Genomic DNA, 57,671 nt, shown 5'->3' on the forward strand with positions numbered 1-57,671 from the left:
ATTCTTAGAAAGCCAAGATCGCCTTTCTTTTCCAACGACTGAATTCGAGACAATGACCCATCGTTAAAATACAACATCACATGACGATCGGGTTCTGGACCGTCGGCAAATTCGAAGGGACGACGAATCAGTTCTATCTTGGTGGAAGACGAGGAGTACTCTCCTGGATGGCGCGGTTGAGATACCTTACGATAGTTTAATACGTCCAGTTCATTACGTAACTGAGCTATCGTAATATTGTCGCCGACAGACAGATTGAGCACACGAGCATAAACCACTGTTGGCAACTCGAATAAATTACCTTCAAAGCGCTCTTTAACCACTTGATCGAGATAGTAAAACACCGCGCCAAGGGCGACCACGCCAACCAGAGCTAGTTTCCAACCGATTGAGAGCAGACGTTTCCCCCACCCTTGTTTCGCTTTTTTCCGGCTCGGTTTACGCTTAGGTTTGCTGCTTTTGGCTTTCGATTTAGGAGCCGATTTTGTGGTGGTCTTTCTTGGTGCTGGCTTTTTACCACTAGGTGCCAACTTTTTCGTTACTGTCATGAATTCAATTGTCTTTTAGTTTTACTCGTTGCCTGATGATTCATTGGGTCATCAGGCCAAGGATGTTTCGGGTAACGCCCCTTCATCTCTTTCTGTACTTCTTTGTAGGCACCTTGCCAAAATGCCGCCAAGTCTCTGGTTATCTGCAACGGACGTTGAGCTGGAGATAACAGTTCTAACACAATCGCTTGTTTCCCTAGCGCAATAGTAGGTGACGACTTTTCGCCAAACATTTCTTGCAGCTTCACAGACAACGTCGGAGCTTCACCAACTTGGTAATGTATTTTCTTTCTTCCGCCAGAGGCAACTACCAAATGCGTCGGAAGCCACTCATTGAGTCGTTGTTGTTTATCCCAACCTAAGCGGGCTTGTAATGCGGCCATTACATCCAACTTCTTAAGTTGTTTAGCATTCTTGATGCCAGTCATGAAGGGTAATAACCACGTCTCAAGCTCGTCGAACAATGCTTGCTCAGACATATCCGGCCAACCTTCATCAGGGAGCCAATCCGAAGCACATATGACGCGCGTACAAAGCGCTTGCGCGTCAGAGTTCCAGTCTAACGCAGCTAAACCTTTACGCTTAACATAGCCAAGCAGCGCAGCTTCAACATCCGCTTTTTCTGGAACGGGAATCTCTTTGTGATGCAAAACAATCGCGCCAATTTTTCGTTGTTCACTGGCAACTAAGCGACCTTTCTGATCATCCCAATCCACTACAGAGAGTTCATCAATTAATTGCGGTGCTGTTGTCGAAAGCAGCTCAATATCCAGCGGCAACGCCTTAAAAATCTGACTACTTCCCTGACCGGTTTTCATTAAATCAACAACGGCCAAGTAAGGTGACTTAGCTAATGGTTGCTGATTATCGACACTTGCTCCATGCCCATTTGCTAACAAATAGTGTCCCGATGCAGCACTGCGACTTGCCGCTATTCTATCTGGGAATGCGAGCACTGCGACAAATCCGAGTAAAGATTCATTCATCGCCTCTAATACAAAACGATGCGATAAACGTTGCGCCAAGACAGAAGCTCTTTGGGAAAGAGAGCCACGGCGAGAGTGAGTGCCTTGCTGCCAGCGCGTTAATGAACGGGTAAGATCCAGCTCATTGCGTTCGGGCTCTTCAATTAGGCAGCATACGGCTATTGCCACATTAAGCGTCTCAGACCCTAACTGCTTAGCCTGTAGCAACATGCTAGCAAGGCGAGGCTCGACACCCAACTCATGAGCTTGATGTCCAAGTGCGGTTTGTTTGCCCTTCTCATCGATAAGTTGCAGCTTGATAAGAAGCGACTGGGCTTGCTGTAGATGCGTGGACTTTGGAGGGTCTATCCAAGCTAAATCTATTGCATCAGAGCAGCCCCATTTGGTCAGTTCTAATTGCAATGCGGACAAGTCACTACGTAAAATTTCTGGCGTACTTTGCTCAGGTTGTGAGTTGAACTGAGTTTCACTATATAAACGTACACAAAGCCCTGGCTCAATTCGACCTGCACGTCCTGCCCTTTGAATCGCGGAGGACTGTGCAATGCGGGTTTGCTCAAGTCTCGAAACACCCGTTTTTAAATCAAACCAAGATTGGTTTTCTAATCCAGAGTCCACGACGAGGCGAATACCTTCAATGGTCAGGGAAGTTTCAGCGATATTGGTTGCAAGAACGACTTTTCGTGTTCCGGATTTAGCTTGCTGGATAGCCTTTTGCTGCGCTTTAAAATCCAACTGCCCATATAAAGGACAGATATCTGCTTCGATACCAGATTGGCTCAAAAGCTCTTCTACTCTTTTGATGGCGCCAACGCCCGGTAAAAAAGCCAGCAAAGAACCTGACTCACGTAGCATCAGGTTCTCTATTTGTTTTGCCATAAACATTGGCAGATTATCATTACGGCTCATTGGCACATAATGGGTTTCCACTGGGAAAGAGCGTCCACTGGATTCTATAAAGGTCGCTGTTGGTAATACACGTTGAAGGTCATTGGCTTCCAACGTTGCAGACATCACAATCAGCTTTAAGTCATCTCGCAGCGCCTCTTGGCTTTCAAGGGAAAAAGCGAGTGCGGTATCGGCATGCAGGCTACGCTCATGAAACTCATCAAAAATAATCGCTCCAATGCCCGTCAACTCAGGGTCGTCTTGCAGCATACGAGTTAAGATGCCCTCTGTCACAACTTCTAACTTTGTATCCTTGCTTACCTTACTCTCACCACGTACTCGGTATCCTACAGTTTGACCAACCGTTTCATTACGCTGCGATGCTACGTACATGGCAATATTTCTCGCCGCAATACGTCGCGGTTCGAGCATAATAATTTTGCCATCTATCAGTCCACTTTCAACAAGCTTTTCAGGAAAGTACGTTGACTTACCGGCACCAGTCGCCGCCTTAAGTATGATCTGATTCGATGAGGAAATCGCTTCAAATATTGAAGGCAACACTTGTTCTATAGGGAGCTGTGACAACGCTTTGACCTTATGTTGTAATGTGGCCACTCATTCTAATAAAAAATGGCCTCGAAATGCACTTTGATCCTCCTTTAAAGCAAGGAAAGCTAATAAAACGATACAAACGCTTTCTTGCTGATATCCATTTAAGCAACAAAGAACAGCTCACTATCCACTGCGCAAACACCGGGGCAATGACTGGTTGCGCCGACCCAGACTCTACCGTTTGGTACTCCACCTCTGACAATGCAAAGCGAAAATACCCTAATAGTTGGGAGCTAACGGAAACCGTCTCAGGTCATAAAATTTGCGTTAATACAGTTAGGGCTAATACTTTAGTTGTTGAAGCAATAGAAAATGGCATTGTTGAGGAGCTTAATGGTTATCAATCGTTGAGAACCGAGGTGAAGTATGGTCAAGAAAACAGCAGAATCGACATTTTATTACAAGATAGTGATCGCGCAGATTGCTACATTGAAGTAAAAAGTGTCACACTGCTTGATGATGCAAGCACCACCGGTCAGGGCTACTTTCCAGATGCACAAACCACAAGAGGACAAAAGCATTTGCGAGAGCTCACAGAAATGGTTCAAACCGGACATCGAGCTGTATTATTTTTCGCTGTTTTGCATTCAGGGATTGAAAAAGTGTCAGTGGCACACCATATAGATGCGAAATATTCACAATTACTCAAGCAAACAGAGGAAGCAGGGGTAGAGGTAATTTGTTACAAGGCAGCGTTTTTTGATAATGAAATTACGCTCTTATCGAAGGTCGATTTCAGCTAAAAGTGATTTCACTTCACATTGATAAGAACTTTAACAAACTTCATTTGCCACCAGCATTTCTTTTTGCTATAGATACCCGCCTTAAAATTAACTGTACGCACAGTTGACTAGGTGTAAGTAGGAGATGCTGCATGCCAGAAACTAAGAAAAAAGCGCTAGGCATCCTAGCCATTGCAGGTGTTGAACCATATCAAGAGAAAGCTGGTGAAGAATACATGTCACAAGCTCAAATGGATCACTTTACAAAAATTTTGAGCGCTTGGCGCAACCAACTTAGGGAAGAAGTTGATCGAACTGTGCACCACATGCAAGACGAAGCAGCTAACTTTCCTGATCCCGTTGACCGCGCTTCACAAGAAGAAGAGTTCAGTCTTGAACTTCGCAATCGTGACCGCGAACGTCGCTTAATCAAAAAGATTGAGAAGACACTAAACAAGATTGAAGAAGATGAGTTTGGCTTCTGTGAATCTTGTGGTATCGAAATCGGTATCCGTCGTTTAGAAGCTCGTCCTACTGCCGATTTATGTATCGACTGTAAGACTCTTGCAGAAATCAAAGAAAGACAAATGCAAGGCTAATAAGCGATAAGAAAAGGGAGCAAGCGCTCCCTTTTTTGATCCACTACTTCATACGAAACAAATACTATGTACATAGGTCGATTTGCCCCCTCTCCTTCAGGTCCACTCCATTTTGGTTCCTTAATTGCCGCTTTGGGAAGTTATTTCCAAGCCAAAAGCCATTCAGGCCAGTGGTTAGTTCGAATAGAAGACATTGATCCTCCTCGTGAAGTGGCTGGAGCAGCCTCGCTTATCTTAAAAACACTGGAAGCCTATCAATTGCACTGGGATGGTGATGTTCTTTATCAAAGTTCTCGGTTGGACGCTTATCAGGCTCAAATTGACCATTGGCTTCATCAAGGGCAAGCTTATTTATGTGAGTGCACCAGAAAGCAAATAAAAGCACTGGGTGGCTACTATCAAGGTACGTGTCGAGATAAAGCACTGAGTTCAAGCAATCAGTGCGCGGTCCGCCTCAAAATGCACCATCCGGTTGAATCCTTTATCGACCAACGATATGGCCAACTGGATATCCCTAAAGCGCTAGCTGAAGAAGACTTCATTATTAAGCGTCGTGACGGGTTGTTTGCCTACAACCTTGCGGTGGTGCTCGATGATATTTATCAGAACATCACCGAAGTCGTTCGCGGTGCTGATCTAATTGAACCGACAGGTCGTCAAATCAGCTTATATAAGACATTAGACGTGGAACCAGTGAGCTACCTGCATCTTCCGCTGGCAATTGATGATAATGGCAACAAGTTATCCAAACAAAATCATGCCACAGCTATTGATTTAGGCAATCCAAGACCCACATTACTCAATGCAATGCGTTTTCTTGGTTTCAACATTGATAGCCATATTGAAACAGAAAACATAGAGACTATCATCCAGTGGGGCGTGGAAAACTGGCAGCTTTTACAACTTCCAAATGAGCTCAAAATCAAACCACCATTCTCAAATGAGGCTCTCTAAGCTATCATAAGCGGCAAATTTCATGCGTCAGGCACGAAATGTACGCCAAAACCGCGTCATTTCGCGAACCTAAATTGCGTTAATATTATGAATAAAAAAGAAAATTCCCAAAAAGTTCAACCGGTCTATCACGAGTTTTCATTGCAGACTTATAGCCGAGACGAACACAACATCTCGCGCAAGCAGATCAGCGAAAATGCGTTAAAAGTCTTATATCGCCTTAATGGTGCAGGATATGACGCGTATCTCGTTGGCGGCGGCGTGCGCGATCTGCTGCTTGGAGAACAACCTAAAGATTTTGATATAGCCACTAACGCAACGCCAGAGCAGATCAAAAAACTATTTAGGAATTGTCGTCTCATTGGTCGACGTTTTCGTCTTGCACACATTATGTTCGGTCGCGATATTATTGAAGTCGCTACCTTCCGTGGACACCATCAAGAACAAGAGAAAAACGTTTCTCAACAGAGCAAAGAAGGCATGCTACTGCGCGACAATGTCTATGGTTCTATTGATGAAGATGCAGAACGTCGTGATTTCTCAATCAATGCGATGTATTACAACATCGGCGACTACTCCATTCACGACTATGCAGGTGGAATGGAAGATCTAGAAGATCGTTTAATTCGTCTTATCGGTGAGCCTGAAGTTCGCTACCGCGAAGATCCTGTTCGTATGCTGCGCGCTATACGCTTTGCTGCCAAATTAGATTTTGACATTGAAGAAGACACAGCAGCGCCGATTGAAGAACTTGCACCATTATTGCGTGATATCCCGTCTGCTCGCTTATATGAAGAGTCATTAAAGCTATTACAGTCTGGGTATGGGCTAGAAACCTATCACCTATTAAGGGAATACAATTTATTCCAACAATTGTTCCCAATCATAGCGCCGCACTTTACAGAAGAGTATTCTTCTCGCACTGAACAAGTCTTAGACTTGGTGTTGGACGCTACCGACGAGCGCATCGAAGAAGGTAAACGCGTAAACCCAGCGTTTATGTTTGCCGCCATGCTTTGGTACCCAATGATGGAATACGCCACTCGATTAATGTCAAAAGGCATGTCTGAGTACGACGCCATCATGGAAGCTAGCAATAGCATTCTCGATGAGCAAGTCAAATCGACAGCGATCCCGCGCCGTCATACCGCAACGATTCGCGAGATATGGCAACTGCAATTGCGACTGCCTCGTCGTTCAGGCAAGCGAGCTTACCGACTGATGGAGCTTAACAAGTTCCGAGCGGGCTTTGATTTCCTCGAAATGCGTGGCGAAATTGAAGGCGGTGAAGTGTCTGCTTTGGCAAAATGGTGGGCAACGTTCCAATCAGCGGGGCGTAATATGCGTCAAGCCATGGTCAATGACCTTGGTGGTTCAAGCTCTCGTTCTGGTTCTCGTCGCAGAAGAACACCGAAGAAATCTAAGAGCGCTGAGTAATGATTACTTGTTTTATAGCGATTGGCAGCAATCTGTCAGATCCCGTAGCTCAAGCTAACGAAGCGATTGAAGCACTTAAGCACTTACCAAAGAGTAAGCTCACGATTTGCTCCTCGCTTTATAGCAGTACACCAATGGGACCACAAAATCAGCCTGATTACATTAATGCTGTCGCGCAAATTTCTACCGAATTAACGCCACTTGAGCTCCTCGATTGCACGCAAGCGATCGAACTGGAACAAGGGCGTGTCCGTAAAGATGAGAGATGGGGCCCAAGAACTCTTGATCTCGATATTATTCTTTATGGCAATGAGGTGATCGATTCCGAGCGCCTAACCGTTCCTCATTATGGGATGAAAGAGAGAGAGTTTGTTCTCTATCCGCTTCTGGAAATCGCACCAAATTTACAACTCCCTGACGGGACTGAGCTCAAAACACTGGTGGACAATGTGTCACGTAATGGGCTCAGAGTTTGGCAATCGTAGCCAACCCCTAAGTAAGGATTAAAAATGAAAAAAATCACCATCAACGATCTTGTTAAATGGAAACAAGAAGGTCGTAAATTTGCAACGTCAACCGCGTATGATGCGAGCTTTGCAGGTTTATTTGAAAGCCAAGAAATGCCAGTTCTACTAGTGGGTGATTCACTAGGTATGGTGCTTCAAGGCCGCAACGACACACTTCCTGTAACAGTAGAAGACGTTGTTTATCATACTCGTAGTGTACGTGCAGGCAGCCCAAACTGTCTTCTTATGGCCGACATGCCTTTCATGAGCTATGCCACTCCAGAGCAAGCTTGTGAGAATGCGGCAAAGCTGATGCGTGCAGGCGCTAACATGGTTAAAATTGAAGGCAGTGATTGGCTCGTTGATACCGTAAGAATGCTGACTGAACGTGCTGTTCCAGTTTGTGCTCACCTAGGTTTAACGCCGCAAAGCGTCAATATTTTTGGTGGTTATAAAGTTCAAGGTCGCGATCAGAAGAATGCAGACAAAATGGTACGTGACGCACTGGCTCTTCAAGAAGCTGGCGCTCAAATCGTTCTATTGGAATGCGTTCCTCAAGAGCTCGCAAAACGTATCACAGAAGCGCTCGATGTCCCTGTTATTGGTATCGGTGCAGGTAACACTACTGATGGCCAAATCTTAGTGATGCATGACATGTTTGGTATTTCGGCGAACTACATGCCTAAGTTCTCGAAAAACTTCCTCGCAGAAACTGGTGATATGCGCAGTGCTGTCGCGAAGTACATCGCTGATGTGGAAAGCGGCGCTTTCCCTGATGACGCTCATACGATTGCCTAGGGGGAATCATGCAAACTTTAGCTGATATTGCTGAACTTAGAGAGCAAATTGCACTACTTAAGCGTGAACAGCGTCGAATTGCCTTTGTTCCTACGATGGGTAATTTGCACGAAGGCCATCTTACTTTAATGCGCAAAGCACGCGAACATGCTGATGTCGTCGTCGCGAGCATTTTTGTTAATCCGATGCAATTTGATCGTGCAGATGACTTAAACAACTATCCACGCACGCTTGACGAAGATATTGCGAAGTTGACGGCTGAAGGTGTCGACTTATTATTCACGCCAACACCAGAAGTTATGTACCCACAAGGCTTGGATAAACAGAGCTTTGTTGAGGTTCCAGGCATTTCTCACATGCTTGAAGGTGCTTCACGTCCAGGGCACTTTAGAGGCGTATCAACTATCGTCACTAAGCTGTTCAATATCGTTCAGCCAGACGTAGCTTGCTTTGGTGAAAAAGATTACCAGCAATTGGCGCTTATCCGTCAAATGGTGAGCGATCTTGCCATGAATATTGACATTGTCGGTGTCCCGACAGTGCGTGAGATGGATGGCTTGGCAATGAGCTCACGCAATGGCTATCTGACGATGGATGAACGTCAGCGTGCGCCTGTATTAGCAAAAACCATGCGTTGGATTAACAGTGCAATTCGCGGTGGTCGTGATGATTACGCTTCCATTGTTGAAGACGCAAGTGATCAATTGCGTGCAGCTGGTCTTCAGCCAGACGAAATTTTCATTCGTGACGCACACAGCTTGCAACCGATTAGCAGTGATTCAACGCACGCGGTTATTTTGATGTCGGCTTTCTTAGGAAAAGCGCGTCTAATTGACAACCAAGTCTTAGAATTACAGCAGCAACAAGCGGAAACCGAATCAGCAGAAGAAAGCTAGCACTGTAGTTTTTGTTGCTACAGAGCACACATTCATTGGATACAAAAAGGGGTCACTGTCATCAGTGACCCCTTTTCTATTATTGCGTATTAAACTCTAAACGATTGAATCTTACCATCGAGTTCCGTTGCGTTATTCTGCATCATTTCCGACGTTTCCAACAGCTCAGTAACTACCACAACCGATGCTTCAACCAGCTCTCTAACATTGGTCAGGTTTTGATTCATCTCTTCGGCAACGCTGCTTTGCTGACCCGCTGCTGTGGCAATTTGGAAGTTCATGTCATTAATCTGATTGACTTGATTCACAATGCCATCAAGCTCTACACCGGCGTTGGTGACAAGTTCTACACCGTCGGCCGCTTCGACCACGCTCTTTTCCATTAATTCAACCGCTGAATTGGCGCTTGATTGCAGTTGAGAAATCATCTCTTGGATTTCTACTGTCGCCTGCTGTGTGCGTTGAGCGAGATTGCGCACTTCATCCGCAACAACAGCAAAGCCTCGGCCTGCCTCTCCTGCACGTGCAGCTTCAATAGCGGCATTAAGCGCTAGAAGGTTAGTCTGCTCTGAAATACCTTGAATGGTGCCCACAACACTGCCGATTGACTCAACACGTTCTTCAACTTGGTTTACCGCTTGCGCAGAAGCTGCGATATCATCCGACAACTCACTCATTTTAGTCACAGTGCCTTGAACAAAACGTTGTCCTGTCGATGCCTGTCCTGAAGCTTGTTCTGTTAGCTGAGAAGCATTCTGAGCGTGATCTGCAACAGTCTGAACCGTTGAAGTCATTTCACTCATTGCCGTGGCAAGCTGATCGATTTCGTTAAACTCTTCTTGAGAAGACTCTTTGGTCTCAGACATGCTTAACGTCATCACTTCAGTGAGCGTCGCGAGTTCTTGAGAAGTAATCACTTGAGTCTTGATGATATCTTGCAGCTGAACACGAGTGCGTTCTAGCTCTCTAGCAACGTCACCGTACTCGTCTTTACAATCCATATTGACCGGTACGGTAAGATCTTTGTCCGCCATACGTTTGATAGCATCGCTAAGATATGTGGTTTGCTTTAACATCGTTTTAGCGGCGAATAACAAGAGCGCGACAAAAAGCACAATCATCAATGCTGTTTGCCAAACCACTTGAACTAAGTAGGCTTCATAATGCTGTTGCGCGACCTCTGCACTTTGCGTCGCAGCAAGCAATGAATCATAAAATGTACTGGCATCCCATAATTGCTTGCTAACCAACAGAACCGTACTAAATATCATTAACATCAACATCTTAGGAACTAAGCGCACGTCCGTTATTACACGCTCCCAAGGTTTAAATGCCAGTGTGGTCATTATCCGTTCTCCATTATTTATTATATAGTTAGGGTGTCTTTACCTAACTTTGATGCCAACGTCATTTACTTGTACGTTACCTTCGCTAAAGGAAATGGCACGCATGAGCCCAAGTTATTTATTTCGAGCCTCGTATGAAAGCAAATGATACCAAAACTGAAACTAAGCCTCTGAGTTTATTGTCACTTTTTCTGTCGTTTATGGCACTATTTGTGATCTCAGCCTTGTTGTTTGCGCCTATCAATAGCGATGAGCGTACCGTCCTTATCGGCCTAGACTTTATAATCTGTAGTTTATTTCTGCTGCAGCTTTTCATAGATCTGATCCGCTCCACAGATCGTCTGCAATTTATGAAAACCCACTGGATCGATTTTGTCGCTAGTGTACCTATGATCGAGCCGCTACGTTTTGCCAGAGTGTTTCATATCTTTCGAGTTATCTTGGTTATCCGTTCTGGTGAAGCCCTACTAAGACAACTGGCGCGAAATAAGCACGAAACCACCATTGCCTCTATTCTATTGCTACTGATCTTGCTGATAACCGCAGGTGCCGGGCTTATGCTCTGGGCGGAAGGGGATGATCCCGAAGCCAATATTCAGCATATCGGTGATGCCGTTTGGTGGGCTTTTGTTACCGTTTCAACGGTGGGTTATGGTGATCATTACCCTGTTACGGGTTTGGGGAAAGCGCTAGCTGGGGTAATTATCATCTGTGGTGTTGGTTTGTTTGGTATGACATCAGGTTTGATTACCTCGCTGCTTTCTTCACCAAGCTCAATGGATGAAAGGCGTTCTAAACATAAAGAAGTGATGCTACAGAAGGTATTAAACCAACAAGAAATCATCTTACATAAGCTAGAGAAAATCGAAAAGAAAATGGATTCACTGGACTCCAATAAATAACAAAAAAGAGGCAGCACGCCTCTTTTTTGTAGCAGTTAATTAGCCACTAATCCTGCCAGTAAGGCTGGGCTTCAATACTGATTTGTCGCGTTTGCTCCATCGCATGTAGTATGGAGCTCTCCTGGCGTTTCAACCAACGTTCTAGTTGCTGTTGTTCTTCGCCTTCTAATTTTGTGACTAAGCGCTCTAAAGGCTCCAACATCAGTAAGTCGTCGATTCCCTGAAGTAAATCAGCCCAAGGAAGCCGGAAACTATTGCGCTCATCCGTATTATAAAGGCTAGCAAAGCCAACACCGGTGTAGAGATTCCTCATCAAACGATATTGTTGGTCGATGTAATCCTGTCGAGTGAGAAGTTTCTCAGGCGGGAAAGCCTCAATCAATTCAGCCCAAGTGCGTGCAAGCTGTTTGATGGAAAACGGCTTAATATTTTGCGCCATCTTATCGCGAGCTTTGTCATCAAGAAACGGCTGCCAGCCTCGCGATAAAATCCAGCGACTTAAGTCTAGTAATAGACCTGCATAGCGTGCCGAGTGAATCAATTTCAGCATGTCTTCACGATCAGGTAGCTCTTGCTCCATTTCTTTGAGCTCAGCAACCAAATACTTTCTTGCATCCAGTTTTCTTAGAACATGCCCTTTATCTTCAAGTAACGTTTCGAAGTGATCATAACTCTTAAGCCAACTTAGCTCCTCTTCTAACCACTTCAATTCCTGTCGTACAATTGCACTAGCACGGCGAGGAACAATACCACCGTAAACAGTAAGAATCTGGCGAATAAAGCTTAGTGCATGACTAATTTCATGCAGCGCTTCTATGGACTCATGCTCAACGTAAATTTGCTCATGATAGTGCCAGTGAGCTAGAGCATGTTCGAGAGACTGGATAAAGCAGGTTTCAACATTATCGCTTTCTACTGTGTCGACTAGATCCATTGTCTTGACGGGATCACCTTCGTAATCCATTGCCAAGCGATAACCTCTCGCCGCTTTACTTAAGTTACCTAAACGAATACCACCGTCTTCAATAAATGAGCGAGCCAATGTGAATAGCGCATCGGTCTGACCTGATTTTAACTCCAGCTCCACTTCGCAAATGGGATAAGTTTTATCACCCGAAGAGACCACTCCTTGATCGAAGGCCACTTCCACTTGGCTACCATCAGCCATACCAATCAACCACTGTTCACGCGTAAAGTCTGTCGCAAAAATAGGTGTCAGTTCTGCTTGCAATACATCGATATCTTTTCCTTGAGGATAGATATCTACTGGATGAAGAGTGAGCAATGGAGAGTTGGAAGTGTGTTCTGCATTAAATTCTGGACGTTGGTGCAAACCTGCAACCACGCGTCCAGATGTTTTTACAGTTTGAACAAAAACATCATCAAAACGGCGAATTCTTAAGCCAATATCATGTTGGCGTAACCAGTTATCAGGAGTATCGAAGTAAGTGTTTCCTAACTCACGACAACTGTGCTGAAGTACTTTTGTTTCAGAAATTTTGTTACGTAAAGTTTCTGAAAATTCAGGAGAAACAAAAAACTTCAGTTCTATCTCGGTTTCCATAGTTTTACCTTTCGGGGACACTCACAACAGGATATGAGCAATCGATGCGTTCAGCAAGTGACAAATATCACCCAAATGATGATCTAAAACAGTTTAAATCAGACTTTTAATGGGTTACCATGCGCGCCTTTATAGCCATCGCTCAACATTTCACCATGAATTGGTGTATGTTTATTTCAGGTTATATTAATTAGGTTGAATGACCATGCCAGTAAATACAATTATGGGGTTATTTGCAAAGTCCCCTATTAAGCCTTTGCAGCGCCACGTAGTGTGCGTAACAGAATGTTGTTCTCATCTTATCAACTTCTTTGAGACTAGTGCTCAAGGCGATTGGGAGAAAGCAGCAGAGATCCGTGCGCAGATTTCTCACCTAGAGAAAGAGGCGGACGTACTTAAGCGTGAAATACGCTTAAAACTACCACGCGGTTTATTCATGCCTGTGGATCGTAGCGACATGCTTGAGCTACTTACACAGCAAGATAAGTTAGCGAACCTATCAAAAGACATTGCCGGTCGTGTATACGGTCGACAACTCGTCATTCCAGCTCCACTGCAAGAAAACTTCATCGCTTATGTAAAGCGTTGTCTTGATGCAGCTAACCAAGCTCAAAAAGTAATTAACGAGCTTGATGAACTGTTAGAGACTGGCTTTAAAGGCCGCGAAGTTACGCTTGTAGCAGAAATGATTCATCAGCTAGATATCATCGAAGATGACACTGATGCAATGCAGATCCAACTTCGTCAGCAATTGATGACGATTGAGCACGACATGAATCCAATTGATGTCATGTTCCTCTACAAGATTTTTGAATGGGTCGGCGGTATTGCAGATCAAGCACAGCGTGTAGGCGCTCGTCTTGAAGTGATGCTGTCTAGGTCTTAATCGAACGTTAACTAAGTAACAAAGAGCAAGGATGAATTAGGCGTTGAGCACAGACAATGCTTAAGAGTTTGCCCTGCGCCTAAAGAATTGCTCCGCTTGTTATGAAACAAAACTAGGTATTACAATGGATATTCTTGCAAACTACGGCACTATCCTAATTATTGTTGCAGCAGTATTCGGTTTCCTTATGGCAATCGGTATTGGTGCAAATGATGTTGCCAATGCAATGGGTACTTCTGTTGGCTCTAAAGCTCTAACAGTTAAGCAAGCGATCATCATCGCGATGATCTTTGAATTTGCTGGCGCATACCTTGCCGGCGGTGAAGTGACTGACACGATTCGTAAAGGTGTTATTGAAACGTCACTGTTCGCCCATCAACCTGACATTCTTGTCTACGGTATGATGTCCTCTCTACTTGCCGCTGGTACATGGCTGCTTCTAGCTTCTTACATGGGCTGGCCAGTATCAACGACACACTCAATCATCGGTGCCATCATTGGTTTCGCATGTGTGTCAGTCGGTACTGAAGCGGTAGACTGGGGATCAGTTAAAGGCATCGTAGGTAGCTGGGTTATTACCCCTGTTATTTCTGGCTTTTTTGCTTACGTAATATTTATCAGTGCACAACGACTGATATTTGATACTGAAAAACCACTGTTTAACGCAAAGCGCTTTGTGCCAGTTTACATGTTCATTACTACCATGGTTATCGCCCTAGTAACGATTAAAAAAGGTCTTAAGCACGTAGGTCTGCACCTAGAAGGTATGGAAGCGTGGTTCTGGGCTGCAGGTGTTTCTGCACTCGTTATGATCGGTGGTTACATCTATATCCAACGTAAGTTTGCTGACCGTGAGGAAGATCATGGTTTTAGCGGCGTTGAAGGTATCTTCAGTGTTCTAATGGTTATCACAGCTTGTGCAATGGCATTCGCACACGGTTCGAACGACGTAGCTAACGCAATTGGTCCACTGTCTGCGGTAGTATCTACCGTTGAACACATGGGCGAAATTACAGCGAAAAGCTCTATCGCTTGGTGGATTCTTCCATTAGGTGGTATCGGTATCGTTGTTGGTCTTGCAACAATGGGCCACAAAGTAATGGCGACTGTTGGTACGGGTATTACCGAACTAACACCAAGCCGTGGCTTTGCTGCACAGCTAGCAACAGCTTGTACGGTTGTTTTGGCTTCAGGTACAGGTCTTCCTATTTCGACCACGCAAACACTTGTAGGTGCGGTTTTAGGTGTTGGTTTTGCTCGCGGTATTGCTGCACTAAACTTAGGTGTTGTTCGTAACATCGTAGCTTCTTGGATTGTGACGTTACCAGCAGGTGCACTACTAGCGGTCGTATTCTTCTACGCTATGCAAGCCATCTTTGGTGCATAAGCACGATGTGCAATAAAGTCAGAGAGATGTGAAGCTCACGTCATATTTGACTCAAATTCAAATAAAGGGAGGCTTTGCCTCCCTTCTTTGTTGCACCCCGTTAAGAAACTTCATACTATTTGCCCATTCTTAAAAATTTACAAATTGAGAGTACGTCTCCGCGACCAAAGCGAACGATACTTTCTTGTTCATTCCCCATTGAAACACTTAAGGGACTTACTGTGAAAAAACTGATCTGCATGATCATGGTGTCATTACTGGCAGCCCCTGCTGCATTGGCGCAGGATCGTTATATTGCTGACAAGCTATTTACTTACATGCATTCTGGCCCTAGCAGCCAATATCGAATCATTGGCAGCATCAATGCTGGTGACAAAGTTCGACTACTCTCCACTAACAGAGAGAATGGTTACTCTCAAGTTCAAGATAGCCGTGGCCGCAAAGGCTGGGTTGAAACTAAGTATGTGACCACTCAAGAGAGCATGGCAGTGCGTCTTCCGCGTCTTGAGAAAGAACTGACTGAAGCGAAATCACTACTGGCTAACGCTCGTGAAACAGCGAACAGCGAAAAAGATGGTTTAGTGAGCTCTCTAGAAGCACGTAACAAGCAAATTGCTGAACTGGAGCAAAACTACTCAGATATAAGCTCGCAGCTAACCTCATCTCAAACTGAAATCCGTGAGCTGCGCGCAAAACTGGATACACAGAAAGAAGACCTACTGCTGCGCTACTTTATGTATGGCGGTGGTGTTGCTGGAGCAGGTCTGTTGTTTGGCTTGATTCTTCCACACATCATTCCTCGTCGTAAGAAGAGTCCAAACGGCTGGGCATAAGACAGTTCAGCATTACGCACAGACAAAAATACCGCCTCATTTGGCGGTATTTTTTTGTTCATGAGACGAAAAGTTTAATCGTCATCGAAATTGAACAGTGACTCCATATTCAATCCTTGTTTGATCAGGATATCGCGAAGTCGACGTAAGCCTTCAACTTGAATCTGTCTCACGCGTTCACGGGTCAGATTAATCTCACGTCCTACTTCTTCTAGTGTCGATGGCTCATAGCCGAGCAGACCGAAACGTCGTGCTAGTACTTCTTTCTGCTTAGGGTTTAGCTCGTCAAGCCAGTGAATCAGCGAAGACTTGATATCATCATCTTGAGTCGATACTTCAGGATCTGAATGCGTTGAGTCAGGAATAATATCTAGGAGTGCTTTTTCACCATCACCGCCAATCGGTGTATCTACTGAGCTAATACGTTCATTTAGACGTAGCATCTTAGACACATCACTGACTGGCTTATCAAGCTTCTGTGCAATCTCTTCTGCTGTAGGCTCATGGTCTAGCTTCTGTGATAACTCACGAGCAGTACGCAAATAGATATTGAGTTCTTTCACTACATGAATCGGAAGACGAATGGTGCGAGTCTGGTTCATTAACGCACGTTCAATCGTTTGTCGAATCCACCATGTGGCATAAGTAGAAAAACGGAAGCCTCGTTCTGGGTCAAACTTTTCGACTGCTCGAATCAAACCAAGGTTTCCTTCCTCAATAAGATCAAGCAGCGCCAGTCCACGATTGCTGTAACGTCGAGAGATCTTCACCACCAAACGTAGGTTACTTTCGATCATACGTTTACGAGCGGCTTCGTCACCCTTTAGGGCACGTCGCGCATACAGGACTTCTTCTTCCGCGGTAAGTAATGGAGAGAAACCAATTTCGCCTAAGTAAAGCTGAGTCGCATCCAGGCTTTTCGCCGATGCGTCATACATATCTTTATCTTCAGAAATGGATTCATCGTTGGTAAGTGCGTTTTCGACGATCTCCGTTGATTCCGTTTCAACGTCGAAGTTTTCATTTTTGGTTACTGCATTGCTGATACTCATAGCGCCTCCCCCTGGCGAGCTAGCAAAACATGACTACAAACTATGTCGCTAACCTTCTCTGATAACGTCAATCAAATTGCAAGTAGCTTTCGTATTGTAAATACGTATACGGTAATTACGGTAAGTAACGCTTAGGATTTACCGATTTACCTTGGTAACGAATTTCAAAGTGCAGTCTTACACTATTGGTTCCGGAGCTTCCCATTGTTGCGATTTTTTGTCCGGCTTTTACACTTTGTCCTTCTGATACCAATAACCGATCGTTATGTGCGTAGGCACTGAGGTAGTTATCGTTATGCTTAACAATAACCAAATTTCCATAACCTCTGAGTGCATTACCCGAATAAACCACGGTTCCTTTTGCAGTGGCAACAATCGCTTGGCCTCTCTGGCCTGCAATGTCGATACCTTTATTTCCTTGGTCCCCTGCAGAAAAGTTCTTTATTACACGTCCCTTGGTTGGCCATTGCCAGCTCGTTACTTTGCCGCTAGAGCTAGGTGGTGGCTTCGGCTTGGTTTGAGCAGTGCTCTGTTTTGCCGTATTGGGTTTTGTGTTATTAACATTTTGTTTACCTTTAGAGTCACCATACTCCTTTGTTTTTGATTGATCAACCTTCTTAGTGGCTGTTTTTTGACTATTTTGCGTTGATGAACTACCCGTCTTCGCTTTGGAGGATTGCGAGTTAGAAGACTTAGCTTTAGCGGTGGTAGAACCCGCGGCAGCTGTTGCAGTAGAAGCCGCAGCCACTTCCCCAGCACCAGAGCCAGCGTACGCAGGAGGAGTATAAACAGGTCGCCACAAATTGAGGCGCTGACCAGGATGAATGGTGTAAGGAGAACGAAGATTATTTAGTCGAATCAGTTCCTTAACGTCTTTATCCGTTTTGTAGGCGATGAAATAGAGGGTATCACCCTTTTGCACTTCGTAATAACTACCGCGATAGCTCCCTCGAGAGATATTATCGTACCTGCCTCCCAAATCTGAGACAGGTGCAGGCGAACGCCCAGCACACCCAACAAGTGCACTGGACAACATAATTACGGAACCCACGGCCTTCAAACGGCTTTGCATTTACGCTAATTCACCTGCAATCAAAGGAACAAACCTTACTAATTCAATAACTTCGGTATTAAAACTATCACCTTTTCGAGTGATTTTTAATAGTTGTTGTTCATCATCACCAACAGGAATTACAAGTCGCCCACCTTCTGTGAGCTGAGACAGTAAAGCGTCAGGGACTGTCGCCGCTGCAGCTGTCACAATAATCGCATCAAAAGGACCTTTTGCTTTCCATCCTTGCCAACCATCACCATGTTTAGTCGAGACATTGTAAATATCGAGTCTCTTTAGGCGACGTTTAGCATCCCATTGAAGAGATTTGATTCTTTCTACCGAGAAGACGTGCTCAACTATTTGAGCTAAAACTGCAGTTTGGTAGCCAGAACCCGTTCCTATCTCGAGTACTTTAGTTTCTCTTGATAGCTCTAAAAGCTCGGTCATTTTGGCAACAATATAAGGTTGAGATATCGTTTGACCAGCGCCAATAGGCAACGCATTGTTATCATACGCTTGATGTATCATCGCTTGAGACACGAACTGTTCTCTGGGTACAGATTGAATCGCTTCTAATACTGCACCATTGGTAATGCCATGCCCTTTGATAAACTCAACGAGTCGTTCCGCTTGCGGATTCATTACCTTAATCTCTCCCTGCTATCCAACGTTCCATTGCACCAATTGATTCATGTGCGGTCAAATCCACCTGAAGTGGAGTAATGGAAATATGGCCATGCTCTATTGCATAGAAATCCGTTCCTATACCCGCATCTTGCTCTTTCCCCGGAGGACCTAGCCAATAGATATCATGACCACGTGGGTCCTTCTGTTTAATCATACTCTCAGCATGATGGCGCGCGCCTAATCGAGTCACCTCAACCTGACCTAATTGCGCTAATGGAAAATCTGGAATATTGATATTCAACAAGCGATTAGTTGGGACTCTTTGCTTAAGATGTCGCTCCACAAACTGACGAGCGATAATCGCCGCAGCGGTAAAGTTCTGTTTGCCTACCAAACTAAATGCAATGGATTGAACTCCAAGAAAGTGCCCTTCCATAGCTGCGGCAACCGTTCCGGAATACAGAACATCGTCACCAAGGTTTGCGCCATGATTAATACCAGATAGCACGAGATCGGGCAGGTCATCTTTCATCAACTCATTAAGTGCAAAATGCACACAGTCCGTAGGTGTGCCTTGCACAGAGTACACACCCGGCTCAATTTGATTAACGCGCAGAGGCTGTTCTAGCGTCAATGAGTTGGAGGCACCAGATCGGTTGCGATCTGGTGCAACAATGGTTACTTGCGCAATATCACTAAGTTCTTTCGCTAGTGCTCGAATGCCTTCGGCATGCACCCCATCATCATTGCTGATTAAAATGCTAAGTTTTTTACTCATATCCATGTGTTTAGAATTGTCGTTCCACTTCTTCTATTTGAGCCAGCTCTCGTAAGATTGATGTTGCAAAGCTACCTGAGTCTAAAAAGAAAGAAAGCGTCACGGCATCATCTTCTAGCTGACTTTTTAATGATTCAGGCTTCAGTAAGATAGCTCGGCGATCGTGTCGCATACGATTACCACGAATCAGCATCATGAGGTCAGGCTCTTGATCTACCGCGCTTTGCTCAAGTGTTAAAGCATCTTGCTCTGTCGGCAGTGCGTTATCACCAGCTAGCGCAGCGGTAATCACGCCATTATCGTCCAGAATATCACCCGCGATTGCACTCTCGAAACACTGAGCTTCGATGCGCTTAGAGACAATCTCGTTGAAAATCCAAGAGCGAGCCGCCGACAAATATAGGCTGCGCTTATTTTGGTTACGAGTTCGTACATTTTCACGTCCCCAACGTCTTGCTTCGGTGACATTACCGCCATCTCTACCAAATCGTTGCTGACCAAAATAGTTAGGAACACCACTTGCTTCGACTTGCTCTAATCTCGCGCTCAATTCCGTTATATCAGAAACATCCGTAAGACGAATATCAAACTCGTTCCCAGCCAAATCACCAGGCCTTAACTTCTTGTTATGCCAGTCAGTTGCTACTATCTCAATACTAGGATATTGCTTATGAAAGTCGGCAAAGTCAGGAACATTCTTTTTCGGTAGATGCACACTCAACCACTGTTCTGTCACGGCATGTCTGTCTTTAAGACCAGCCCAACCTATATCTTTGGACTTGACCCCGCAAAACCTCGCCAGTTCGTTGGCAACAAAGCTGGTATTCTCACCATTTTTGCGAACGCGTAGCATCAAATGCTCGCCTTCTCCTGTGAACTCATAGCCAAGTACTTCGCTAACCACAAAATCTTCATTGGTCGCTTTAAATTTGGCCGTCGTGGTCGGCTTACCGTATAGGTAGGCTAAGTGTTGTAAAACATCAGTCATCATCGCTGCCTATTAAGACGTAATTTTGCTAATCAATACCACTGCTTCAGTGGCAATTCCTTCTTTACGTCCTGTAAAGCCTAATCTTTCAGTTGTCGTTGCCTTCACATTGACGTTACCAATATCGGTATCTAAGTCTTGTGCAATGACTTGGCACATGCTGTCAATGTGAGGGGCCATTTTAGGTGCTTGCGCCATGATGGTGATATCCGCATTAACCAGTTCGTAGCCTTTCGCTTTCACTTTACTGTACACATCACGAAGTAGAGCGCGACTATCCGCTCCTTCCCACTCGGCATCAGTATCTGGAAAGTGACGACCAATATCTCCTGCGGCGATAGCCCCAAGCAAGGCATCACATAAAGCGTGAAGTGCAACATCACCATCAGAGTGTGCGATCAGTCCTTGCTCGTAAGGGATGGCCACGCCGCCAATGATTACAGGACCTTCGCCACCAAACTTATGAACGTCAAAGCCATGGCCTATTCTCATTGTTGTACTTCCTCTTTCATTAAATAAAACTCAGCCAGAGCTAAATCTTCTGGCCTAGTAATTTTGATGTTGTCTCCACGCCCTTCAACTAGCAATGGAGAAAGCCCAGTCCACTCAATAGCAGACGCTTCATCGGTAATAGAAACCCCTTCCTCTAGCGCATTAGTAAGTGCACTATGAAGTAGCTCTACTTTGAACATTTGTGGCGTCAACGCATGCCACAAACCCACTCGCTCTACAGTATGGTCAATACCATTAACGTCATCGGCTCGCTTCATGGTGTCTTTCACGGGCGAAGCTAAAATTCCGCCAACCGGGTGCACGGACACTTCATAAATCAGCTTGCTGATGTCTGCCAAGGTGATACAAGGGCGAGCGGCATCATGAACCAAACACCACGCATTAGGAATACGCTGTTTAACGTAGTCGATGGCAGCGAGTACCGAGTCTGCACGCTCATTACCACCAGCGACACGCACTACTGGCTTTTCCGATAAAAATGACAGTCCAGAATAATAAGGGTCATTTTCACTAACAGCGACAATGACGCTCTCGACACTTGGATGTGACAGTAACTTATCAACCGTATGCTCTAAGATGGTTTTGTCATTAATCTTAAGGTATTGCTTAGGGAGGTCAGCTTGCATACGACTGCCCACGCCAGCAGCTGGCACAATAGCAATGATAGGATGGTGTTCAGGGATCATTGGTTGTCCTCACCTATGATGCGATAGAAAGTCTCTCCGTCTTGAATCATTCCTAGTTCATGTCGTGCCCTTTCTTCAATGGCATCAAGCCCTTGTCGAAGGTCATCAATCTCCGCAAACATCTCGTTATTACGTGTCTGTAGGTTTTGATTCACTTGCTGTTGCACTTGGATTTCTGATTCAACTTGATTGAAGTCGACGATACCGTTTTTTCCAAACCAGAGAGTATATTGCAACCAAGAAAAAACAACTAACAACACTAGGGTAAAGATACGCATAAACTGGCACGTTCCATCGAAAAAATCTGCTCTTTATATAGCACAGTTTACACCTTGAAATAAGCGAAGAGAAAGCCTTGTTCTCGACTAAGGTGAAAAGTAAGTGCCTACTCGCCCTAATGACTGGCTTGAAGAGACCATTCGGCAAGTGTCATTTTTAGGTTATTTGACATCAATACCTGCTGGTTGAATTGAATTCCGATTAACGAACCCACTCCATGCTTTTTAATACTAGCTATTTCGAAGGTAATTCCTGCGGGTAAAAAACGATTCAGCTCACAATCTATTTTTACCTCTAGCCCTTTACAAAAATCATGTTCTGAAGCGATAAAAATACCACAACCAGACAACGAGAAATCCACCATTGTTGCTTCGGTTTGCGCTTTACCAACAGAAAGAGAGCAAGGAATTGCAAGCTTATAACGCGAATGCTCTCTAATGGGCTTAGATACGAAGTTGTTGGGAGGTGAAAGATAAATCTGTTTACTAGGCACACTAGAATCGGCAATGCACTGACAAGTAAACGCCACTACATGTCCGTACCCCGTATCCGTCAACCCCCTGACAATCACCTCTTTTTCTCTCAAGGCACAAATCGTCTCTTGCTCCAGTTCTTGCGCATCCACAACCAAATAGTCATCAAATTTAAAGCCGATTAAAGACGCAGGTAGCCCTTTGAGCGGCTCTTCACCTGTAACAGAAAGACTGAGTTTCATACCTGTTTTAAGGTAACGATAACATTCATATTGTTTTTTTTGTCCCCATTCCACTGACGCTATCCTTTTGTTTACCAACAAATTAATTACACCTCATTTACCTGTTTGATGCAATCCATCAGCCTAAATTTCAAAAGATACAGATTGTTACATTTAGCAATATTGCAAATGATAATAAATAGCATTAGCATTCACTTCGCTACTAATATGATGTCATATACCAATAATAAACTATTCAATTTGCCTCGATTTTTACGAGCAAGGAAAGCCCAGAATGAAATTTCAAGTGACCACACTTTGCAGTGCCGTGGTACTCGCACTTAACACCTCTCCAGCATTTGCCGAACAAAACAAATCGAGTGTGGATGAAACACTCGTCGTACATGCGCAAAGCTTTGATGACTATAAAGTTGACAGTGCTTCAGGTGCTATGCGCACCGATGCCTCTATGTTAGAAACCCCTCAATCTGTAAACGTGATTCCTGAGATTGTTTTGGATGAACAACTGGCAACCACATTAGGTGAAGCGTTGCAAAACGATGCTAGTGTCAGCGCAGGCTCACAGAAATGGAATAGAGAAACGTTCTACTTACGTGGATTTGAGCTGTCATCAACCAATGGCTACTTGCGCAATGGTCACTCACTATTCACTCACTACATGTTGCCAATTGAAACCTTAGATCGCATTGAGGTCATAAAGGGTCCATCCAGCCTTTTATACGGTAACTCAGCGCCAGGCGGCATGATTAATATGGTGTCAAAAAAGCCGACTGCGACTCCAAAAGTCAACGTAGGTGCAGATTTTGACGATCTAGGGAGCACGCGCTATCACGTTGATGCATCGGGAAAATTGAATGAATCAGGGACACTTCGTGGTCGTACTGTCTTAGTAAAACAAGACAGTGTTGAAAGTAGAAAGTACGCAACGGGTGATAACCGAGAACGCGATCGTTTTCTAGGTTATGGCGTCATTGAAGCTGATCTTTACGACTGGGGTCTACTCTCTTTCAACTACGAAAAGACTCAAGATAATGCACCGATCGACTCAGGCTCTTGGTTGGACCTAAATGGTAATCGAATTGGCAATAAAGAAACCATCAGAGACGCTCACTGGTCATTCATCAACAACGATGTAGAAAACTTTGGAGCTGATCTTAATCTGTATATCAATACACAATGGGAAGCCAAACTAAGCTACAACTTACAGGACATGAAGCGTCATCGCTATGATTCGATGCCGACACCAGACTCTAATACGCTCGTTGATGGCAGTTACACCATGAGCCCATTTGATCGTCATGATCATTGGAAAACTCAAGCTTTCCACGCAGATCTTCACGGTAACTTCACTGCTCTCAATGTGGATCACCAAGTCTTGATCGGTACAAATGGCCAGTTCTATGACTATGCGCAGCAGCGAGTGAAAGGCAGCTCAATTAGTGTGCAACCTGGTGAGAACCCTGCAAACCCAGGGCTAGACTATAACAATGCCACGTCTACTTATGAGAGTAACAACCACTTCTACGGTTTTTATGCTCAAGATTTGATCACTTTCAATGACCAGTGGCAAGCACTTGTAGGTGGTCGATATGACATGTACTTTGCCGATGGTACCAACTCAAAAGATGAAGTTGTAAGCGGTGCAAATGACAGTCAATCCTTCTCTCCAAAAGCAGGCTTGATATTCCATCCAAGCTATAATGGTAGCATTTACGCTAACTACTCTGAGAGCTTCAACCCAGTATCTAACGTGGTTAATGATGACAACTCTATTACCGAGCGTGTACCTGAGAAAAGCCGTCAGTACGAGTTGGGCACAAAATGGGAGCTAATGGATAATCGTTTACTGCTTACTGGTGCTATATTCGATATTGAGAAAAAGAACATCAGTATCAAAGAGAATGGAATCACGACACAAAACGGTACTCAGCGCCACCAAGGCGTAGAAGCTGGTGCACAAGGTCAAATCGCCGATAAATGGTTTGTGATGGCAACCGGTATGTACTTAGATGCAAACTTCGACAAACATGATAAATACCAAGATAAACGTCCAGCCAACGTTCCAGAGTGGAGTGGCTCTGCATGGACTCGCTATGCGATGACTGACTCGACGGCATTTAACCTTGGTATGTTCTATCAAGGTGAGCGCTGGGCTGATAATGCTAACACCGTCAAACTGGATGGTTACGTGCGCTTTGATGCCGGCGCATCACACAAAATTAAGAGCGATTATGTCGTGTGGGATTTCCGATTCAATATCGAAAACCTCTTTGATAAAGAGTATGTTGCTGGCACAGGTGGTGGTGGCGAATATACCACTAAATCAGGTAGCTCGACAGGCGTGATCAACGATGTTCATTTCGGAAATGAACGCCGATTCAAACTGTCCGTGAACGCAACATTCTAAACTAACTAAATCGAGCCCAGCGACCTCATCGCTGGGCTTTTTCTTCTCACTGTCTCATATCCCTCTAATTCGATGTCACGATTTTGACATCAACACGTCATCCATCTTCCATCTGCTGTTCGCCATTTTGACATATCAACGTCATAGCATTTTAACCACATTAATTTGGCTTATGTTCAGAGGTTGTCATGGAAACTACCAGTCCTTTTCGTCTGCCGCGCAGGTCTCCACTAGGCCTAGCGGAAAACGTTACTGAGTGGGCTACTGGCCTGTCAGTTTTAGACCGATTATACGCTCAACGTCCTGCAGATTGTGATACCGAGACTTTCTTGCGTTTCACGTTGGATATCCTAGGTATTGATTATCGCATCGAAGCAGGCAGTAGTGAGACGATACCTAAAACTGGAGCAACCATCATCGTAGCTAATCATCCTCTGGGTTGTGTTGAAGGCGTCATCTTGGCTGAGGTGCTACTGCAGATTCGCAAGGACGTGAAAATTCTTGCCAATGAATTTCTTAAACTGGTTCCGGAGCTGGAGCCTTTGTTCATCGGCGTAGATGTGTTCAACGGAACCAATGCACATCGATCTAACGCCAGAGCATTGCGACAAGCCAACCAGCATTTAGAACTTGGCGGCCTTCTGCTTGTATTTCCTGCAGGCGAAGTGTCACAACTGGTTGACAGAAAATCGCTTCAACTGGAGGATAAGCAGTGGAGCCGCTCCGTAAGTACCCTTATCAAAAGAAATCAGGCAACAACGGTGCCAGTGCATATCGGCGGCGTTAACTCCAAACACTTCTACTTGGCAGGAAAGGTCCACCCGATGCTAAGAACTGCTATGTTAGGTCGCGAGCTTCTCAATAAAAAGAACACCGCCATCCGAATTTCAATTGGCAACAAAATCAAGTTTAAAGAAGTGAGTTCGCTAGACAGCCAGCAGCTTGTTAGTTATCTGCGCCTTAATACCTATTTGCTCAATCAGCAACATCCTGAAAGAAACCATAGCTCGCTTTCTTCTCATCAACGTGATCAAGCCATAGCCTCAGAAACTCACCTCAGCGAACTGCTTGAGGACATCGAACTCCTCCCTCAAGAGCACTTACTCCTTACTAGCGGTGAGTTTGAGGTTTACTGTACCTCCATGGATTACATTCCTGCGGTGATGCGAGAAATTGGACGAATAAGGGAAATAAACTTTCGACAAGTTGGAGAAGGAACGGGGCAATCTTTAGACATCGATCAGTTTGATCAGCTCTATCAACATCTATTTGTTTGGGACAAAGAAAAACAAAAGTTGGTCGGCGCTTATCGTCTAGGTCTCGTTGACGAGCTCATTAAGCAAGGGGATATACGCGCCCTATACTCTCGCACCCTGTTTAACTTCGAGCACTCCTTCTTAAATACAATGGGCAAATCCATTGAAATGGGACGCAGTGTCGTCGCTGAAGAATACCAAAAAAGCATGAGCGCGCTACTACTGCTGTGGAAAGGTATTGCGGAATTTGTACGTCGACATCCCAACTACACTCATCTATTTGGTCCGGTGAGTATTAGCAATGACTATAGCGACATCGCTCGCCAGCTCCTCACCGACACAATGACCTTGCACCATTACGATAATGACAGTGCACGATATGTAAGTGCGTCTAATCCTCCTAAACAAAATCGCCATAGACAGTGGTGCCCTCAAACACTGAGTGCTCTAGCGGACGTTCAACTGTTATCGCGCGTTATCTCAAGACTGGACACTGGAAAAAGCGTACCGGTCTTATTACGACAATACCTAAACTTAAACGGCAAGTTGGTCTGTTTTAACGTCGCCCCCAATTTCAATGACGCATTGGATGGTTTGATCGTCGTCGATCTCACCTCGGTACCTCACAAATCCTTAGCTCGCTATATGGGATCTGAATACGCTAAACAGTATCTAAACAAGCACAATGCTCTGTCCATTTAGTGCCTACGTTACCTTCTTCAAAGCAGCTTAGGCTGCTTTATCCTCTCTCAAACCGTCTCATCCTTGAGAACTAAGTCATTCTTTTACAATAACTATCAACAAGAGGATGTGCATCACAGTTCTTATGGTGGGAGCATGCTAGAAACGGCTGAAAAAACGATAACGACATCGACCGCTTTTCAGCTGTAGGAAGATCGGACTTACTTGAGTGAGATTTAGCAGTGACAGATTTGACATATCACCAAGCGAATGAACTATTTCGCCATTTTCCGGGGTTTCTGTCGATTAGAAATTCGTCCCACGAATACGTCTATATCAATGATAAATTTAATGTCTGGCTGCGCCAGTATACCGACATCAATCCAATAGGGATGACGGCAACCGCACTGGCTCAAGTGGTTCCTGAAAATGTAGCCAATATGCTTCAAGAATGTCATGACGCGAGTATCGATTATATTGAGTCCGGCCAATGCATTCCAAAAATCGTTAAGTTTCAAAGCTTACATTCCACTTTTTACTACAATGTGCTGAAGTTTAAAGTCGACATTGAAGGCGAGTCTTTCATCTATACCACCAGCTTCGATGTTTCTGAACTGCATCAAGAAGCAAAGTTCTTCGAAAAGAAAGCGTATACCGATCCATTAACTAAACTGCGAAACCTGACTTATCTCAGCTCGATTCGCTGGAAAAAAGGATTCTGCGTCGTTATTGATCTCGATAACTTTAAGCAAATTAACGATAATTTGGGTCACAGTGAAGGCGATTTGGTTCTACTTAGGTTCGCGCGTTGCTTGCGACAGAGCTTTTCTGATAAGGATGTGATTGTCCGATATGGTGGGGATGAATTTGTAGTTTTAACGCACTATGAAAATGAAGACACATTAAAGCAAGCTATTGGCAAACTGCATCGGTTATTTATTGATGACTTCCAAGCCTACCCTGAACTTTGCCACAGTATTGGCTATTCGGCATTCCAGTCCAGTTTGCGAATCACTTTGAAGAAAGCCGACCTTGCTATGTACCAAAGTAAGCACGATAAACGCGCGAAAAAGCCTAAAGTCCTATTATAAAAAAGCTGAGCCCAATGCTCAGCTTTTCACTTTTATTTGAGCGCTAGTAACGCTTTTTCATTTTCAATGTGAAGTTCACTAAGGCGATCAGCACTGGCACCTCAATTAGAGGACCAATAACCCCCGCGAATGCTTCAGGTGAATTCAAGCCAAATACGGCAATAGCCACGGCGATAGCCAGTTCAAAGTTATTACCCGTCGCGGTATAGGCAATTGACGCATTCTTATCGAAAGGGACACCCATCTTCTTAGCAACAAAGAAACTCACAAAGAACATCATAAAGAAGTAGATCGTAAGTGGAATCGCTACGCGTACTACTTGCATTGGTAGTTCAACTATCATCTCACCTTTAAGGCTGAACATCAGTACGATGGTAGCCAGTAGTGCGATTAACGTCATCGGTGAAACCTTAGGAATAAAGGTCTCGTTGTACCATTGCTCTCCTTTCTTCGCGACTAAGATCTTGCGACTTAAAAATCCAGCCAAGAAAGGAATACCTAGGTAAATCATTACACTTTCAGCGATATCACCCATTGAGATATCCACGACCTGCCCCTGGAAACCAAATTTTGGTGGCAACACCGTAATGAATAACCAAGCGAGAAAGCTATACGTGATAATCTGGAATACGCTGTTCAGTGCGACTAAGGCTGCGCCGTATTCTTTGTTACCACCACCAATGTCATTCCATACCAGCACCATAGCAATACAACGAGCTAGACCAATTAAAATGACACCTGTCATTAAGCTGGGTTCATCACCCAGAAATATCAGTGCCAGCACAAACATAAGAATTGGGCCAACCAGCCAGTTCATAACCAATGAAAGTGTCACGGCCTTTTTGTCTTGGAGCACACTGCCCATCAGGCCGTAGTTCACTTTCGCCAATGGCGGGTACATCATCAGTATCAAGCCAATGGCGAGAGGGATATTAGTGCTACCCACCGTCATTGACTCATTCAAGTTCTCAATCTGGCTCGGAAATGCAACTCCCAGAACCACCCCAATTCCCATCGCCAAAAAGATCCATAAAGTAAGAAAGCGATCAAGGAAGCCCAGCTTTTTCGGTTGTTCCATAGCTAACTCGGACATGTTAACTCTCCAATATCGTCAATCGTCGAATAACGATTAAATTATAATAATAAAAGTCGGCAATGCCGACTCAATAATCAAAGAATGATAGAAGCTTGCTTAATCAAAGGCTGATTGTGTTAGACGCGCAAAGTCACTGAGTGCCTCTCTCTGGATTCGATAACACACCTTCGGTGGCATCGGCTCAGCACTAATAAAACCGGCGACTTTAAGTATACGTAAATGCTCAGATACCGTTGATTGAGCGAGACCCAATTGAGAAACTAGATCGCTGTTTAAACAACCACCGGCTCGTTCTAGGTCTGACAGAATTCGTAAGATACGAATACGAGCAGGATGGGACAATGCCTTAGCTTGTGCCGCCAGCGTTTTCTCTTGGACCAGTTGCTCATCTGATGCAATGAACATTTCAGTATTATCAACTGTACAATTCGTCACACTCTACCCTCTATCGTATTTTGACGATAAATATACGCCTGACATAAAAAAGAGTCAATCGTCTTTTAACGATTAACTCTTTAAAGTGGATATTTTATGACTTACTGAGCGATCGCTTTCGGAGCACCAGGTAGGCGGATCGAAATGATGGTCGTGAGCACAAGGAAGGCAAAAGAGACCCACATACATGCTGCAAGACCAGCAACTTGGAATATCCAGCCAGACAACACAGTGCCAATTAAACGTCCCATCGCATTAGCCATGTAGTAAAAGCCTACATCCATGGAAACCCCATCACCTTTGGCATAGCTGACGATCAGATAGCTATGGAGCGAGGAGTTTACTGCAAAGATAGCGCCGAAAATCAATAATCCAACCACAATCACAGCCTGTGGGTACCATTGCATTTGAACACAATAAGCGATTATGCCAGTCACGGCCGCAAGTGCTAATGCCCACCACATTGCTGCACTGCCATCGGGCACCTTTCCTTGGGCTTTGCCCGTGATTTTTGGGGCAATGCCTTGAACAAAGCCATAGGCAATTACCCACGTAGCCAGAAAACCACCGACTAATGTATGATCCCAACCGAACACTGAACCAAGGTAAATAGGCAATGCCACGACAAACCAGACATCACGAGCACCAAATAGGAACATGCGTGCCGCTGACAGAATATTGATGCTCTCCGATTTAGAGAAAATCTGCTTAAACTTAGGCTTCGCTTTCGCTTTACCCATATCACTTTCTAGGCTAAGTACGCTGCCGATAAACACCAAACTAAGCACAGCTGCCATGGCAGCAACGGCATATTGGAAACCGAGCACAGAGAGCAGTAAACCACCGATAAAGAAGCCGGCCCCTTTCAGTGCATTCTTAGAGCCAGTTAGAATCGCCACCCACTTGTAGAGTGCACCTTGCTGTTCGTCAGGCACTAACGTCTTAATGGCGCTCTTCGCACTCATTTTATTCAGATCTTTGGCGATTCCAGATAGCGCTTGTGCAGCCATCACCCAAGGGATGGTTAGCCAGACACTCGGCACGGCCAACATCAACAAAGCGAAGATCTGCATCCCAAGGCCGATATTCATGGTTCGATTTAGCCCCAAGCGAGCCCCAAGCCAGCCACCAATTAAGTTAGTGACAACACCAAAGAACTCATAGAACAAAAACAGAGAAGCAATAGCTAAGGTGCTATAACCTAGATCATGGAAATACAGCACCACCAACATGCGTAGCGCACCATCAGTAATAGTGAAATTCCAGTAGTTAAAAGTGACCAGCATATACTGGCGAACGCTTTTGCTAAGGTTAGACAACATAATTCTTCTGCCTGAGTAGGGTTTAATTACTCGTGTAAAGTTGAGTGACTTGCGTAAAACAGAGCTACTCAGTAAAGCAACGTCATCCCTGCTCAAGCAGGGGTCTACCCTATTACTGTTTCAGCGAAAACGAGGCTCCCGCTTTCACTAATACAATAATTAGGATAGAAGTTAAACTAGCGACAACTAGAACGTCGCCGCTAACTTCTCTACATAGTCGATTTGTGGCTGTTTGGTAAATGCGCCTGGACGTAATGCCTGCACTTCACGGCGAATCGTCTCAAGATCCCAACCTTTTTCTAGCAGCAAATTGGCCGCTAGAAGACCAGTACGTCCGGAACCACCCATGCAGTGCATTGCAATCTTTTCACCCGCCTCAACCGCTTGATGTAATTCTGGCGAAATTGCTTTCCAATCCGCTGCAAATTCAACACTTGGCGCGCGATCATCTTCAATCGAAGTTTGAAACCATTTGATTCCTAATGACCTTGCTTTTGCACCAAGCTCTGCAACTCCTGCTTCCGTCATCTCGTGATTATCGAGAGCCGTCACGATCACAGTCACACCTTGAGTTTTAAGTTGCGCTAATGAATCATCCAGAGACACATCTTTAGTACCAGGACAAGGCGTTAATACAAGCGCTGCGTTATCTACTTTAAGTTCCCATGTTGGATGCATCATCATTACCCCGCTAGACCGACTTTACGAACCAATTCTGCAGTGCGCGTTGCATAGCCCATTTCATTGTCATACCACGCATAGATTTTCACCATACGAGAGCCGACCACCATTGTAGATTGAGCATCGACAATCGTTGAGCGCTGGTCACCTTTATAATCGATGGACACCAATGGTCGTTCTTCAAAGCCAAGAATTCCCTTCAGCTCACCCTCTGACGCTTCTTTCAGTAGCGCGTTAACCTCTTCTGCAGTGGTGTCACGTTTAACGTCAAATATAATGTCAGTCAAAGATGCATTCGCTAACGGGACACGAACAGCGTGGCCATTAATCTTGCCCTTAAGTTCTGGGAAAATCTCAACGATAGCAGTTGCACTACCTGTCGTTGTTGGAATAAGGCTCATACCACAGGCGCGAGCACGACGTAGATCTTTGTGTGGTGCATCTAGGATAGTTTGCGTATTAGTCAGGTCATGAATCGTAGTAAACGATGACTGCTCAATACCCAATTTTTCGTGAATCACTTTCACAACTGGTGCAATACAGTTAGTCGTACACGATGCTGCGGTAACAATACGATGTGCTTCAGCGTCGAAAATATCGTCGTTAACACCGACGACAATATTAGCAATACCGGCTTCTTTCACTGGCGCAGAAACCACAACACGCTTAACGCCTTGATCTAAGTATTTGTTCAAGAATTCAGTTTTGCGGTGCACACCTGTTGCTTCAATCACCACATCACAGTCAGACCAATCGATCGCGTCGATATCGCGCTCTTGCGTGGTTTTAATGCGTTTACCATCGATGACAAGCTCATTACCTTCGACTGTAACACCATGATGCCAGGTACCTTGAACTGAATCGAATTCAAGCAGGTGACCTAGTGTGGTTGCATCGCCTGCGACATCGTTGATCAATACAAATTCTAATTCTTGCCAATCGAAAGCAGCACGCAGCGCCAAACGACCAATTCGACCAAATCCGTTAATACCTACTTTAATAGCCATAACTCAATCTCTTAATTACTTAATACATTCGGTGATGAACTAACGCCTAATACCTACTTAGAAGGTGGCACAAGTTCGTTAAAGTTTAGTTGATAAGCGCTTTGCAAGCAGTTCGATTGCTCAAGCCCTTTCAAGGTTCTGTATAACCAGCCTGGCAGCCCTTCCGCCAAGCTATAAAAAACATGCTGCCCTTTACGAGTATCTTTTAGTACACCAGCTTGTCTTAACATTGCCAAATGTCTTGAGACTTTTGGTTGGCTCTCTTCCAAGGCCTCAACAAGACTATTCACACAGACTGATTCATTCGCAGACACCCACAACAAGGTTCGGATACGTGTTTCATCAGACATCAATTTGAAAAACTCATGTGGAAGCATAGTTAAATACTCATATATGGATATGCGTATATATTAATTTTCACATACTAAGAGTCAAGGATCTTTTTGACCTGTCATAAAACCTTCATAATTAAATGGATAGGGATACATAGAAAAGCCCATCAACTTCTTACGGTCGATGAGCTCAGTTGGCAGAATAAACTATTTATTTAACAAAAATTTAGCGATGTAGCCGTTCTACTGCTCTGATGGTTTTGCTCAAGCTCTCTTCCGCTAAAGATGGCATTTTGCTTGCCATGGTGGCATACAAGCTGTCGATCATCGCCAATTTAACCAAACGTGCAGTGCCGTTTTTGCCAAGTACAGGCTCAGGCGACGCTGGGGCATAAAGTGGGATATCCGACAAGGATGACAGCTCTGCGTGATAGTTATTGGTAATAGAAATCACGGTCGCACCAGACTGTTTTGCCTGACGCACAGCATCCATGAGATCAACCGTCTGGCCAGAGTGAGAGACCACCAATACAACGTCTTGGTCTGTCATAATGCTCGCTGACATCAGCATTAAGTGACGATCTTTAGGCACCGATGATTTAATACCAATACGTAGCAGCTTATGCTGAAAATCTTCACAGATGATGCTTGAACCACCAACTGCAAAAAGCTCGATATTTCGAGCCTTTAGCAGGGCCTCTGCAGCCGCATCGACCATGCTTACATCCACAAAATTGAGGATCTCAGTTAGGGCATTTATGGAGTTTTGCAGTACCTTTGACACAATCTTCTCGGCGCTATCATCAGGCAACAAACGCTCACTTGGCGCATAGGACTGAGTTTCGCTCTGCGCATATAACGACTCTTTCAGCTGTTTAAAGCCGCTAAACCCCAACTTCTTCGATACTTTGACAATCAGCGCCGGAGAGACGCTTAATCGTTCGGCAACCTCATTTATCGAGGTCGACTTTTGCAAAAAATGCGGCTGCAAAAAGTTTTCCGCTATCGACTGTTCCGTCTTAGTCAGCGACGGCATCATCATACGTATATTGGGGATTACCTGATTCGAGTTCACAACTTTCAACACAGCTCTCAAAGTATTTCCTTCATTATAACCCTAAAACTACTGGATTTTCTGCACCTGTCGGTGACGAGTGTGCACTTGAATCGCTAAACTTCTAATGTCCAATGCTGGTAGCTGACTGCTTTATCACTTTCGAACCGGAAACCACATTGCAGCTCACTGCTACTTGCTTGTCCAAACAATCGACTGGTCATTACAGCTTTTCCATCATTGATAAAGACTTCAACGCATGAGTGGTCACGCATCAGCTGCAACGAAGAGGCTTTTCCCTTCCATGCTCTATCTTCCCATAAACCTGTTTTAAGGTTCTTTCGTCGAGTTGTGATACTCGAAGGCGTGACTAACAGTGATAAGTCGTCGGACAGCTCAATCGTGATAGTGGCTCCGTCAATATCTTGCAGCAACAATTCTGCACTTAATCCAACCAAAGAGGTGGATAAGCAGGTTCCCGATTGTGGGTTGCGGCGCAACGTCGTCAATTCTTCAACAGGTTGTTGTAACAGCTCACCGTTGAGAATGGTTAATCTGCGCGGGCAGGTCATTTGGTGAATCCAACCATATTCAATAGTTGGTTGATAAGGTTCAAACTCATCCGGTTTGCCCATCCAACCAAACAAAATACGACGTCCCTTGTTATCTTCGAAGGTTTGGGGCGCATAGAAATCGAACCCGTGGTCCATCAAACGGCTGCCAGTAGCGTTGTAAAGCGCTTGATGGTAATCGAGCTCACCCAAAGTGACCTCAACATCAAATGTTTCTGTCGCTTTGCCTTCTATATCTATCCAAGTCTTTGGACAAGTAATCATGACATCGCAACCATCAAGAGCAAAGAGATCTGGACACTCCAGCATAAAGTTAGCATCTTGCTTGCCGTTAATGTCAGTACCGTAAATGTCACCACATTTCTCCCACTGATACAGGTCAGTAGAACGATACAGAATCACCACGCCACGCCGCTGCAGATCTTCTGCTCCAAGCACCATGTAATAATGATTGCCACGTTTCCAAACTTTAGGATCGCGAACATGACCGCTATAACCATCAGGCAATGACAATACCGGCCCAAGTTTAGTTACCGTGCCCTGCTCATCTAGCTGTGCTCTACATTGATAGGCAGTTCGACCACCCTCTGGGTATTTAACATTACCGGTGTAAAACAGCTCAAGCTTACCATCGACTTCAATAGCGGAACCGGAATAACAACCCGATATCTCATAGTCTTCAGTCGGTGCCAAGGCTAAGGGTTTATGTTGCCAATGGATAAGGTCAGAAGACGTTGCTAGCCCCCAAGCCTTTGCACCATGTTCACATTTGAGTGGGTTCCACTGATAAAACAAATGGTATTCACCATTAAAAAACGACAAGCCGTTGGGATCATTCAATAAACCAACACGTGGAGCGAAGTGCCACACTGGACGATATGGATCATGCTCTCCATGTTTAGGGGCATTAAGCAGAGATTGGATGGTTCGCAGGAAATATTGAGAATCTGTCATAAAAACTCCAAAGCCTCCCATTAAGGGAGGCTTATCATTAAATCGCTTATTTCTTTTCAAGCATCTTGTCAGAGAAGCCCATGGTGTAAGTCAACGAGAACGCCACACCACAACTTACCGCGTGAACGAGTAAGTAAGAGAGAATCTGACCATCTAAATAAAGTAGCGTGCCTGGGATAACGGTTACTGCCATACCGCTCGCTGCTAGACCAAGAATTTGCGCCACAAAACCACCAGCAGCACCACCAACTAGGGCGAATACGAATGGACGATAGTAACGAAGGTTCACACCAAAGATTGCAGGTTCAATAATGCCTAGGAAAGCAGATACCGTTGATGGGAAACACAGCGCTTTAAGCTTCTTACTCTGCGTCTTCATACCAACTGCTAGACACGCTGCACCCTGAGCTGAGATAGCACCAGTGATAAGTGCGTTGAAAACGTTGCTACCTTCGTTCGCTAGTAGCTGGATTTCTAGCAGGTTAAACACGTGGTGAACACCAGTGATAACAATCAAATCCCACACGAAACCGATAATCAGACCACTCAAGCCAAATGGTAGGTCAAGCAAGTACTTAGTTGCCTCTACCATAGTCACTTCAACGATGTGGAACAATGGACCTACAGCAAGAAGCGCAACAGCACTCATAATAAGCAGCGTTAGGAACGGAGTCATCACCAAATCAAACGCTTCTGGCATGATTGAGCGAATGCGGCGTTCCAACTTCGCGGTTAGGAAACCTGCAATAAATGCTGGAATAACAGAACCTTGGTAACCAACGACTGGAATAAAGCCAAAGAACATCAATGGATTTGCTTCACCGAAACCAACCGCCCATGCATTAGGTAATGCAGGAGAAACCAGCATTAGGCCAAGCACCAAACCTATCAATGGAGTCCCTCCGAATACGCGGCTTGCCGACCAAGCCACCATCGCAGGTAAGAAAATAAACGCCGTATCCGTGAGAATTTGGGTATAAAGGATAAAGTTTGCAGGGATAGAATCAGGCGTTAGGCCAAATATAGCCAACACTTCAGGTCGCGTCACAAGTCCACGAAGCCCCATGAACAATCCTGTTGCTACCAAGGCAGGTATCAGTGGGACGAATACATCACTGAATGTGCGAATCGCTCGTTGTAGCGCCGTACCTTGTTGGTTTGCTGCTTGTTTAATTTCTGACTTTGAAGACGTCGATAAATCGAGATTCTGAACCGCTTCAAACACACGGTTAACCGTCCCAGTTCCGAAGATAATTTGGTACTGACCACTGTTAAAGAACGCGCCCTTTACCTTGTCTGTATCTTCAATCCTCTCTTTATCGATTTTGGCTTCATCCGCCACCATTACACGTAAGCGTGTTGCACAGTGCGCAACCGATACTATGTTTTGTTCACCGCCTAACGAGTTAACCAACTCTTCTGCAATCAACGAATAAGACATCATTTCATCCTGCGATTTGTTTATTGAGTAATTGCTTTTCAATCTATCACCCCTTTACGTGCTAGACGACGATCTTTATCACAAAATAAATTATTTTATGAAATTTGCACCATTGTGAATTTTATTGTGAATTTTTAATTCCATACTTTTCAATTGCTTATATAATTATTGGCGATTTCAATAAAATTTAAATATTTACAGATGTGAATTTTATCGTAAAATTAAAGCCATATTCATCGGTTAAGGTACAGACAAATATGATCATTTCTATTGGTTGTGACCACGTAGGTTTCGAACACAAAGCTCTCGTTATTAGTCACTTAGAACAAAAAGGTCATCAAGTGATCGACTTAGGTGCTCAATCTGCCGAGCGAACAGACTACCCTCAATACGGCAAAGCGGTTGCAAACTCAGTAATTTCAGGTCAAGCCGAGCGCGGTATTTTGATTTGCGGTACAGGTGTTGGCATTTCGCTAGCCGCTAACAAAGTTCCAGGAATTCGCGCAGTGGTTTGCAGCGACCCATACACCGCCCAGCTTTCTCGCGAGCACAACGACACCAACATTCTTTCGTTTGGCTCTCGCGTCGTAGGAATTGAGCTCGCTAAAATGATTGTAGACCGTTGGCTAGAAGGTGAGTTTGAAGGTGGCCGTCACCAGAATCGTATTAACCAAATTGCTGACATCGAAAAGGAGCTCACTCATGGCTAAGTTTTGTCCTTCAATGATGTGTGTGGATTTCTCTAAATTACCTCAAGAGTTGGCTGAGCTAGAGAAAGCCAAAGTAGATATGCTTCATATTGATGTAATGGATGGACACTTTGTTCCTAACTTCGCCCTAGGCCCGGAAGATATTAAGGCTATCCGCAATACAACCGATATTGAATACGATGTGCACCTAATGTTGTCCAATCCAGATCAGTACATTGATATGTTTGCCGATCTCGGTGCAAGCCTAATGTATGTTCATGCGGAGGCACCACCGCACCTACATCGTACGCTTGGTAATATTCAAGCTAAAGGTATTAAATCAGGTCTGGCTATCAATCCAGGCACACCACTGAGTGTGATTGAAGATGTACTTGATGTCACAGACGTAATTTTGGTGATGTCAGTTAACCCAGGATTTGCGGGGCAGAAGTTCATTGCCAATGCTTTCAATCGAATTGATCGCATTATTGACATGATCAACAAACAAGGTACCGATACTAAGCTGGCTATTGATGGTGCGATCAGCCCTGAAGTCATCGATTTGCTTAAGGATAAAATCGAATACTTTATCCTTGGTACTGCTGGCTTATTTGGTAAACCAACTAGTTATGCGGAAACCATGGATAACTTGAGAGCAATTGCAGATGGCAAGCTAGCCACCGCAGCTTAACCCCCACTTTAAAACCGCTCCTGCTATAAAACTCGCGTATGGCTTGATAAGACCTTTCAATGATGAAAGGTCTTTCTTTAGCTGCAAATAACTCTCATAATATTGCCTGTAACCACACCGTGATGCTCAATCTCTTGAGGAAACCATGACTAAAAAGATTCTCTTTGTCTGCCGAGGCAATTCAGCACGTTCGCAACTAGCGGAAGCGATTATAAATCGCGATTATGCTGAGTTTTATCAAGCCTTTAGTGCAGGGAGCAGTCCAAGTCAGGTTGACGCAAGAACAATATCGACATTAAACGATGCAGATTTTCCTACCGATGAACTGTATTCAAAGTCCATCGACGAGTTTAAAGACACGCATTTTGACTATGTAATTACGCTCTGCTCTTCAGCGCAGCGTGAATGTGGTGTATTCGAGAACACTGAAGAAAGTATTTATTGGGATCTTCCTGCGCCAACGTCACTCTCTGATATCTCCTTCGAAGCGTCTTTATATGATCTGCAAAAGCGCATCGACTTGTTTGTTACCGTTCATCAACCGACTAACGATTTAGATTTTGATCCTTTAGTACTACATAAGTGCTTAGGCGATCAGACTCGCCTCATGATCACTTTATTGATCTTTACAGAGGTTGAATTGAGTGTTGGGGAGCTGTGTGAAGCATTACAAGAATCACAGCCTAAGATTTCCCGAGCGCTCGCAGTACTCAGAAATTGCGGGATCGTTTCAGATAGAAGAAAAGGTCAATGGGCGTTTTACTCCATTTCAGGCAAACTACCACTATGGGCAATCGACATTCTAGACGCATCTGTGGTCAGTATGAGAGGAGCATTAGTGGCGGCTAATCAGCTACTCAACCAATCGACCACCCGCCCAGAAAAACATAATTAGCCACCCATTTTCGTATCATCGAATAAAGGTCAGCAGTTGGTGCATTTCAGTAATGCTATGTAAATATGAGCTATTGATTGTGGTCTCTTTATGCGGTTCCGCATGGGAAAAGTACAACGTGGTTACATTGGCTTCAACGCCAGCTTGAATACCAACCAGAGAATCATCTATGAATAAACACTCTTCTGAGCTCACTTGCATTTTGTCCATCACGTAGTGCAACAGTTTGGGATCGGGCTTCCATGCATTGGCATCCAAAGCACTGAAGACAGTGCCTTCAAAGTACTGGTCTAGTTTAGCCAGCGGCAACGTAAACGCCATCTTTTCATGGGGAGCATTTGATGCGATACATACCGCAATATTATTCGCCTTCAGCTCATCCAATACTTCATAGACACCATCGATAACCGTTAATTGTTCAGCAAACAGCTCCTTACAACGCAGTCGATAGTGGCTAATAAGCTTAGCTAAACCATCATTAGCAAGCTTGGAGTTGTCGTCGACCAGTGCCCCGAAGATCTTTTCCAGTTTCACGCCTTGAAACTGATCTTTGACATCATCATAGTTTACCTCGACGCCAATACTGCTTAGCACCTCTACAATAGCTTGCAAACACAAACGTTCACTATCGATCAGTGTTCCATCACAATCAAAAATCACGCATTTGATTCTCTTTGATGCCATATTTTATTTCACCACCTGATTTTAGTCTGTTGCATTTGAACAATAAATCGTCATAAAAAGCACACAATATCATCAGGGTTTATTGGCTTCAATGGAGGAAGAGTTTGTCCCGTATGGACTACTATTTTGAAAAAAAGTTACCAAATGGTGCCCATTCATCCGGATTATTTATTTTGATCCAAAAATTAAATACTAAGCGCCGAAACCTTGCTCTAAAACAAGTTATGCACAGTGAAATCTGATCAATTCGGTGGTAGAATTCGTGCCCGAAAAGAAAAAAAATTACAGAATTAGCGGTTATTTTTTTGCAATCTTACTGAAATATAGTGGATTAGCTCAAAAAAAGTGGCCTAGAAAGCGCCTCAGTTGGTCATAAAATGACTAAACTTGTTGAAAGACTTTCATTTCTAGAAGAAGCAAGATAGGCAAGACATTTGATAGCTCATGTGAATTATTTATGGGCATCCCTAGCCTTCTAGAGAGACTAATACTAACTTTCAAATTGTAATAATATTTACCCGGAGAGTATCTTCCATGAAAAAGACCAAAATCGTATGTACGATTGGCCCTAAAACTGAATCAGTAGAGAAGCTAACTGAACTAGTAAACGCAGGCATGAACGTTATGCGTCTTAACTTCTCTCACGGTGACTACGAAGAGCACGGCACTCGTATTGCTAACTTCCGTGAAGTTATGGCAAACGTTGGTAAGCAACTTGCAATTCTTCTAGACACTAAAGGTCCAGAAATTCGTACTATCAAACTAGAAGGCGGCAATGACGTTGATCTAGTAGCTGGTCAAGAATTCACTTTCACAACAGATATCTCTGTTGTTGGTAACAAAGACACTGTTGCTGTTACTTACGCTGGTTTTGCACAAGACCTTTCTGCTGGTAACACTATCCTAGTAGACGACGGTCTAATCGAGATGGAAGTTATCTCTACTACTGAAACTGAAGTTAAGTGTAAAGTTCTTAACAACGGTGCTCTAGGCGAAAACAAAGGTGTTAACCTACCAGGCGTTTCTGTTCAGCTTCCAGCTCTATCTGAAAAAGATAAGAACGACCTAAAATTTGGTTGTGAGCAAGGCGTTGACTTTGTTGCAGCTTCTTTCATTCGTAAAGCTTCTGACGTTAAAGAAATCCGTGACGTTCTAAACGCAAACGGTGGCGAGAACATCCACATCATTTCTAAGATCGAAAACCAAGAAGGTGTAGATAACTTCGACGAGATCCTAGAGCTTTCTGACGGTATCATGGTTGCTCGTGGTGACCTTGGTGTTGAAATCCCAGCTGAAGAAGTAATCTTCGCTCAGAAAATGATGATTGAGAAGTGTAACCGTGCTCGTAAGACAGTTATCACTGCAACTCAAATGCTTGACTCTATGATCAACAACCCACGTCCAACTCGTGCTGAAGCGGGTGACGTTGCGAACGCAATCATGGACGGTACTGATGCAGTAATGCTTTCAGGTGAGACAGCTAAAGGTAAATACCCTGTTGAAGCGGTAACTATCATGGCTCAAATCGCTAACCGTACTGACGGCGCACTAAAAGCTGAGCTAGGTTCTCGTCTAGACAGCCCGCGCCTGCGCATCACAGAAGCAGTATGTAAAGGTGCAGTAGACACCGCTGAGAAGCTAGCTGCTCCACTAATCATCGTTGCTACTGAAGGTGGTAAGTCTGCACGTTCTGTACGTAAATACTTCCCAACAGCAAGCATCGTTGCGCTAACAACTAACCCTAAGACTGCTGCACAGCTAGTTCTTACTAAGGGTGTTCGCCCAGTTCTTGTTGATTCAATCGACAGCACTGATGAGTTCTACAAAAACGGTAAAGAGTACGCTCTAGAGTCTGGTTTTGGTAAGAAAGGCGACATCGTAGTAATGGTTTCTGGTGCTCTAGTAGCTTCAGGCACAACTAACACAGCTTCTGTTCACGTACTATAATTCTTACAGTACATTCAGAACATCTATAAAAAGAGGGCATACGCCCTCTTTTTTTTATAATTATCTTGCCCAATTTTTCAACACGCTGTACTATCCTTACGTTTTTACAACACAGCATACTGCTGAGTTGCTTTTAGGTAATTCTATTAAGTTAATGAGGTGCATTGTGTCTAGCCCAACTTTGACAGACAAAGTAGCGAAGCTAATCTGTCAGGATATTCTTTCCGGAGAGCTTAAACCAAACCAAAAGCTGGTTGTTGCGGAGCTTAAAGAAAAATATAACGTAGGAGCATCCCCTATCCGAGAGGCACTAATTCAGCTTTCGTGGATTAAGTACGTAAAGCTTGAACCGCAAAAAGGATGCTGGGTTGCACCTGTTTCTAAGGTCGAACTCTACGACCTATATGAAAGCCTCAAGGTTGTGTCCTCTGTGTTACTAGAAAAATCAATCAAAGAAGGTAGTGAAAGCTGGGAGCTGGAAATACTGACTGAGTTCCATAAGCTATCGCGCTTTAAGTTCCAAGCAGAAAACTTCAATTGGCAAGAGTGGGAAGAGCGTCAAGAAGCCTTCTACAGTTCTCTATTGAGTGGTTGCTTCTCTAAGAACATGCTTGAGTTTTTTAGCGATATTATCAGGCAGGTTAAACGTTATCGACGTATCTCGTTAACCCATTCACCAAAAAACTTCTCACAGTTATTCAACCTCGATGAACATGAAAAGATCATGAAGCTAACGCTAGACAAAGATCTTGATGGTGCGAAACAGCAACTTGCTGAACAGCTAAATCGAATGATGAAAGAGATTGAGTCAACGGTTGATGAGATAGAAATGGCATAAAAAAATCGGGGCTAGCCCCGATTTTTACCATCCAAAAAACTCTTTGTGGTGCGTATTCAATAGTAGCACCATAGGCAAAAAGTATAATGCACTCAGCTTAATACCTAAAACAACGAGAGTCCCAATGGTAAGTCTTACCAAAAAGTGATTGTACATAACGAACCTCTACCACCCAACTATTTGACATCCTTGATATATTTTGTCAAAAACTTGAAGAATTCCGTTCTTGAAATAAGAAAAAGTGTTTGTAAAAAAGTGTGACCTATATTCAAGAACTGGTAGTTTACTGATTATTCCTTTTAGGTCAAGTTTTAACCAGCATTAGACTTTAGTCTAATACAGTGGCACGCATTTTTCATGTCTCAAAATGAAGACTTATAAGATGTGGAAGCGATAGTTAGGGCTTTAGATGTTGATTCTTGAGGTATAAAAAAAGCTGCAATCACTTGCAGCTTTTTTTCATTCTAACGTCTATTTTACCACACGAAGACTAGGACGGCCTTTCGGCTTTGGTGGCTCATCATCGCCATCAGGTGAGTTTATTTCAGACTCGGTAACTTCTGGTTCAGATGCAACAGACAAGCCAGAAACAGGTGTTGCCTCAGCTGCCTCTTCTTCCTCAATCGAAAGATAAGCATCTTCTGGCTCAAACATTGTTCCTGCACCATTCTCACGAGCATAAATAGCTTGTACAGAATAGAGAGGCACGATAACCGAGTGTGGTCGGCCACCAAATCGAGCGTGGAAGGTAATCGCTTCATTGCCTAATTCGAGTTGACCTACTGCTCTAGGAGCAATATTCAGGATGATTTGACCATCTTGAATAAACTCTTGAGGAACGCGAACACCAGGCAACATTGCATCGACAACAATGTGTGGCGTTAGATCATTTTCCACCAGCCAATCATAGAATGCACGCAGCATGTATGGTCGGCGAGGTGTCATTTTTTCAATATCCATGGTCACTTAGCGAACCAAACGCATCTCACGTTCAGCTTCAGTCAGTGAAGCAAGGAATGAATCACGTTCAAATACACGATTCATGTAAACTTTGATCTCTTTAGATCCAGGACCAATTAGCTCGATACCCATTTCAGGTAAGCGCCATAATAGTGGTGCTAGGTAGCAATCGATCAAGCTGAATTCTTCACTCATGAAGTATTCGTACTCAGCAAAAATCGGTGCAAGAGTCAGAAGATCATTGCGTAGTTTATTGCGAGCCGCCTCAGATTCTTCTGCAGAACCTTTCATAACTTTCTCCGCAAGCGTGTACCAGTTACGCTCAATACGGTAGATCATTAGTCGGCTATTACCACGTGCAACTGGGTAAACAGGCATAAGTGGTGGATGAGGGAAACGCTCATCAAGATATTCCATAATGATCTTTGAATCGTAAAGGGCTAGCTCACGATCAACCAAAGTAGGAACGGTCTTATATGGGTTTAGCTCAGCAAGCTCAGCAGGGATGTTCATTTCATCCACTAACTCAACTTCAACACTGACACCTTTTTCTGCTAGAACGATTCGAACCTGGTGGCTATATAAATCGGTAGCACTTGAGAAAAGAGTCATCACAGAACGTTTATTGGCAGCTACAGCCATGGAGCCCTCCGGGATACTTACAAAAAAACAATGGAGGCAACGCCTCCATTGTGAACAAATTTGGAATTAGCGCGAGATTATAGCACAATTAGTGAACATCACGCCAATACTCTTTCTTGAGCAACACTACGACAATAGTGAAGATGACTAGGAAACCCATCACCCACCAACCTAGCGCATGACGCTCAAGTTTCACTGGGTCACCAGAGTATTCTAGGAAGTTCACCAAGTCTCGAACGGCATCATCATACTCACTCGAACTCAGTTCACCGCGGCCATCAGTTTCTGTACCAACAACCACTTGGACTTCTTGACCATCAACAACTTGTGTCTCATAGATTGGAGTTGGAATGCCTTGAAGCTCTTCAAGAACGTGTGGCATACCTACGTTCGGGAACGTCACGTTATTCACGCCAAATGGACGGCTTGGGTCCACATAGAATGAACGCAGATAGGTATATAGCCAATCAACACCACGAACACGTGCAACAAGTGTTAGATCAGGTGGCGCAGCACCAAACCAAGCCGCAGCTTGCTTCTGTGGCATTGCATTTACCATCAAATCACCAATCTTCGCTTCTGGGTCGAAAACAAGGTTTTCTTTTGCGAGATCTACTGGGATACCTAAGTCATTCGCGACACGCTCATAACGTTGATATTGCGTCGAGTGACATGCAAAGCAGTAATTCATAAACAGCTTTGCGCCATTTTGAAGTGATGCTTGGTCACTAAGATCGTTGTTTGCTTTATCTAGATGTACATTACCACCAGCAGCTAGCGCTAGAGATGGTAGCAATGCGAAAAGTACTACAATCCACTTTTTCATTTGAAAGTCACCCTCTCTGGTAATGGCTTAGTTTTTTCATTCTTACTGTAGAAATACAACAGAACGAAGAACATGAAGTAACCTAAACTGAAGATCTGAGCCAGCAGCGTATACGTTGGTGTTGCAGGTAGCGCACCAAGAATACCCAAAGCAATGAAGCTGATGGTGAACTGGATGATGTTCAGTAGATGAATCTTACTTCTGTAGCGATAAGAGCGTACTTTACAACGGTCGAACCATGGCAATAGGAATAGGAATACAATCGATAGTCCCATTGCAACAACACCTAGTAACTTGTCCGGTACAGCACGAAGAATCGCGTAGAACGGAGTGAAGTACCATACAGGAGCAATATGCTCAGGCGTTTTCAGAGGGTTTGCCGCTTCAAAGTTAGGTGGCTCAAGGAAATAGCCGCCCATTTCTGGATTGAAGAACAATACATAACAGAACAAGAAGAAGAAGCCTGCGATACCCACCATATCCTTAACGGTTCCATAAGGATGGAATGGAATGGAATCGATGATGTCATATTTCTTGCTGTAGTAATCGTGGAACTTAAACTGCGTCTTATAATCGTCGCCCATTGTCCCTTTCGGTAGCTTAGTCTCAATACCATCAGGGTTGTTCGAACCGACTTCGTGAAGTGCCAAAACGTGTAAAACGATAAGAAGAAGTAGCACGATAGGCAGAGCAATAACATGCAGAGCAAAGAAGCGGTTGAGCGTCGCTCCAGAGATGATGTAATCACCACGAATCCAAAGAGTAAGGTCGTCGCCAATAACAGGAATCGCACCAAATAGTGAGATAATTACCTGAGCACCCCAGTATGACATTTGTCCCCATGGCAATAGATAACCCATGAAAGCTTCTGCCATCAATACTAGGAAGATGAGCATGCCGAATACCCATAGTAACTCACGAGGCTTTTGGTATGAACCATAAATCAAGCCACGGAACATGTGAAGATAGACGACAACAAAGAATGCTGAAGCACCCGTAGAGTGCATATAACGCAGTAGCCAACCGTATTCCACATCACGCATGATGTATTCAACAGATGCAAATGCACCTTCGCCAGAAGGTACGTAGTTCATGGTTAGCCAAATGCCTGTAAGGATTTGGTTAACCAGAACAAGCATGGCTAGAGAGCCAAATAGATACCAAAAGTTGAAGTTCTTTGGCATCGGGTATTCAGATAAATGCTTTTTATAAGCATTCATTGCAGGTATACGTTTTTCTACCCAATCAAGTAACGCTTGCATTATGCATCCCCCTCATCAACACCAATGAGTATTTTCGTGTCACTCAAATACATATGTTTAGGGACCACTAGGTTAAGTGGCGCAGGAACACTCTGGAATACACGTCCCGCCATGTCGAACTTAGAACCGTGGCATGGACAGAAGAATCCAGAACGTACACCTTGAACTTGTTCACTAAAAGTGTCTGGTAGATAAGTAGGTGAACATCCTAGGTGGGTACAGAAACCGACGGCAACAAAATACTCAGGTTTAATTGAGCGGAATTCATTTTGTGCATATTCAGGTTGCTGTTCTTCAACAGATTTAGGATCTCGTAACTGACCATCGATAGTAGTCAGGTTGTCCAAAACTGATTGAGCTCGACGTACGATCCAAACGGGCTTACCCTGCCATTCGACACGGACCATTTGGCCTTCTTCGAGCTTACTGACTTCCACCTCTACAGGGGCACCAGCAGCTTTAGCTTTGGCACTTGGGTTCCAAGATTTAATAAAAGGAACGGCGACTGCAGCTGCCCCCAGACCACCAACAACCGCAGTTGTAGCAGTTAGGAAACGCCTGCGACCGTTATTTAAAGGCGCATTGCTCATCCAACATTTCTCCCATTTGCTCCTTTGGGTCAATACCGAGCGAATCCAAGTTGCTCTTTCATGTTAAATAACCTTACGGGGAACCATTCCTTGGGTTATTTTCCTTGAATTGAACGAGCCAAATCTAGTTTATTATTTTGGCTACTTGAGTCAGCTCAGACATCGATTCCGACCAGCAGAGCATGGCTAACAAAGTACAAATTTTTGTTGTATTTATTTGATAGCAAATGATAAAGAAAACCCTACTTTTTGACAAGATAAAGCTACCTTTTCGTAACATCTATAGCAGGAAATCGCTTGCTAGTTCACAAAAGGGAGGAAAAGGACAGTCTGTTATGAGGAGTTGAGCAATTTTCAGAGGTTAGATAAACGCAATAAACAAAAAAGCCCAGCCATAAGGCTGAGCTTTTTGATCCACAATCCAGTCGAAACTGGAAAGCATAATCTTCTCGATAAGGAGAAAATTAACGCTTAGAGAACTGTGGACGACGACGTGCTTTACGTAGACCAACTTTCTTACGCTCAACGCAACGAGCGTCGCGAGTAACGTAGCCAGCTGCACGTAGAGCAGGACGTAGAGTCTCATCGTATTCCATTAGCGCGCGAGTGATACCGTGACGGATAGCACCTGCTTGACCAGAAATACCGCCACCTTTAACAGTAACGAATAGGTCTAGCTTCTCAGTTAGTTCAGTTAGCTCAAGAGGCTGACGAACTACCATGCAAGAAGTTTCGCGACCGAAGTAAGTTTCTAGATCACGCTTGTTAACTACGATGTTGCCAGTGCCTGGTTTGATGAAAACACGAGCAGCTGAGCTTTTGCGACGGCCAGTGCCGTAGTATTGATTCTCTGCCATTTTCGAAATCCCCGATTAGATGTCTAGTACTTGTGGTTGTTGAGCAACATGGTTGTGCTCAGCGCCAGCGTAAACTTTAAGCTTACGGTACATAGCACGGCCTAGAGGACCACGTGGTAGCATACCTTTAACCGCTAGCTCAAGAGCCATTTCAGGCTTACGATCAATCAACTTTTCGAAAGTGATTGATTTTAGGCCACCTGGGAACTCAGAGTGACGGTAGTAAACTTTGTTTTTAGCCTTGTTACCAGTTACAGTAACTTTCTCCGCGTTTACAACGATGATGTAATCACCAGTGTCAACGTGTGGAGTGTATTCAGCTTTATGTTTGCCACGTAGGCGAGATGCAATTTCACTTGCTAGACGGCCAAGAGTTTTACCTTCAGCGTCTACAACGTACCAGTCGCGTTTTACAGTTTCTGGTTTAGCAACGAAAGTTTTCATGCTAATAATAACCCGTTAATTAAATTTACACTTAAGGAGCTTTCGCTCCCACTGTCTAAGAGCCCATACATCACCCCTTCGAGTGTTGAAACTCTCGGCTATTTGTTTCAAAGAAACTAGCCTGCAGTAACGGTGGGTCGCAGGATTATAGAGAAGCTCGAAGAAAAAATCATCTATTTTTTGGACAAAATTGGCAAAAACCTCAAGCTAAGTGCTCTGATGCCAAATAGTCATGGCTTTGCATTTCCGTTAATCGCGAAATACAGCGCTTAAATTCAAACTCCAGCTGACCTTTAGTATAGATATTCTCAAGGGCTACCTCAGCAGAAATGATAAGTTTTACCCTTCGCTCGTAAAATTCATCAACTAAGGCAATAAAGCGCCTCGCCGCATCATCTAACTTGGCATCCATCTGCTTAACATCAGCCAGCAATACAGTGTGATAAATTCTCGATATCTCGATGTAATCATTTTGGCTGCGCATGGTTTGGCAAAGCTGTGCAAAACTGGCGTAGAGTACATCATCGGCAGAGGTAATCACTTCGATTTCTCGATGATTAATCTCTATTGATTGCTCTTGAACTCGATCCTCTGTTACTAACTGACCAAAATAACGCTTTAGATTGGCATGCGCAGCGGCATCTAACGGGTAATGATAGATCTCTGCCTGTTCTAATGTTCTCAAACGGTAATCAATACCACTATCGACGTTCAGTACATTACAGTTTTTCTGAATCATAGTAATAGCAGGAAGGAACCTTGCTCGCTGCAAACCGTTTCGATATAGGTTTTCTGGAGGAATATTCGACGTCGCTACCAGTACAACACCACGCTTAAATAGAGCTTGCAATAAAGTGGCTAGAATCATGGCATCCGTAATATCAGAAACATAAAACTCATCAAAGCAGATGATTTTCGCTTCAGAAGCAAACGTATCTGCGACCTGCTCTAGAGGGTCTTGCACATCACCTAAGCGCTTTAGCTCATCATGAACTCGATACATAAAACGGTGGAAATGAACTCGCATCTTTTGAGACGTCGGCAGACTGTCGAAAAATGCGTCCATTAAGTAGGTTTTCCCTCGACCTACCCCACCCCAAAAGTATAACCCTTGTGGCGGAGTAGCTTGCTCGGGGGATTTTCCTAGCAGCTTCTGCATCATACTTAACGCAGGGGCTTCGAAGTTCAAATAATCGACGTACTCATGATGCAAACGGTCTAAGGCTTCAACGGCAGCCCTCTGCGCGGGGTCGCTTTGGAAACCATTTGTTTCAATATCATTATTGTATTTTTCTATGGGCGTCATGGATAACTCGCAACACTGATCCAACTGTTATTATTAGCGTATTTTGCTTTATTGGCTTGAATTCTCATAGTAACATGGCTAAACGACGTGTGTAACCGATTGGTAACGCACATGTTAATAAACATTATAAAGGAGCTGTTATGCCTTGGATATATGCCATTGTCGGCTTGCTAGTTGGTGCTATTCTAGGAATTGTGATTTCTCGACTGACTACTCCACAATACAAGAAACAAAAGACCATCCAAAAAGACCTTGAGTCCGCGAAGTTTGCACTGGAGCAACAGCGTCAAGAATTGTCTGATCATTTCGCACAAACCGCTGAAATGCTTGATACATTGGGGAAAGACTACACTAAGCTTTATCAACACATGGCGAAGACCTCTTCGGAGCTGCTGCCAAACCTACCCGAGCAAGATAACCCGTTTGTCAAAAAGATTGCTGAACACAATGTAGAAACGATAAACGATGTTAACACTACAGAAGAACCGCCAAAGGATTACGTTAATGGCGCGACAGGACTTCTTAGAGAAGAGAAGAAGGAAGTGATTGAAGCTCCAGAAGCTGTCTCACAAGAGCCCGTCACCGCTAAAGCTTCGTAACATCCTCATCTATTGGCCAGCAATTACACAAATTGCTGGCTAATTCACCACCCCAAGTGAACTTTATAGAATTCGTTGAGTCATAACCCTTACTGATCCATAGAGGAGTTTTATGATGAAAAAACCATTGCTTGCATTAACTGTTCTATCGTTAAGCTTGAGTTCAATCATCGCCCCACTACCTGCAACCGCTGCTTTACCTTTATCTGTCGATGGCGAACAGCTTCCAAGCCTTGCTCCTATGCTAGAGCAAGTTACGCCCGCAGTTGTTAGTATTGCTGTTGAAGGTACTCAGGTTTCCCGTCAAAGTTTGCCTGAGCAATTCCGTTTTTTCTTCGGCCCTGACTTCCCAACCGAGCAATTACAAGAAAGGCCTTTTAGAGGGTTAGGATCTGGTGTTGTCGTAGATGCGGACAAAGGCTATATCGTTACTAACTATCACGTCATCAATGGCGCAGAAGATATCCGCGTTAAACTTCATGACGGTAAAGAGTACGATGCTGAACTTGTCGGTGGTGATGAAATGTCAGATGTAGCGTTACTAAAAGTTGATGGCGCTAAAAACCTCACAGAAATCAAAATTGCCGACTCAGATCAGCTGCGCGTCGGTGACTTTACGGTAGCAATCGGTAACCCGTTTGGGTTGGGCCAAACTGTTACCTCTGGTATCGTCTCTGCATTGGGTCGTAGTGGACTGAATCTAGAAAATTTTGAGAACTTCATTCAAACCGATGCCGCAATTAACAGTGGTAACTCTGGTGGCGCATTAGTGAACCTGAAAGGTGAACTCATCGGTATCAATACCGCGATCCTTGGCCCTAACGGCGGTAACGTCGGGATAGGCTTCGCAATCCCTTCAAATATGATGAAGAACTTAACCGAACAAATCATCGAGTTTGGCGAAGTAAAACGCGGCATGCTGGGAGTTCAAGGTGGAGAAGTCACTTCGGAACTTGCGGAAGCACTAGGTTACGATTCCAGTAAAGGTGCTTTCGTAAGTCAAGTTGTCCCTGACAGCGCAGCAGATAAAGCTGGACTTGAAGCGGGTGACATCATTGTGTCTGTTAACGGTAAGAAGATCTCGACCTTCAGCGAGCTCCGAGCCAAAGTGGCAACGCTTGGTGCTGGTAAAACAGTTAAGCTCGGCATTATACGTGATGGCAAAGAAAAATCCTTTAATGTCACCCTTACTGAAGCTGCTAAAACCATTACCAAGGCCGATAAACTTCATGAAGGGCTAACAGGCGCGGAATTCGCAAACACTGATAAGAGCGACCCTGTTGAAGGGGTCAAAGTGAAATCGGTAGCGGAAGGGTCTCCAGCTGCTCAATATCAACTTGAGCAAGGCGATATCATTATCGGAGTGAACCGTACTCGAGTGAAGAATGTTGGCGAACTACGTAAGATACTTGAGAAGAAACCTGGCGTTTTAGCTCTCAATATCCAGCGTGATGACCGAAGCATTTACTTAGTTGTACGCTAGAAGCTCACAAAATTGTAAATTCTAAGTGAAAGAGCAGCTCTGATTAGGGCTGCTCTTTTATTATTTAAGTTTTAAATGATATCCTCTGGCTTTATAGCTGTCGTTTCATGTACACGAGTTTTTTAGTTAATATCATGAAATTAACTCGTTTGAGTCGCCTCTCAATACTATGCTTGCAAAGTAGAAGTCATTGAAAGAACACGTTAACGACATCGGTTTTTGCGTTTGAATAGAGGAAATGATGCTGAATTTTCTAATCCGATCGGTATCTATGGGTCTAGTAACCGCACTATTAGTACTATTGGCCGTCCCTTCTCTAAGACAGAACATCATACCTCAAAACTTGACTGCTCAACCTGCAGACAATAGCAGCCTACAGATTTCATTTAACCAAGCTGTGCGTAAAGCCGCTCCTGCGGTTGTGAATATCTACAGTCGACAGTATAAAGAAAATGACCGCACCACTCTATCCACTCAAGGACTGGGATCTGGCGTTATTGTTAGCGACAAGGGCTACATCATTACCAACTATCATGTGGTCGCGAATGCCGACCAAATCATAGTCGCGCTGCAAGATGGCCGAGTGGCAGCAGCACAACTGGTTGGTAAAGATCAACGCACGGATATTGCGGTTCTGCGCATTGAAGGTGGTAACCTACCCGTAATCCCACTCAACCCCAATTATTCCCCTAAAGTTGGCGATGTTGTCTTAGCGATTGGTAACCCTTATAACCTGGGACAAACCACTACTTTTGGTATTATTTCGGCAACAGGACGCTCTTCTATTAGTGCCGGTGGAATTCAAGCGTTCATCCAGACAGATGCAGCGATAAACCAAGGTAATTCAGGTGGCGCTCTAGTCAACACACTTGGTGAGCTAGTTGGCATTAATACGGCTTCTTTCCAACAAGCAACCGACCTTGAAACCTATGGTATTTCTTTTGCAATTCCTTACCAGTTAGCCAGCAAAATCATGGAAAAGATTATTGCCGATGGTCGAGTGATCCGTGGCTATATTGGTATCGATGGGCAGGACATTAACTCGGTAACCGCTCGGTTACTAGGAAATGAACATATTGGCGGTATTATTGTTCTTGGCTTAGACCCCGAAGGCCCAGCGGCAAAAGCAGGAATCAAAGTTCAAGACATCGTCCTCATGATAGATGGCAACAAACTCAATGGACGTCAGGGAGTGCTAGATTTAGTAACAGATCTAAGACCTGGCACCACCGTTGACGTTAAGCTACTTCGTGATGGCAAAGAGCTTACCGTACCTGTTACAGTAGGCGAAGATACTCGCGAGTAAAAGGGATTCGTTTAACGACCAGACTATGGATTAATCCTTTGAACTCAAAAAAATCTCCGAGCGAGCTCGGAGATTTTTTTATTTGGTCGTAAAGTTCGAGTTATTCTTGAACTTCTTCTGAGGCACTCTCACCCGAGTCGACTTCAATGCGCGTGACACGCTGCAATCCACGAGGCAACAAACCACCTCTTCTACCGCGCTCACCACGGAAGTTCTCTAAGTCGGCAGGCTTCAAGCCGAGCTTGCGTTTACCTGCATAGAGCGTGATAGTCGCGCCTTGTGGCAATGCCATGAGATGGGAAACAAACTCTTCTCGGGCTTTCGCTTTGGCGGAAGGAATGTTGATGATCTTGTTCCCTTTACCCTTACCAAGTTGAGGTAAGTCTTTAATCGGGAACAGTAGCATACGCCCTTGGTTAGTGATGGCAAGAATCTCGTCTGACTCTAGGTCACCGATCATTGACGGCGTTATCACTTCAGCTCCTTGTGGAAGCGTGACAAGTGCTTTACCGCTACGGTTCTTAGAAAGCAAATCTGAACCCTTACAAACAAAGCCATAGCCTGCATCAGACCCCACAAGCCATAACTGAGACTCTTCACCCATCACTACTTGGCGAATGTTCGTACCAGCATTAATGTTCAAACGACCAGTAATTGGTTCGCCCTGACTTCTTGCTGATGGCAACGAATGTGACTCAAGCGAATAACTTCGGCCATCACTGCCCAGGAATACCGCAGGCTGGTTGCTCTTACCTCGCGCGCTGGCCAGATACTTATCACCAGCTTTGTAGTTCAAGCTGCTAGCATCCACGTCATGCCCTTTAGCATGACGAATCCAGCCTTTTTCAGACAGTACAACCGTAATTGGTTCACTAGGAACAAGGTCTCGCTCGGTCATTGCTTTTGCTTCTGCACGCTCAACAATTGGCGAGCGGCGGTCATCGCCGTATTTCTCTGCATCCGCTTGAATCTCTTTCTTGAGCAAAGTATTCATGCGACGCTCAGAGCCCAGAAGTTTTTCTAGCTTCTCACGTTCTTTTTCTAATTCTTCTTGCTCGCCACGGATTTTCATTTCCTCAAGCTTAGCAAGATGACGAAGTTTGGTGTCTAAAATAGCATCAGCTTGAATATCTGTGATTCCGAAACGTTCCATAAGCACAGCTTTCGGCTCGTCTTCGGTACGAATGATTTCAATCACTTCATCCAAGTTTAGATACGCGACCAACAAACCTTCTAAGATGTGCAAACGAGCTAGGATTTTATCTAGGCGATATTGAAGGCGTTTACGTACTGTCTCGCGACGGAATTGAATCCATTCAGATAGGATTTGAACCAAACCTTTCACTTGTGGACGATTGTCCAGACCAATCATATTGAGGTTAACTCGGAAGTTCTTCTCAAGATCGGTCGATGCAAACAAGTGGTTCATTAGCTGATTACAATCGATGCGGTTTGAACGTGGCACCACGACAATACGAGTCGGGTTCTCATGGTCTGATTCATCGCGCAGATCATCGACCATAGGTAGCTTCTTAGCACGCATCTGGTTGGCAATTTGCTCTAGCAGTTTTGCGCCCGAAACTTGGTGTGGCAAGGCAGTGATAACAATATCAGAGCCCTCTTTATGCCATACAGCGCGCATCTTCACGCTGCCACGACCGGTACGATAAATTTTCTCTAAGTCAGCACTTGGCGAGATAATTTCCGCTTCCGTTGGATAGTCTGGACCTTTAACAAAGTCCATCACTTGCGGCAAATCGGCTTTAGGATTGTCGATAAGATGAATGGTCGCATCCGCAATTTCACGAACATTATGTGGCGGAATATCGGTTGCCATACCAACGGCAATACCAGTAATACCATTGAGCAAGATATGCGGTAAACGAGCGGGAAGAATCTTTGGCTCCTTCATGGTGCCATCGAAGTTTGGTTGCCATTCAACCGTGCCTTGACCAATTTCACCTAGCAGGACTTCCGCGAACTTAGACAGTTTTGCTTCGGTATAACGCATTGCAGCGAATGACTTAGGATCGTCAGGCGCACCCCAGTTCCCCTGACCATCAACTAAAGGGTAACGGTAGGAAAACGGCTGAGCCATCAATACCATAGCTTCATAACAAGCCGAGTCGCCGTGCGGGTGATATTTACCTAGAACGTCACCAACGGTACGAGCAGACTTTTTGTACTTGGCTGCGGCTGACAAACCAAGTTCTGACATCGCATAAATAATACGACGTTGAACTGGTTTTAGGCCGTCGCCAATATAAGGCAATGCACGATCCATAATGACGTACATTGAATAATTCAAATAGGCGTCTTCGGTGAACTTTCGCAGAGGCAGTTGTTCTACGCCATCAAAAGACATTTCAGTGGACATTGTTATACCTCAGCCATATCACCGTTGTTTTGCAGCCAACTACGGCGATCATCTGCTCGTTTCTTACCTAGCAGCATATCCATCATTTCGTCGGTCGCTTCATCGTCATCAATAGTCAACTGAACCAGACGACGAGTGTTTGGATCCATCGTAGTTTCGCGAAGTTGAAGCGGGTTCATTTCACCCAGACCTTTGAATCGCTGTACATTAATTTTCGCTTTCTTCTTACTTAAGCGCTCAAGAATGCCATCTTTTTCATCATCGTCTAGGGCATAGAACACTTCTTTGCCACAGTCGATACGATACAAAGGAGGCATCGCGACATAGACATGGCCAGCAGCAACGAGAGAACGGAAATGCTTGGTGAACAGAGCACACAACAGTGTCGCAATGTGAAGTCCATCCGAGTCCGCATCGGCAAGGATACAGACTTTACCGTAACGCAACCCGTCAAGATTTTCGGTGTCAGGGTCAATGCCCAGAGCTACCGAGATATCGTGTACTTCTTGCGATGCTAGCACTTGGTCCGCAGACACTTCCCAAGTGTTGAGAATCTTACCACGCAATGGCATCACCGCTTGGAACTCACGGTCACGTGCTTGCTTAGCACTACCACCCGCAGAATCCCCTTCCACAAAGAAGATTTCTGTACGATTTAGATCTTGTTGCGAACAGTCTGTCAGCTTCCCCGGAAGCGCTGGGCCTGAAGCCACCTTCTTACGCACGACCTTTTTGCTCGCTCGCATACGGCGGTGCGCATTGGCAATACAGACTTCCGCTAATTGTTCTGCTAGCTGAGGCTTTTCATTTAGCCATAAGCTGAACGCATCTTTAACGACACCAGATACAAACGCTGCACATTGACGTGAAGAGAGGCGCTCTTTAGTCTGCCCAGCGAATTGCGGGTCTTGCATCTTGATAGAGAGAACGTATGAGCAACGCTCGAACACGTCATCACCAGTTAGCTTCACACCGCGAGGCAATAAATTACGGAACTCACAGAATTCGCGCATTGCGTCAAGCAAACCTTGGCGAAGACCATTAACATGCGTACCACCTTGAGCCGTTGGGATCAAGTTGACGTAGCTTTCGGTGATCATCTCACCGCCTTCTGGCTGCCAAATTACTGCCCACGTTGCCGCTTCAGTTTCTGCGGAAAACTCGCCAGTAAATGGTTGCTCAGGAAGAACCGCATAACCTTTTACGCCTTCTGCCAGATAGTCTTTTAAACCATCCTCATAAAACCACTTATAGTCCTTGTTATTCACCTTATCGGTAAAGGTGATTTCAAGACCTGGGCAAAGCACCGCTTTAGCGCGTAGGTTGTTGATAAGTCTTGTAACAGAGAAGTTAGCCGAATCAAAATAGCTGGCGTCTGGCCAGAAGTGGACACTGGTGCCTTTATTGCGACGACCACATGTGCCAGTCACGGTCAGCTCTTCAACTTTGTTGCCGTTTTCAAAAGCCATTTCATAGACTTGACCATCACGACGGACAGTAACTTCAACACGCTTGGACAGGGCATTTACAACTGAAATACCTACACCATGCAGACCACCAGAGAACTGGTAGTTTTTGTTTGAGAACTTACCACCCGCGTGCAGCTTACAAAAAATCAGCTCTACGCCTGAAATCTTCTCTTCTGGGTGGATATCAACTGGCATGCCTCGACCATCATCGATGACTTCCAAAGATTGGTCTGCGTGCAGAATTACTTGTACCTTAGAGGCATGTCCGGCTAGCGCTTCATCGACACTGTTATCGATGACTTCTTGGCCCAAGTGGTTTGGGCGCACTGTATCCGTATACATCCCTGGTCGGCGACGTACTGGCTCAAGCCCATTGAGTACCTCAATGGCTCCAGCATTATATTGTTCTGTCATAATACGGAAATTTTACTCAAATAAAGATTGATACTTAGCAGCAAAAATAGAGATTGTGGCTTTATACCACGCCTGTTAGAAGACACTTTACTGTCAAAATATGACAAACTTCCAAGGCTTACGCGTAAGTACAGACACATCATACTCTGGCTCTGAGGAAGTGTTGTCAAGTTTCAAGCCAAAGTTGGGGATAAATTTATGACTGTCTCCTCAAGCAGAGACGAAAAAAGCACCACTTTAAAGCGCTAAGAACTCAATTATCCTTTCTGGATAGCGCTCAAAACCTATAAAGCTATGATCTCCATCGGCTTCCACCGTTTGCTTACTGTGCTGATACTTTGCCACGGCTTGACGATAATCTAAGACTTCATCACCTTCTTGTTGCAATAACCAAAAGTCATCAGGTTTTTTAAGCACTGGCACATCTAATCTCTTAAGCTCATCGATATGCTTATGCTCAAGGGTATAACGTTCGTGAGTATAAGGGTTCTCTTGTTCACCGAG

The 57,671-nt window shown here is 44.5% G+C and carries 56 protein-coding genes (2 of these 56 cut by a window edge); 22 read left to right on the forward strand and 34 right to left on the reverse strand.

Going from position 1 to position 57,671, the window contains the following annotated elements; all coding sequences use genetic code 11:
- Window positions 1-548: the 5' portion of a penicillin-binding protein 1B gene (gene mrcB / locus L2W36_RS12325; RefSeq protein WP_096442817.1), read on the reverse strand. Its footprint begins 1,843 nt before the window's first position; 548 of the gene's 2,391 nt are visible here — the first part of the coding sequence; its start codon is at window positions 546-548; its stop codon lies off the left edge, out of view.
- Window positions 545-3,010, reverse strand: coding sequence for an ATP-dependent helicase HrpB (gene hrpB, locus L2W36_RS12330; RefSeq protein ID WP_236110206.1), 2,466 nt, complete (start codon window positions 3,008-3,010; stop codon window positions 545-547). Before hrpB ends, mrcB begins: the two co-directional genes overlap by 4 nt.
- Window positions 3,011-3,066: 56 nt before the next feature.
- Between hrpB and sfsA the strand changes: the two genes are divergently transcribed.
- From sfsA to panC, 7 genes are all read left to right on the forward strand, one after another.
- On the forward strand, window positions 3,067-3,780 hold the full coding sequence (gene sfsA / locus L2W36_RS12335) for a DNA/RNA nuclease SfsA (RefSeq protein WP_236110178.1): 714 nt from the start codon (window positions 3,067-3,069) through the stop codon (window positions 3,778-3,780).
- Window positions 3,781-3,911: 131 nt separating this feature from the next.
- Window positions 3,912-4,358 (forward strand): RNA polymerase-binding protein DksA, encoded by a 447-nt coding sequence (dksA, locus tag L2W36_RS12340; protein ID WP_006072667.1) that lies wholly within the window; start codon window positions 3,912-3,914, stop codon window positions 4,356-4,358.
- Window positions 4,359-4,424: 66 nt separating this feature from the next.
- Complete coding sequence (gene gluQRS / locus L2W36_RS12345; RefSeq protein WP_038224019.1) at window positions 4,425-5,312, forward strand: tRNA glutamyl-Q(34) synthetase GluQRS; 888 nt, start codon at window positions 4,425-4,427, stop codon at window positions 5,310-5,312.
- Between the two features lie 87 nt (window positions 5,313-5,399).
- Window positions 5,400-6,749 (forward strand): polynucleotide adenylyltransferase PcnB, encoded by a 1,350-nt coding sequence (gene pcnB, locus L2W36_RS12350; RefSeq protein ID WP_236110179.1) that lies wholly within the window; start codon window positions 5,400-5,402, stop codon window positions 6,747-6,749.
- Entirely contained in the window at window positions 6,749-7,234 is a 486-nt protein-coding gene (gene folK / locus L2W36_RS12355) for a 2-amino-4-hydroxy-6-hydroxymethyldihydropteridine diphosphokinase (protein WP_107307026.1), read from the forward strand. The genes pcnB and folK overlap by 1 nt, the downstream gene beginning before the upstream one ends.
- Window positions 7,235-7,258: 24 nt before the next feature.
- On the forward strand, window positions 7,259-8,053 hold the full coding sequence (gene panB, locus L2W36_RS12360) for a 3-methyl-2-oxobutanoate hydroxymethyltransferase (RefSeq protein WP_006072660.1): 795 nt from the start codon (window positions 7,259-7,261) through the stop codon (window positions 8,051-8,053).
- A gap of 8 nt (window positions 8,054-8,061) precedes the next feature.
- Window positions 8,062-8,949 carry a pantoate--beta-alanine ligase gene (panC, locus tag L2W36_RS12365; protein WP_038224025.1) on the forward strand — a complete coding sequence of 296 codons (888 nt, stop codon included), beginning with the start codon at window positions 8,062-8,064 and terminating at the stop codon, window positions 8,947-8,949.
- Between the two features lie 89 nt (window positions 8,950-9,038).
- Here panC and L2W36_RS12370 read toward each other — a convergent pair whose 3' ends face one another.
- The gene (locus L2W36_RS12370) at window positions 9,039-10,295 is read right to left on the reverse strand and encodes a methyl-accepting chemotaxis protein (RefSeq protein WP_236110180.1); all 1,257 of its coding nucleotides are present in this window, start codon (window positions 10,293-10,295) and stop codon (window positions 9,039-9,041) included.
- A 134-nt stretch (window positions 10,296-10,429) separates the two neighbouring features.
- Between L2W36_RS12370 and L2W36_RS12375 the strand changes: the two genes are divergently transcribed.
- On the forward strand, window positions 10,430-11,197 hold the full coding sequence (locus L2W36_RS12375) for a potassium channel family protein (protein ID WP_038224029.1): 768 nt from the start codon (window positions 10,430-10,432) through the stop codon (window positions 11,195-11,197).
- 46 nt (window positions 11,198-11,243) lie between these two features.
- Here L2W36_RS12375 and L2W36_RS12380 read toward each other — a convergent pair whose 3' ends face one another.
- The gene (locus tag L2W36_RS12380) at window positions 11,244-12,761 is read right to left on the reverse strand and encodes a CYTH and CHAD domain-containing protein (RefSeq protein ID WP_171393349.1); all 1,518 of its coding nucleotides are present in this window, start codon (window positions 12,759-12,761) and stop codon (window positions 11,244-11,246) included.
- Between the two features lie 205 nt (window positions 12,762-12,966).
- Here L2W36_RS12380 and L2W36_RS12385 point away from each other — a divergent pair, with 205 nt between their 5' ends.
- From L2W36_RS12385 to L2W36_RS12395, 3 genes are all read left to right on the forward strand, one after another.
- Window positions 12,967-13,647, forward strand: coding sequence for a TIGR00153 family protein (locus L2W36_RS12385; RefSeq protein ID WP_038222611.1), 681 nt, complete (start codon window positions 12,967-12,969; stop codon window positions 13,645-13,647).
- Between the two features lie 124 nt (window positions 13,648-13,771).
- The gene (locus L2W36_RS12390; RefSeq protein ID WP_038224033.1) at window positions 13,772-15,034 is read left to right on the forward strand and encodes an inorganic phosphate transporter; all 1,263 of its coding nucleotides are present in this window, start codon (window positions 13,772-13,774) and stop codon (window positions 15,032-15,034) included.
- A gap of 221 nt (window positions 15,035-15,255) precedes the next feature.
- Entirely contained in the window at window positions 15,256-15,867 is a 612-nt protein-coding gene (locus L2W36_RS12395; RefSeq protein WP_006072646.1) for a TIGR04211 family SH3 domain-containing protein, read from the forward strand.
- A gap of 74 nt (window positions 15,868-15,941) precedes the next feature.
- Here L2W36_RS12395 and rpoS read toward each other — a convergent pair whose 3' ends face one another.
- From rpoS to L2W36_RS12440, 9 genes are all read right to left on the reverse strand, one after another.
- Window positions 15,942-16,919: an RNA polymerase sigma factor RpoS gene (gene rpoS / locus L2W36_RS12400; RefSeq protein WP_006072644.1), complete on the reverse strand. Its 978-nt coding sequence runs from the start codon at window positions 16,917-16,919 to the stop codon at window positions 15,942-15,944.
- Between the two features lie 115 nt (window positions 16,920-17,034).
- Window positions 17,035-17,991 carry a murein hydrolase activator NlpD gene (gene nlpD / locus L2W36_RS12405; protein ID WP_236110181.1) on the reverse strand — a complete coding sequence of 319 codons (957 nt, stop codon included), beginning with the start codon at window positions 17,989-17,991 and terminating at the stop codon, window positions 17,035-17,037.
- Entirely contained in the window at window positions 17,992-18,615 is a 624-nt protein-coding gene (locus tag L2W36_RS12410) for a protein-L-isoaspartate(D-aspartate) O-methyltransferase (protein WP_006072640.1), read from the reverse strand.
- A gap of 4 nt (window positions 18,616-18,619) precedes the next feature.
- Complete coding sequence (surE, locus tag L2W36_RS12415) at window positions 18,620-19,384, reverse strand: 5'/3'-nucleotidase SurE (RefSeq protein WP_006072638.1); 765 nt, start codon at window positions 19,382-19,384, stop codon at window positions 18,620-18,622.
- 4 nt (window positions 19,385-19,388) lie between these two features.
- Window positions 19,389-20,366: a tRNA pseudouridine(13) synthase TruD gene (gene truD, locus L2W36_RS12420; protein ID WP_236110182.1), complete on the reverse strand. Its 978-nt coding sequence runs from the start codon at window positions 20,364-20,366 to the stop codon at window positions 19,389-19,391.
- Between the two features lie 12 nt (window positions 20,367-20,378).
- On the reverse strand, window positions 20,379-20,858 hold the full coding sequence (gene ispF / locus L2W36_RS12425; protein WP_006072635.1) for a 2-C-methyl-D-erythritol 2,4-cyclodiphosphate synthase: 480 nt from the start codon (window positions 20,856-20,858) through the stop codon (window positions 20,379-20,381).
- Window positions 20,855-21,565: a 2-C-methyl-D-erythritol 4-phosphate cytidylyltransferase gene (ispD, locus tag L2W36_RS12430; protein ID WP_236110183.1), complete on the reverse strand. Its 711-nt coding sequence runs from the start codon at window positions 21,563-21,565 to the stop codon at window positions 20,855-20,857. Before ispD ends, ispF begins: the two co-directional genes overlap by 4 nt.
- The gene (gene ftsB, locus L2W36_RS12435) at window positions 21,562-21,843 is read right to left on the reverse strand and encodes a cell division protein FtsB (RefSeq protein WP_006072631.1); all 282 of its coding nucleotides are present in this window, start codon (window positions 21,841-21,843) and stop codon (window positions 21,562-21,564) included. The genes ispD and ftsB overlap by 4 nt, the downstream gene beginning before the upstream one ends.
- A gap of 116 nt (window positions 21,844-21,959) precedes the next feature.
- Entirely contained in the window at window positions 21,960-22,613 is a 654-nt protein-coding gene (locus tag L2W36_RS12440) for a PilZ domain-containing protein (protein WP_124940257.1), read from the reverse strand.
- 220 nt (window positions 22,614-22,833) lie between these two features.
- Here L2W36_RS12440 and L2W36_RS12445 point away from each other — a divergent pair, with 220 nt between their 5' ends.
- The 3 genes from L2W36_RS12445 to L2W36_RS12455 all read left to right on the forward strand — a co-directional run bounded on the left by L2W36_RS12445 (window position 22,834) and on the right by L2W36_RS12455 (window position 27,994).
- Window positions 22,834-24,966: a TonB-dependent siderophore receptor gene (locus L2W36_RS12445; RefSeq protein WP_236110184.1), complete on the forward strand. Its 2,133-nt coding sequence runs from the start codon at window positions 22,834-22,836 to the stop codon at window positions 24,964-24,966.
- Window positions 24,967-25,154: 188 nt separating this feature from the next.
- Window positions 25,155-26,924 (forward strand): lysophospholipid acyltransferase family protein, encoded by a 1,770-nt coding sequence (locus tag L2W36_RS12450; protein WP_236110185.1) that lies wholly within the window; start codon window positions 25,155-25,157, stop codon window positions 26,922-26,924.
- A gap of 221 nt (window positions 26,925-27,145) precedes the next feature.
- The gene (locus L2W36_RS12455) at window positions 27,146-27,994 is read left to right on the forward strand and encodes a GGDEF domain-containing protein (protein ID WP_038224050.1); all 849 of its coding nucleotides are present in this window, start codon (window positions 27,146-27,148) and stop codon (window positions 27,992-27,994) included.
- Window positions 27,995-28,037: 43 nt separating this feature from the next.
- Here the strand turns inward: L2W36_RS12455 and arsB are convergent, their stop codons facing one another.
- The 9 genes from arsB to L2W36_RS12500 all read right to left on the reverse strand — a co-directional run bounded on the left by arsB (window position 28,038) and on the right by L2W36_RS12500 (window position 36,930).
- Window positions 28,038-29,087: an ACR3 family arsenite efflux transporter gene (arsB, locus tag L2W36_RS12460; RefSeq protein WP_236110186.1), complete on the reverse strand. Its 1,050-nt coding sequence runs from the start codon at window positions 29,085-29,087 to the stop codon at window positions 28,038-28,040.
- A gap of 99 nt (window positions 29,088-29,186) precedes the next feature.
- Complete coding sequence (locus L2W36_RS12465) at window positions 29,187-29,495, reverse strand: ArsR/SmtB family transcription factor (RefSeq protein ID WP_050798630.1); 309 nt, start codon at window positions 29,493-29,495, stop codon at window positions 29,187-29,189.
- A 131-nt stretch (window positions 29,496-29,626) separates the two neighbouring features.
- Window positions 29,627-30,847 (reverse strand): organoarsenical effux MFS transporter ArsJ, encoded by a 1,221-nt coding sequence (gene arsJ, locus L2W36_RS12470; RefSeq protein WP_236110187.1) that lies wholly within the window; start codon window positions 30,845-30,847, stop codon window positions 29,627-29,629.
- 186 nt (window positions 30,848-31,033) lie between these two features.
- Window positions 31,034-31,528, reverse strand: coding sequence for a cyclin-dependent kinase inhibitor 3 family protein (locus tag L2W36_RS12475; protein WP_236110207.1), 495 nt, complete (start codon window positions 31,526-31,528; stop codon window positions 31,034-31,036).
- A 2-nt stretch (window positions 31,529-31,530) separates the two neighbouring features.
- Window positions 31,531-32,535 (reverse strand): ArsJ-associated glyceraldehyde-3-phosphate dehydrogenase, encoded by a 1,005-nt coding sequence (locus tag L2W36_RS12480; RefSeq protein ID WP_038224056.1) that lies wholly within the window; start codon window positions 32,533-32,535, stop codon window positions 31,531-31,533.
- A 53-nt stretch (window positions 32,536-32,588) separates the two neighbouring features.
- Window positions 32,589-32,912, reverse strand: coding sequence for a metalloregulator ArsR/SmtB family transcription factor (locus L2W36_RS12485; RefSeq protein WP_006072614.1), 324 nt, complete (start codon window positions 32,910-32,912; stop codon window positions 32,589-32,591).
- Window positions 32,913-33,093: 181 nt separating this feature from the next.
- Window positions 33,094-33,954, reverse strand: a complete 861-nt coding sequence (locus L2W36_RS12490; RefSeq protein ID WP_231892984.1) for an SIS domain-containing protein — start codon at window positions 33,952-33,954, stop codon at window positions 33,094-33,096.
- Between the two features lie 83 nt (window positions 33,955-34,037).
- Complete coding sequence (locus tag L2W36_RS12495; RefSeq protein ID WP_038222608.1) at window positions 34,038-35,447, reverse strand: glycoside hydrolase family 32 protein; 1,410 nt, start codon at window positions 35,445-35,447, stop codon at window positions 34,038-34,040.
- Between the two features lie 46 nt (window positions 35,448-35,493).
- Window positions 35,494-36,930 (reverse strand): sucrose-specific PTS transporter subunit IIBC, encoded by a 1,437-nt coding sequence (locus tag L2W36_RS12500; protein ID WP_231892981.1) that lies wholly within the window; start codon window positions 36,928-36,930, stop codon window positions 35,494-35,496.
- Between the two features lie 215 nt (window positions 36,931-37,145).
- Between L2W36_RS12500 and rpiB the strand changes: the two genes are divergently transcribed.
- The 3 genes from rpiB to L2W36_RS12515 all read left to right on the forward strand — a co-directional run bounded on the left by rpiB (window position 37,146) and on the right by L2W36_RS12515 (window position 39,163).
- On the forward strand, window positions 37,146-37,598 hold the full coding sequence (gene rpiB / locus L2W36_RS12505) for a ribose 5-phosphate isomerase B (protein ID WP_038225066.1): 453 nt from the start codon (window positions 37,146-37,148) through the stop codon (window positions 37,596-37,598).
- On the forward strand, window positions 37,591-38,268 hold the full coding sequence (gene rpe, locus L2W36_RS12510) for a ribulose-phosphate 3-epimerase (RefSeq protein WP_006075705.1): 678 nt from the start codon (window positions 37,591-37,593) through the stop codon (window positions 38,266-38,268). Before rpiB ends, rpe begins: the two co-directional genes overlap by 8 nt.
- Window positions 38,269-38,413: 145 nt before the next feature.
- Window positions 38,414-39,163, forward strand: a complete 750-nt coding sequence (locus L2W36_RS12515; RefSeq protein ID WP_062459926.1) for a metalloregulator ArsR/SmtB family transcription factor — start codon at window positions 38,414-38,416, stop codon at window positions 39,161-39,163.
- A gap of 15 nt (window positions 39,164-39,178) precedes the next feature.
- Here the strand turns inward: L2W36_RS12515 and L2W36_RS12520 are convergent, their stop codons facing one another.
- Window positions 39,179-39,847 (reverse strand): HAD-IA family hydrolase, encoded by a 669-nt coding sequence (locus tag L2W36_RS12520; protein ID WP_096442808.1) that lies wholly within the window; start codon window positions 39,845-39,847, stop codon window positions 39,179-39,181.
- A gap of 534 nt (window positions 39,848-40,381) precedes the next feature.
- On the opposite strand from L2W36_RS12520, the gene pykF reads away from it, so the two are divergent.
- Both pykF and L2W36_RS12530 read left to right on the forward strand, forming a co-directional pair.
- Window positions 40,382-41,794, forward strand: a complete 1,413-nt coding sequence (pykF, locus tag L2W36_RS12525; RefSeq protein ID WP_006075666.1) for a pyruvate kinase PykF — start codon at window positions 40,382-40,384, stop codon at window positions 41,792-41,794.
- A gap of 154 nt (window positions 41,795-41,948) precedes the next feature.
- Window positions 41,949-42,632 carry a GntR family transcriptional regulator gene (locus tag L2W36_RS12530; protein WP_038223427.1) on the forward strand — a complete coding sequence of 228 codons (684 nt, stop codon included), beginning with the start codon at window positions 41,949-41,951 and terminating at the stop codon, window positions 42,630-42,632.
- A 471-nt stretch (window positions 42,633-43,103) separates the two neighbouring features.
- Here the strand turns inward: L2W36_RS12530 and sspB are convergent, their stop codons facing one another.
- From sspB to zapE, 8 genes are all read right to left on the reverse strand, one after another.
- On the reverse strand, window positions 43,104-43,592 hold the full coding sequence (gene sspB, locus L2W36_RS12535) for a ClpXP protease specificity-enhancing factor (protein WP_236110188.1): 489 nt from the start codon (window positions 43,590-43,592) through the stop codon (window positions 43,104-43,106).
- 6 nt (window positions 43,593-43,598) lie between these two features.
- Entirely contained in the window at window positions 43,599-44,234 is a 636-nt protein-coding gene (gene sspA / locus L2W36_RS12540; RefSeq protein ID WP_006075657.1) for a stringent starvation protein SspA, read from the reverse strand.
- 88 nt (window positions 44,235-44,322) lie between these two features.
- Complete coding sequence (locus L2W36_RS12545; protein WP_006075656.1) at window positions 44,323-45,060, reverse strand: cytochrome c1; 738 nt, start codon at window positions 45,058-45,060, stop codon at window positions 44,323-44,325.
- On the reverse strand, window positions 45,057-46,322 hold the full coding sequence (locus tag L2W36_RS12550; RefSeq protein ID WP_006075655.1) for a cytochrome b: 1,266 nt from the start codon (window positions 46,320-46,322) through the stop codon (window positions 45,057-45,059). Before L2W36_RS12550 ends, L2W36_RS12545 begins: the two co-directional genes overlap by 4 nt.
- Window positions 46,322-46,912, reverse strand: a complete 591-nt coding sequence (gene petA / locus L2W36_RS12555; RefSeq protein ID WP_038224352.1) for a ubiquinol-cytochrome c reductase iron-sulfur subunit — start codon at window positions 46,910-46,912, stop codon at window positions 46,322-46,324. The genes L2W36_RS12550 and petA overlap by 1 nt, the downstream gene beginning before the upstream one ends.
- Before the next feature lie 464 nt (window positions 46,913-47,376).
- Window positions 47,377-47,769, reverse strand: coding sequence for a 30S ribosomal protein S9 (gene rpsI / locus L2W36_RS12560; protein WP_006075740.1), 393 nt, complete (start codon window positions 47,767-47,769; stop codon window positions 47,377-47,379).
- 15 nt (window positions 47,770-47,784) lie between these two features.
- Window positions 47,785-48,213, reverse strand: coding sequence for a 50S ribosomal protein L13 (gene rplM, locus L2W36_RS12565; protein WP_006075739.1), 429 nt, complete (start codon window positions 48,211-48,213; stop codon window positions 47,785-47,787).
- A gap of 202 nt (window positions 48,214-48,415) precedes the next feature.
- Window positions 48,416-49,519, reverse strand: a complete 1,104-nt coding sequence (gene zapE / locus L2W36_RS12570) for a cell division protein ZapE (RefSeq protein ID WP_107307031.1) — start codon at window positions 49,517-49,519, stop codon at window positions 48,416-48,418.
- Window positions 49,520-49,659: 140 nt separating this feature from the next.
- Here zapE and zapG point away from each other — a divergent pair, with 140 nt between their 5' ends.
- The 3 genes from zapG to degS all read left to right on the forward strand — a co-directional run bounded on the left by zapG (window position 49,660) and on the right by degS (window position 52,907).
- Entirely contained in the window at window positions 49,660-50,118 is a 459-nt protein-coding gene (zapG, locus tag L2W36_RS12575) for a Z-ring associated protein ZapG (protein WP_038224349.1), read from the forward strand.
- A gap of 115 nt (window positions 50,119-50,233) precedes the next feature.
- Complete coding sequence (locus L2W36_RS12580; protein WP_006074467.1) at window positions 50,234-51,601, forward strand: Do family serine endopeptidase; 1,368 nt, start codon at window positions 50,234-50,236, stop codon at window positions 51,599-51,601.
- Between the two features lie 241 nt (window positions 51,602-51,842).
- A complete protein-coding gene (gene degS, locus L2W36_RS12585) occupies window positions 51,843-52,907 on the forward strand; it encodes an outer membrane-stress sensor serine endopeptidase DegS (protein WP_038222997.1) in 1,065 nt (354 codons plus the stop codon).
- A 100-nt stretch (window positions 52,908-53,007) separates the two neighbouring features.
- On the opposite strand, the gene parC is transcribed toward degS, so the two are convergent.
- The 3 genes from parC to yqiA all read right to left on the reverse strand — a co-directional run.
- A complete protein-coding gene (gene parC / locus L2W36_RS12590; RefSeq protein ID WP_236110189.1) occupies window positions 53,008-55,284 on the reverse strand; it encodes a DNA topoisomerase IV subunit A in 2,277 nt (758 codons plus the stop codon).
- Between the two features lie 2 nt (window positions 55,285-55,286).
- Window positions 55,287-57,167 (reverse strand): DNA topoisomerase IV subunit B, encoded by a 1,881-nt coding sequence (parE, locus tag L2W36_RS12595; protein WP_038224343.1) that lies wholly within the window; start codon window positions 57,165-57,167, stop codon window positions 55,287-55,289.
- Between the two features lie 237 nt (window positions 57,168-57,404).
- Window positions 57,405-57,671, reverse strand: partial view of an esterase YqiA gene (yqiA, locus tag L2W36_RS12600; RefSeq protein WP_236110190.1) — the 3' end only. It continues 321 nt past the right edge of the window; the window shows 267 of its 588 coding nt (coding positions 322-588); the start codon falls outside the window, past its right edge — the gene reads right to left on this strand; it ends in the stop codon at window positions 57,405-57,407.

It is taken from the genome of Vibrio sp. McD22-P3 (genome assembly GCF_021568915.1).
Lineage (GTDB): Bacteria > Pseudomonadota > Gammaproteobacteria > Enterobacterales > Vibrionaceae > Vibrio > Vibrio mediterranei.

What these genes read in the sequence shown, in the direction of transcription:
- sfsA (WP_236110178.1), top strand. Translation starts at nt 3,067, where the DNA reads ATGCACTTTGATCCTCCTTTAAAGCAAGGAAAGCTAATAAAACGATAC.
- dksA (WP_006072667.1), top strand. Translation starts at nt 3,912, where the DNA reads ATGCCAGAAACTAAGAAAAAAGCGCTAGGCATCCTAGCCATTGCAGGT.
- gluQRS (WP_038224019.1), top strand. Translation starts at nt 4,425, where the DNA reads ATGTACATAGGTCGATTTGCCCCCTCTCCTTCAGGTCCACTCCATTTT.
- pcnB (WP_236110179.1), top strand. Translation starts at nt 5,400, where the DNA reads ATGAATAAAAAAGAAAATTCCCAAAAAGTTCAACCGGTCTATCACGAG.
- folK (WP_107307026.1), top strand. Translation starts at nt 6,749, where the DNA reads ATGATTACTTGTTTTATAGCGATTGGCAGCAATCTGTCAGATCCCGTA.
- panB (WP_006072660.1), top strand. Translation starts at nt 7,259, where the DNA reads ATGAAAAAAATCACCATCAACGATCTTGTTAAATGGAAACAAGAAGGT.
- panC (WP_038224025.1), top strand. Translation starts at nt 8,062, where the DNA reads ATGCAAACTTTAGCTGATATTGCTGAACTTAGAGAGCAAATTGCACTA.
- L2W36_RS12370 (WP_236110180.1), bottom strand. Translation starts at nt 10,295, where the DNA reads ATGACCACACTGGCATTTAAACCTTGGGAGCGTGTAATAACGGACGTG.
- L2W36_RS12375 (WP_038224029.1), top strand. Translation starts at nt 10,430, where the DNA reads ATGAAAGCAAATGATACCAAAACTGAAACTAAGCCTCTGAGTTTATTG.
- L2W36_RS12380 (WP_171393349.1), bottom strand. Translation starts at nt 12,761, where the DNA reads ATGGAAACCGAGATAGAACTGAAGTTTTTTGTTTCTCCTGAATTTTCA.
- L2W36_RS12385 (WP_038222611.1), top strand. Translation starts at nt 12,967, where the DNA reads ATGCCAGTAAATACAATTATGGGGTTATTTGCAAAGTCCCCTATTAAG.
- L2W36_RS12390 (WP_038224033.1), top strand. Translation starts at nt 13,772, where the DNA reads ATGGATATTCTTGCAAACTACGGCACTATCCTAATTATTGTTGCAGCA.
- rpoS (WP_006072644.1), bottom strand. Translation starts at nt 16,919, where the DNA reads ATGAGTATCAGCAATGCAGTAACCAAAAATGAAAACTTCGACGTTGAA.
- nlpD (WP_236110181.1), bottom strand. Translation starts at nt 17,991, where the DNA reads ATGCAAAGCCGTTTGAAGGCCGTGGGTTCCGTAATTATGTTGTCCAGT.
- L2W36_RS12410 (WP_006072640.1), bottom strand. Translation starts at nt 18,615, where the DNA reads ATGAATCCGCAAGCGGAACGACTCGTTGAGTTTATCAAAGGGCATGGC.
- surE (WP_006072638.1), bottom strand. Translation starts at nt 19,384, where the DNA reads ATGGATATGAGTAAAAAACTTAGCATTTTAATCAGCAATGATGATGGG.
- truD (WP_236110182.1), bottom strand. Translation starts at nt 20,366, where the DNA reads ATGACTGATGTTTTACAACACTTAGCCTACCTATACGGTAAGCCGACC.
- ispF (WP_006072635.1), bottom strand. Translation starts at nt 20,858, where the DNA reads ATGAGAATAGGCCATGGCTTTGACGTTCATAAGTTTGGTGGCGAAGGT.
- ispD (WP_236110183.1), bottom strand. Translation starts at nt 21,565, where the DNA reads ATGATCCCTGAACACCATCCTATCATTGCTATTGTGCCAGCTGCTGGC.
- ftsB (WP_006072631.1), bottom strand. Translation starts at nt 21,843, where the DNA reads ATGCGTATCTTTACCCTAGTGTTGTTAGTTGTTTTTTCTTGGTTGCAA.
- L2W36_RS12445 (WP_236110184.1), top strand. Translation starts at nt 22,834, where the DNA reads ATGAAATTTCAAGTGACCACACTTTGCAGTGCCGTGGTACTCGCACTT.
- L2W36_RS12450 (WP_236110185.1), top strand. Translation starts at nt 25,155, where the DNA reads ATGGAAACTACCAGTCCTTTTCGTCTGCCGCGCAGGTCTCCACTAGGC.
- arsB (WP_236110186.1), bottom strand. Translation starts at nt 29,087, where the DNA reads ATGTCCGAGTTAGCTATGGAACAACCGAAAAAGCTGGGCTTCCTTGAT.
- L2W36_RS12465 (WP_050798630.1), bottom strand. Translation starts at nt 29,495, where the DNA reads ATGTTCATTGCATCAGATGAGCAACTGGTCCAAGAGAAAACGCTGGCG.
- arsJ (WP_236110187.1), bottom strand. Translation starts at nt 30,847, where the DNA reads ATGTTGTCTAACCTTAGCAAAAGCGTTCGCCAGTATATGCTGGTCACT.
- L2W36_RS12475 (WP_236110207.1), bottom strand. Translation starts at nt 31,528, where the DNA reads ATGATGCATCCAACATGGGAACTTAAAGTAGATAACGCAGCGCTTGTA.
- L2W36_RS12480 (WP_038224056.1), bottom strand. Translation starts at nt 32,535, where the DNA reads ATGGCTATTAAAGTAGGTATTAACGGATTTGGTCGAATTGGTCGTTTG.
- L2W36_RS12485 (WP_006072614.1), bottom strand. Translation starts at nt 32,912, where the DNA reads ATGCTTCCACATGAGTTTTTCAAATTGATGTCTGATGAAACACGTATC.
- L2W36_RS12495 (WP_038222608.1), bottom strand. Translation starts at nt 35,447, where the DNA reads ATGACAGATTCTCAATATTTCCTGCGAACCATCCAATCTCTGCTTAAT.
- rpiB (WP_038225066.1), top strand. Translation starts at nt 37,146, where the DNA reads ATGATCATTTCTATTGGTTGTGACCACGTAGGTTTCGAACACAAAGCT.
- rpe (WP_006075705.1), top strand. Translation starts at nt 37,591, where the DNA reads ATGGCTAAGTTTTGTCCTTCAATGATGTGTGTGGATTTCTCTAAATTA.
- L2W36_RS12515 (WP_062459926.1), top strand. Translation starts at nt 38,414, where the DNA reads ATGACTAAAAAGATTCTCTTTGTCTGCCGAGGCAATTCAGCACGTTCG.
- L2W36_RS12520 (WP_096442808.1), bottom strand. Translation starts at nt 39,847, where the DNA reads ATGGCATCAAAGAGAATCAAATGCGTGATTTTTGATTGTGATGGAACA.
- pykF (WP_006075666.1), top strand. Translation starts at nt 40,382, where the DNA reads ATGAAAAAGACCAAAATCGTATGTACGATTGGCCCTAAAACTGAATCA.
- L2W36_RS12530 (WP_038223427.1), top strand. Translation starts at nt 41,949, where the DNA reads ATGAGGTGCATTGTGTCTAGCCCAACTTTGACAGACAAAGTAGCGAAG.
- sspB (WP_236110188.1), bottom strand. Translation starts at nt 43,592, where the DNA reads ATGGATATTGAAAAAATGACACCTCGCCGACCATACATGCTGCGTGCA.
- sspA (WP_006075657.1), bottom strand. Translation starts at nt 44,234, where the DNA reads ATGGCTGTAGCTGCCAATAAACGTTCTGTGATGACTCTTTTCTCAAGT.
- L2W36_RS12545 (WP_006075656.1), bottom strand. Translation starts at nt 45,060, where the DNA reads ATGAAAAAGTGGATTGTAGTACTTTTCGCATTGCTACCATCTCTAGCG.
- L2W36_RS12550 (WP_006075655.1), bottom strand. Translation starts at nt 46,322, where the DNA reads ATGCAAGCGTTACTTGATTGGGTAGAAAAACGTATACCTGCAATGAAT.
- petA (WP_038224352.1), bottom strand. Translation starts at nt 46,912, where the DNA reads ATGAGCAATGCGCCTTTAAATAACGGTCGCAGGCGTTTCCTAACTGCT.
- rpsI (WP_006075740.1), bottom strand. Translation starts at nt 47,769, where the DNA reads ATGGCAGAGAATCAATACTACGGCACTGGCCGTCGCAAAAGCTCAGCT.
- rplM (WP_006075739.1), bottom strand. Translation starts at nt 48,213, where the DNA reads ATGAAAACTTTCGTTGCTAAACCAGAAACTGTAAAACGCGACTGGTAC.
- zapE (WP_107307031.1), bottom strand. Translation starts at nt 49,519, where the DNA reads ATGACGCCCATAGAAAAATACAATAATGATATTGAAACAAATGGTTTC.
- zapG (WP_038224349.1), top strand. Translation starts at nt 49,660, where the DNA reads ATGCCTTGGATATATGCCATTGTCGGCTTGCTAGTTGGTGCTATTCTA.
- L2W36_RS12580 (WP_006074467.1), top strand. Translation starts at nt 50,234, where the DNA reads ATGAAAAAACCATTGCTTGCATTAACTGTTCTATCGTTAAGCTTGAGT.
- degS (WP_038222997.1), top strand. Translation starts at nt 51,843, where the DNA reads ATGCTGAATTTTCTAATCCGATCGGTATCTATGGGTCTAGTAACCGCA.
- parC (WP_236110189.1), bottom strand. Translation starts at nt 55,284, where the DNA reads ATGTCCACTGAAATGTCTTTTGATGGCGTAGAACAACTGCCTCTGCGA.
- parE (WP_038224343.1), bottom strand. Translation starts at nt 57,167, where the DNA reads ATGACAGAACAATATAATGCTGGAGCCATTGAGGTACTCAATGGGCTT.